This window comes from Acidovorax sp. GW821-FHT10A04 (assembly GCF_059415825.1).
Genome location: NZ_JBWKNZ010000006.1, coordinates 112768 through 167570, shown reverse-complemented (window position 1 = coordinate 167570; position 54803 = coordinate 112768). Strand labels below are relative to the sequence as shown.

The window sequence follows — 54803 nt, the reverse complement described above, 5'->3', positions numbered from 1 at the left end:
GGACGAGGTCAACCTGCTGCCCGATGCGCTGGTGGATTCGCTGCTCGACGTGGCCGCCAGCGGCGTGAACACCGTGGAGCGCGATGGCGTGTCGAACCAGCATGCGGCTCGCTTCGTGCTGGTGGGCACCATGAACCCGGAGGAGGGCGAGCTGCGCCCGCAGTTGCTGGACCGCTTCGGCCTGTCGGTGGCCCTGCACAACCCGGCCGATGCCGCGCAGCGCCAGGCCATCGTGCGTGCCCGCCTGGCCTTCGATGCCGATCCCGCGGCCGTGGTGGCGCGGCATGCAGCCGCGCAGGCCGAACTGGCAGCGGCGGTGGCCCGCGCCCGCGCCGCGCTGGCGGCCCTGGAATGGACCGACGCCGTGGTGCAGCATGCCGCCAACCTGGCCCTGGCCGCAGGGGTGGACGGCATCCGCGCCGACCTGGTGATGCTGCGCGCCGCGCGCGCGCTGGCCGCGCTGCAGCAGGACGACAGCGTGGGCCCGGCGCATGTGGATGCCGTGGCCGATCTGGCGCTGGCGCACCGCCGCACGGAGAGCAACGCCGGCTCGGCGCCACCGCCTGGCGCCACGCAGCCACCGCCTTCGTCATCGACGAAACCATTGCCTGCCGGCGCGCAGGGCCCTGCCTCGTCGCAGAACGTGCCCGAGGGCGACTGGGGCGCCCTGCCGCCCGAGCCCCAGGCCATGGCGCGCGTGCGCAGCACGGGGGCATGGCCACCAAAAAAAGCCTGAGCCACCCCGGCCCGCGCTCGCTGAAGACCAACAAGGCAAGCGCAGGCTGGAGGTGGCAAGCCCCCCGCAATGCCTGGCTGCGCACGCCGCAGGCCGTGGCCCGGCCCGCCGACCCCGAGGGTGCGGGCATCGCCTGGCTGCCCACGCTGGTGGCCAAGGGCCCGGCGCGCCTGCAGGCCGCGCATCTGCGCCGCCAGCCTGCCAGTGCCGTGCAGCCCTGCCTGCACCTGATCGCGCTCGATACCTCGGGCTCCATGCGCCAGGGCGGGCGCCTGGCCTGGGCCAAGGGCTATGCGGCGCGCCTGATCGAGCAGGCCGCGCGCGCGGGCGAAGAGGTGGCGCTTTTGTGCTTTGGCGGCCAGGGGGTGGAGCTGCTGCTGCCCCCGGGCCCCGCGCGCACGGCCGGCACGGCCCGCGTGCGCCCGCTGGGCGCAGGAGGCGGCACGCCCCTGGCGGCCGGCCTGGCCGAGGCCGAGCGCCTGCTGCGCACCACGCGGCGCCAGCGCGGCGCGGGAGCACCGTCGTGCCTGTGGCTGCTGACCGATGGCCGCACGCTGGAGCAGCCTGCTGCACCCGCTGCGGCCACGCATGTCGTGGTCGTGGATTTCGACGACCCGCTGCGGCCGGTGGGCCGCTGCGCCGCCTGGGCCGCGCGCTGGCAGGCCGAGCACCGCATGCCCGAACCCCTTTCTTCCTAGAACGAGCTTTTCCCCGATGTCCGACGCAGCATCCCCGATGCCCTTCCCGACCACCACCGACGTGATCGTCTGCACCACCTGCCGCCCGGCCGGTGCGTCCCGTGACCTGCCTGCCAGCGGCGAACTGCTGTTCGAGGCCGTGCAGATGGCCCAGCTCGAAGACGACGCGGGCGCCTGGGCCCAGGTGCGCGTGCGCGGCGTGGCCTGCCTGAGCAGTTGCGGGCGGGCCTGCTCCGTTGCCTTCCAGGCGCCCGGCAAGCACACTTTTGTCTTCGGCGACCTTAAGCCCGATGACGAGACCGCGCGCCATGTGCTGGAGTGCGGCGCCATGCATGCCCGTGCCAGCGACGGCATGCTCAACCGCAACGAGCGTCCTGCGCGCCTCAAGAGCGGCATCGTGGCTCGGTTACCGCCCTTTGTGCCGACCCCCACCGGTTGATTCAGCAACGCTGCCATGCCCCTGGTTCCGTTACTTCCCTGAATTTGCCTGTTTTTGGAGTCCCTTTCCCATGCACCGACACCTCACCCCCCTGTCCCTGGCCGTGCTGGCCTGCATCGCTCAGACGGCTGCCCATGCCCAGTCCGCCGCCGCCACCCAGTTGCCCGCTGTGCAGGTCACGGACACGCAGTCCGCACCCGGCAGCACGCTGTCGCTCGATGCCCCCAGCGCCACGGGCTCGCGCCTAGGCCTGACGGCGCGCGAAACGCCGGCCAGCGTGAGCAGCCTGGGCGCGGCCGATATCGCCGAGCGCAGCCTGACCCGCGCGCAGGATGTGGCCGTGCGCATGCCCGGCATCACCGAGGCACCAGCCCCCGGCAACGGCGGCACCAGCCTGGTGGCGCGCGGCTTCGCCGGCCACAACTCGGTGGCGCAGATGGTGGACGGCACGCGCCTCATCGTCGCTTCGGGCACCATCACCTACCCGTTCTCGACCTGGCCCATGGAGTCGGTCGAGGTGCTGCGCGGCCCGGCCTCGGTGCTCTACGGTGACGGCGCCATCGGCGCGGCCGTGAACTATGTGACCAAGCGCCCGAGCTTCGAGACCACGCAGCGCGAGGCATTCTTCTCCGTGAGTTCGTTCGGTACGGTACAGGGCGGCGTGGGCCTGCGCGGCCCGATCAACGACGTGCTGGCCTACTCGGTCTACCTGGATGCGGAAAAGAGCGACGGCTACCGCCAGTTCATGGACACGCAGCGCCACAACTACGCCCTGGCCCTGGCCGTGCGGCCGGGCCGCGACCTGAATATCACCCTGTCGCTCGACGGCGGCGTGAACGACGATGCGCGCTACTTCGGTACGCCGCTGCGCAATGGCGTGCTCGACGAGCGCCTGCGCCGCACCAACTTCAACGTGGCCGACTCGGTGGTCAAGTACGACGACCGTGTCTGGCGCGCCAAGGTCGACTGGCAGGCCGCCGCCGGCGTGCGCCTGCGCAACGAAACCTACCACCTGAGCACCGACCGCCATTGGCGCAATGCCGAGGCCTATGCCTTCAACGCCGCCGGCACGGCCGTGAACCGCAGCGACTACCTGGAGATCCTGCACGACCAGGAGCAGACCGGCAACCGCTTCGACGCCGCCTTCGACGGAAACCTGGGCAGCATGAAGAACCGCTTCATCGTGGGCCTGGATTGGTACCGTACCAAGCTGCTGCACACCAACAACTCGCCCTACGGCGGCGCAAGCACGGTGGACCCGTTCAACTTCGCGCCTGGTGGCTTCATCAGCCCGGTGCCCACCATCCCCGGCCGCGCCTCCGAACTCAAGACCACGGCCCTGTTCGCCGAGAACGCGCTCGACCTCACGAAGGAGTGGAAGCTGGTGGCCGGCCTGCGCAGCGACCACATGGAACTCGATACCACCGACCTGCGCGGCGGCGTGAACCTGGTCAAGAAGTACTCGCCTGTCACTGGCCGCCTGGGCGCCGTGTGGGCGCCCAGCGAGGCGCTGTCGCTCTACGGCCAGTTCGGCACGGGGACCGACCCTCTCTCGGGCGCGCTGTCGCTGCCCGGTGGCGGCAATACGTTCGACCTCACCAAGGGCCGCCAGGTCGAAGTCGGCGCCAAGGGCGCCGTGCCCGCCGTGCGCGGAGAATGGACGGTGGCGCTGTACAAGATCGAGAAGCGCAACCTGCTCTCACGCGATGCCAGCAACCCCAACATCACCCAGCAGATCGGCCAGCAGTCCTCCACCGGCATCGAGCTGGCCTTTGCGGCCGAGCCCGTGCGCGGCTGGACCATCGACGCCAATGCCGCCTTCCTGCGTGCGCGCTACGACGATTTCAAGGAGCTGGTCTCGGGCGCCGTGGTCTCGCGTGATGGCATGACGCCCACCGGCGTGCCCGAGCGCACCGCCAGCATCTGGACCGCGTACCGCTTCCTGCCCCAGTGGCAGGCCGGCTTCGGCGCGCGATACGTGGGCGAGCGCCAGGGCAATACCGCCAACACCACCAGGCTGCCGTCGTATGCGGTGCTCGACGCCTCGCTGGCCTATGACTACTCGCGCAACCTGAAGCTCGGCCTGGCGGTGAAGAACCTGGCGAACCGCGACTATGCGCTGGCGGGCACGGCCAACGCGCGCTGGCTGCTGGGCGCGCCGCGCACCGTGCAGCTCACGGCCCGCGCCACGTTCTGACGCCGGTGGGCAGGGCAAGGAGCCGCGCATGGTGAAGAAGCTCGTCATCTTCGTGCACAAGTGGCTGGGCGTGGTGCTGACGCTGTTCTTCCTCATGTGGTTCGTGAGCGGGGTGGTGCTGTACTACGTACCGTTTCCCAGCCTCACGCAGGCCGAGCGGCTGGCAGCGCTGCCACCGCTGCAACTGCCCGCTGGCTGTTGCCTGGCCGCGCACGATGCGGCCAAGCGCGCGGGCCTGCGTCCCTCAGGCGGGGTCGAAGCGCGCCTGGGCATGTTCGGCGATGCGCCCGTGTGGCGCCTGCAGGCCACCGTGGCCGGCGGCGATGCCGATGCGGCGCCGCGCCTGCGCTGGCACACGCTGGATGCGCGCACGGGTGCGCTGGTGGCACCGCTCGACGACGCCCAGGCCGCCCGCGTGGCCGAAGCCTTCAGCGGCCGGCACGCCACGGGCACAGAGCGCCTGGAGCGCGACCAGTGGACGGTGCCCCAGGGCCTGGATGTGCACCGGCCCCTGGTCAAGGTGCTGCTCGATGGCGACGACGGGCTGGAGCTCTACGTATCGCCCGGCGCCACCGAGGTGGTGCGCGACACGCGCCGCGCCGAGCGCTTCTGGAACTGGCTGGGCGCCGTGCCGCACTGGATCTACCCGACGGTGCTGCGCCAGTTCCCCAAGGCCTGGCACCATGTGGTGGTATGGCTCTCCATCCCCGGCGTGCTGCTGGCTGCCACGGGCATTGCGCTGGGCATCTGGCAGCTGTTTCTCAATCGCCACCGGTGGATTCCTTACCGGAAGTTCTGGATGCGCTGGCACCACATCCTGGGCCTGGTGGCTGCCGTGTTCACGCTCACCTGGATGTTCTCGGGCCTGATGTCGATGAACCCGTTCGGCATGTTCACGGGCCGCGCCGCCGACCCGCAGGCGCGCACGCAGTGGGCCGGCGAGGCGCCGCGCATGGCGCGCGGACCGGCCGAGGCCGTGGCACTGGCAGCGGCCCAGGGCGTGGTGCCGCTGGAGCTCGATACGCTGCGCATCGCTGGCCAGGCCTGGTACCGGGTGCGCGGCCAGGGCGAGGGGGCGGTGCAGCGCCTGGTGCGGGCCGATGGTCCCGAGGCCAGCGTGGCGCTGGCCGTGCCCGATGCGACCGTGCTCGCTGCGCTGCAGGGCCTGCGCCCCGGCAGCCCGCCGCCGGCCATCGAGCAGCTCACCCGGTACGACGCGCTGTACTATGCGCGCCACCATGACGCATCGACATCCTTCAACCGACCCTTGCCCGTCTGGCGTGCCCACTGGGCGGAGGACGACGTGACCGTGTACGCCGATGCCGCCTCGGCCCGCATCGTGATGCGCGCCGACGCCACCACGCCCTGGCAGCGGGTGCTCTACAACGGCCTGCACAGCCTGGACTTCGCACCGCTGCTGGCGCGTCCGCTGCTGCGCACCGCGCTGGTGGTGGGGCTGTCCCTGTTGGGCATTGCGCTGTGCATCACCTCCTGCGTGATCGCCTGGCGCGTGTTCGTGCCCGCACGGCGGCGGCAGGCCCGCAGCGCTGCACAAGCCACCGTGGGCGATTCGTCGCAAGGCTCATGGTCGGTTTGATCGATCTGCTGCTGCCCGGCACGCAGTGGGACGCCCTGCGCGTGCTGATCTGGGTGCCTTTCGTGGCCCTGGCCATCGACTGGTGGCGAGGGGAACCACCGGTGGCCATCCACCCCGTGGTGTGGATGGGCAAGGCCCTGCAATGGTGTGGCGAGCGCTGGGCGCCGTTGTCGCCCGTGCCGCGCGATTTCAGGGCCTTCTGGTGCATGGCACTGGCCTGGTGCGTGCTGGCGGTGGCGGTCATGTCCGCGGCCTGGGGCCTGCAGTGGCTGGCACTGCGTTTCCACGACGTGATTGCGGCGGCCCTGCTGGGCCTGTTGCTCAAGCCCCTGCTGTCCTGGCGCATGCTGCACGACGAGGTGCTGGCGGTGGAGGCGGCGCTGGCCCGCTCCCTGCCCGAGGGCCGCGAGCAGCTGGCGCGCCTGGTGAGCCGCGACGTGAGCGGGCTCACGGCCGAGCAGGTGCGCGAGTCGGCCATCGAGTCGCTGGCCGAGAACCTCAACGATTCGGTGGTGGCGCCGCTGTTCTGGTTCGTGCTGCTGGGCCTGCCCGGCGCCGCGCTGTACCGCCTGGCCAACACGGCCGATGCCATGTGGGGCTACCCCGGCATGCGCGGCGGGCGCTACTGGCAGTGGGCCGGCAAATGGGCGGCGCGTGCGGACGACGTGCTCTCGTGGCTGCCTGCGCGCATCACCGCGCTGCTGCTGGCGTTGATGGTGGGCGGGCTCTCCCCCGCCACCGTGGCCCGCCTGGCGCGCCGCACACCCTCGCCCAACAGCGGCTGGCCCATGGCGGCCATGGCACTGGCACTGGGCGTGCGCCTGGCCAAGCCTGGCGTGTATGTGCTCAATGCCGATGCGCGCGACCCCGGCCCGCTCGACACCCGGCGCGCAGCCAAGCTCGGGTCGCTGGTGGCGCTGTCGCTGGTGCCCGTGGGCGTGGGCGCGCACCTGCTGATCACCATCGTGTCGGCGTGGATGGGCACATGACTGTGCCTGCCACCGCGCTGCACCACCATGGCGGCCCCGATGCGCTGGGCGCGCCCGTGCACGATTTTTCGACCAACAGCAACGCCTGCGGCCCCTGCCCCGAGGCGCTGCACGCCGTGCAGCAGGCCGATGCCACGCGCTACCCCGATCCGCACTACACGGCGCTGCGCGAAGCGCTGGCCGCCTTCCATGGCGTGGCGCCCTGGCGCATCGTGCTGGCGGCCAGTTCCAGTGAGTTCATCCACCGCATCACGGCGCTGGCCGTGCAGCAGGGGGCCTTGCAGGCCAGCTTGCCGCTGCACAGCTATGGCGACTATGCCCAGGCCGCGCTGGCACGTGGCCTGGACCTGGTGCACCGCAAGGACGGGGAGGCCGCCGTGCCGGGCCTGCAATGGGCCTGCGAGCCGTCGAGCCCGCTGGGCCGCACCGATCCGGCGCGGGACGCCTGGGCGGCCCTGGCCCAGGGCGGTGATGCTTCGCTGCGCGTGCTGGACTGTGCCTACGCTCCGTTGCGCCTGGGCGAGGACGGCGGCGCGGCGCCCTGGGCGGGCACGCCTGTGCTGCCTGCCCAACTGCCTTGCTGGCAGCTGTGGACCCCCAACAAGGCCCTGGGCCTGACGGGCGTGCGTGCCGCCTATGCCGTGGCGCCCGGGGGCGCCGAAGCGCAGGTGCAGGCGCTGCTGGCGCTGGCCCCGTCCTGGGCCGTGGGCGCGCACGGCGTGGCCCTGCTGCAGGCATGGGTGCAGCCCGGCGTGCAGCGCTGGCTGGTGCACAGCCTCGATACCCTGCGCGGCTGGAAACAGCGCCAGCTCACCCTGTGCCTGGACCTGGGCTGGGCCGTGCATGCGGGCAGCCTGGCCAACTACTTCTGTGCACAGCCCGTGTGCGCCGATCTGCCGGTCGCGCTGGTGGCCCTGCGCGCGGCCGGCATCAAGCTGCGCGACGCCACCTCGTTCGGCCTGCCCGGCGCCGTGCGCCTGGGCGTGCTCGCCCCCTCCGCGCAGGACGCACTACGCACCGCCTGGCAGGCCGCTCTAAGATCCGGGGCACAACCCGAGGAAAGCGACAACCCCTGATGCGAACCATCACCGTTACCCGCTATGTCACGCCGCTGCGTGAAGGCGGCTCCATGCCCGCCGTGGTCGAAGGCGACGACCTGGGCCTGTACGTGCTCAAGTTCCGCGGCGCGGGGCAGGGCGTGCGCGCGCTGCTGGCCGAAATGATCTCGGGCGGCATCGCCCGCGCGCTCGGCCTGCCCGTGCCCGAGATCGTGCTCGCTGAGCTCGATCCGGGCCTGGCCCAGACCGAGCCCGACCCCGAGATCCAGGACCTGGTGCGCGCCAGCGGCGGCCTCAACGTGGGGCTCGACTACCTTTCGGGCGCGCTCAACTTCGACCCTGCGGTGGACGAGGTCAGCGACGACTTCGCCTCGCGCCTGGTCTGGTTCGACGCCCTGGTGGCGAATGTGGACCGCACGGCGCGCAACACCAACCTGCTCATGTGGCACAGGAAGCCCTGGCTCATCGACCACGGTGCCTCGCTGACCTTCCACCACGCCTGGAACGGCGCGGTGGCGCAGCCTGCCAAGCCCTTCGCGCCGATTGCCGACCATGTGCTGCTGCACCGGGCCACGGCGATCGCCGCGGTGGATGCGGAGCTGGCCGCATTGCTCACGCGCGAGGTGCTCACGGGCATCCTGGCCGAGGTGCCCGACGAGTTCCTGGCCATCGCCGGCGCCGAGCACACCGAGGGCCCGCTGTCGCAGCCGGCCAGCCACCGCCAGGCCTATGTGGAGCATTTCTGCGCTCGCCTGGCCGGCCGCGAAGCGTGGGTGAAGGGGGCCATCGATGCGCGCGGCTGAGATGGCGGTGTACGACTACGCCATCGTGCGCGTGGTGCCGCGGGTGGAGCGCGAGGAATTCATCAACGCCGGCGTGATCCTCTCGTGCCAGAAGAGCGGCTTCCTGCAGGCCGCCATTGCGCTCGACGAGGAGCGCCTGCTGGCCATGGACCCGCATGTGGATATCGACACCGTGCGTCGCCACCTGGCGGCCATCGTCGCCATCTGCGCGGGGGACGCGGGCTGTGGGCCGATTGCGCAGTTGCCGTTTCGCCAGCGCTTCCACTGGCTCACGGCCAGGCGCAGCGCCATCATCCAGACCTCGCCGGCGCACACCGGGCGCTGCACCGATGCGGCGGCGGCGCTCGAACACATCATGGACCGCATGGTGCGGCCGCTGCCTTGAGCGCTTCCGGTTCCCCCCGCCTGGCTCGTTGCGTGATGGTGCTGGGCACCACCAGCGGCGCCGGCAAGAGCTGGCTGGCCACGGCCCTGTGCCGCTGGTACAGCAACCAGGGCTACAAGGTGGCGCCGTTCAAGGCGCAGAACATGAGCAACAACGCGCGCGTGGTGGCCAGCGACCATGGCCATGGCGAGATCGGCAGCGCACAGTACTTCCAGGCGATTGCCGCACGCACCGTGCCCGACGTGCGCATGAACCCGCTGCTGCTCAAGCCCGAGGCCGACACCAAGAGCCAGGTGGTGCTGCTCGGCCAGGTGAGTGCCGAACTCACCGCGTTGCCCTGGCGCGGCCGCAGCGAACGCGTGTGGCCGCAGATCGCGGCCGCGCTCGACGCCCTGCGTGCCGAAAACGATGTGGTGGTGATCGAGGGCGCGGGCTCGCCCGCCGAGATCAACCTGCACGCCAGCGACGTGGTGAACATGCGCGTGGCGCGCCACAGTGGCGCGCGCTGCCTGCTGGTGACCGACATCGACCGCGGCGGTGCCTTTGCCCACCTGTACGGCACCTGGGCCCTGCTGCCCGAGGACGAGCGCGCGCTGATCCACGGCTTTGTGCTCAACCGCTTCCGCGGCGATGCCGCGCTGCTCGCGCCTGCCCCGCAGATGCTGCAGCAGCTGACCGGCGTGCCCACGGTGGCCACCATCCCCATGCAGTGGCACCACGGCCTGCCCGAGGAAGACGGCGTGTTCGACGACCGCAGCACCGCTGCCGGGGCCGTGCACACCACGGTGGCCGTCGTCGCCTACCCGCGCATCAGCAACCTCGACGAATTCCAGCCGCTCAAGAACGTGCCCGGCGTGCGCCTGGTCTGGGCGCGCAGCCCGGCCGAACTGGCGGGCCTGAAGTCCACGGACTGGGTCATCCTGCCCGGCTCCAAGGCCACCGCAGCCGACCTGGCCTGGCTGCGCACGCAGGGGCTCGATGAGGCCATCAGCGCGCATGCGGGGCAGGGCGGCCGCGTGCTCGGCGTCTGCGGCGGCCTGCAGATGCTGGGCGAGGCCCTGATCGACACCGCCGGCATCGATGGCAATGCGCCGGGCCTGGGCCTGTTACCCCTTGTGACCACCTTCGAGCCGGCCAAGACCGTGCGCCGCAGCACCGCGCGCTTCGGCGCGCTGCAGGGCGCCTGGGCGGCGCTCTCGGGCGTGCAGGCCAGCGGCTATGAGATCCACCATGGCCAGACTGCCCAGCACCCGGCCATGGCGGCCGGCGGCGATGTGGCACGCGAAGTGGTGCCGGGCCTGGCCTGGCAGAACGGCGCGGGCAATGTGCTCGGGCTGTACCTGCACGGCCTGCTCGAAGACCCTGCCGCACTGCAGGCCCTGTTCGGCCGCGAAGGGGCTGCCCCCGTGCCCACGCTCGATGCCGTGATGGAGGGCCTGGCCCGCACGGTGGACGCACATTTCGAACCCGGCGTATTGAACGCCCTGGTGGCCTGATCCCATTCCTTACCTGACGAACCCATGTCCTTCGCTATCCCCACCATCGCCGACATCACCGACGCCACGCTCACGGCGCGCCTGCAGCACATCCTCGACTTCAAGACCAAGCCCCTGGGCTCGCTGGGCCGGCTCGAAGCGCTTGCCCTGCGCCTGGGCCAGGTGCTGGGCACCGAGGCGCCGCAGCTGGTGCAGCCGCAGATGCTGGTCTGCGCGGGCGACCATGGCATCGCGGCGCGCGGCGTGTCGGCCTTTCCGAGCGACGTGACCTGGCAGATGGTGGAGAACTTCCTGGCCGGCGGTGCGGCCGTGAGCGTGCTCGCACGCCAGCACGGCCTGGCCCTCACGGTGGTGGACTGCGGCGTCGCCAAGCCCATTGCGCCGCGCGCAGCCGCCCCGGGCGCGCCCCGGCTGCTGCTGCGCAAGGTGGCGCCCGGCACGGCCGATGCGTCGGCGGGCCCGGCCATGACGGCCGAACAGTGCGGCCAGGCCATTGCCAACGGCATGGAGGTGGTGCGCGGCCTGCCGGGCAATGCGCTGCTGCTGGGCGAGATGGGCATTGCCAACACCTCGGTGGCCTCGCTGCTGCTGGCGCGCCTGGCCGGCCTGCCGCTGGCCGAGGTGACGGGCGCAGGCACGGGCCTGGACGCGGCCGGCATCGAGCGCAAGCGCGCCGTGCTGCAGCAGGCGCTGGATGTGAACGCCGGGGCCACCAGCCCATTCGACGCGCTGGCCGCGCTGGGTGGCTACGAGGTGGCCACCCTGGTGGGGGCCGTGCTGCAGGCCGCGGCCGAGCGCCGGGTCATCGTCGTCGACGGTTTCATCACCAGCGCCGCCGTGCTCGTGGCCAGCCGCCTGCAGCCGGCCGTGCTGCAGCGCTGCGTGTTCGCCCACCGCTCGGGCGAGCGCGGCCACAGCCTCATGCTGGCGCAGATGCAGGCCGAGCCCCTGCTGGACCTGGGCCTGCGCCTGGGCGAAGGCTCGGGCGCGGCGCTGGCCTGGCCGCTGCTGCAGTCGGCCTGCGCGGTGCTGGCCGAGATGGCCAGTTTCGAATCCGCAGGCGTCGACAACAGGAGCTGATTCCCCTCAGCGCCTGCGGCGTGCGGCTTGTTCGGCCGGCGCCTGGTGGTGTGCGCACAGCAGGTCGATCAGCGACTGCGCATACGCCGGCATGCGCGCCTCCTCGCGCACCAGGATGTAGCGCTCGCGCACGCTCCAGGCGTCTTCCAGGTCGATCAGCACCAGGCCCATGGGCGCCAGGTAGCGGCGCGCCGCGCTCTCGGGCACGATGCCGATGCCCACGCCGGCACCGATCATGCGGCACATGGCGTCGAAGCTCGACAGCTGCACGCGCAGTTTCTGCGGCTGGCCGAGCTGCTCGGTCACCTGCGCCAGAAAGGTCTGCAGCGTGCTGGCCGGGTGCATGCCCACCATGGGCTCGTCCAGCGTTTCGGAAAAGGCCATGCGCCGGCGCCGCGCAAAACGGTGGCCGCGCGGCACCACCAGGGCCAGGCGGTCGGTGCTGAAGTGGATGGCCGTGAGGCCCAGCGTGTCGACCTGGCCCGCGACGATGCCGATGTCGGCGCGCCCGTCGAGCACGCCGCGCGGTATCTCTGCGTTCGGTTTTTCCTGAAGCTCCACGTTCACGCGCGGATTGGCCGCGAGGAAGGCTGGCAGGATCTCGGGCATGAAGTCCGTCACCGCCGTGGTGTTGGCGAACACGCGCACATGGCCGCGCAGGCCGCCGCTGTACTCCTGCAGGTCGGCGCGCAACTGCTCGGTCTGGCGCAGCACGCCACGCGCATGGTGCAGGAAGGCCTCGCCCGCAGGCGTGGTGCGCATGCCGCGCGCCTCGCGGTACAGGAGCGGCATGCCCGCCTGCTGCTCCAGCGCCTTGATGCGCGCACTGGCCGCCGCCAGCGACAGGTGGCGCGCGGCAGCGGCGCGGGAGAGGGCGCCCTGTTCGGCCGTGAGCACGAACAGACGCAGGTCGGTCAGGTCGAATTGCATGGGCGCCATGGTACTGCGTGGCCCGCCGAGCTTTCGGTTCTGGCGAAGGCTCGGTTCTGAAATGCGTGATTGTGCAGGGGCGGCAGTGCGGCGAACATCCGTCCTCATCCGAGAACACGCCAAGGAGACAAACCGCATGAAATTCGCCTCGCCCCGCGCCATCGCGCGCCGCACCGCCCTCGCTGCCCTGCTGGCAACACCCCTGTGGGCAGCGGCGCAGGCCAGCTACCCCAGCCGCCCCATCGTGATGGTCGTGCCCCAGGCCGCCGGCGGCACCAACGACATCGTGGGCCGCCTGGTGGGCCAGAAGCTCGGCGAGGTGCTGGGCGGCGCCACCGTGGTGGAGAACCGGCCCGGCGCGGGCGGCAACATCGGCACGCAGTTCGTGGCCAAGGCACCCAAGGACGGCTACACCCTGCTCATGACCATCAGCAGCAGCCAGGCCATCAATCCCGCTCTCTTCAAGAACCCGGGCTTCGACCCGGTCAAGGACTTCAAGCCCGTGGGCCTGATCGGTGCCGTGCCCAACGTCCTGTTGGTCAACCCCTCATTCCCGGCGCGCAACATGGCGGAACTGCTGGCCCTGGCCAAGGCCAAGCCGGGCCACTACCAGTACGCATCGGCCGGCAACGGCACGCTCAACCACCTGCTCGGTGAAATGCTCAACAGCATGGCCGGCATCCAGCTGCAGCACGTGCCCTACAAGGGCGTGGCCCCGGCCATCAACGACGTGCTGGGCGGCCAGTTGCCGATGGTGTTCGCGAGCATGCCCTCGGCCCTGGCGCACATCAAGGCCGGCAAGCTGCGCGCCCTGGCCGTGAGCGGCGCCACACGCTCGCCCGTGCTGCCCGAGGTGCCCACCATCGCCGAGACGGTGGCCGGCTACAACGGCACGCTGTGGATCGGGCTGTTCGCGCCCGCAGGCTTGTCTGCCGACATCCAGGCCAGACTGCAGGATGGCATGGCCGGTGCGCTGGCCGCCAAGGACCTGCGCGACAAGCTGGAGCTGCAGGGCGTGGAGATCGCGCCCAAGACCACGCCCGACCAGTTCGCCGCGCTGCTGCAGGAGGACCTGGCCAAGTGGGCGAAGGTGGTCAAGACCTCCGGCGCGACAGTCGACTGAGCACAGGAGCCAGCCGATGACCCGACCCCTGGACCACATCACCGTGGTGTCGCTCGAGCATGCGATCGCCGCCCCGTTCTGCACCCGCCAGCTGGCCGACCTGGGGGCGCGCGTGATCAAGGTCGAGCGCCCCGGCGGCGGCGACTTTGCGCGCGACTACGACACCAGGGCAGAGGGCCTGGCCTCGCACTTCGTCTGGGTCAACCGCTCCAAGGAAAGCCTCACGCTCGACCTCAAGCAGCCCGAGGCGCTGGCCGTGCTGTGGGAGCTGCTGGAAACGGCCGACGTGCTGGTGCAGAACCTCGCGCCCGGTGCCACCGCGCGCATGGGCCTGTCGTGGGAGGCGCTGAGCAAGCACAACCCGCGCCTCGTCGTCTGCGACATCTCGGGCTACGGCAGCGACGGTCCCTACCGCGACAAGAAGGCCTACGACCTGCTGATCCAGAGCGAGGCGGGCTACCTCTCGGTGACCGGCACGCCCGAGGAGCCCTGCAAGTCGGGCAACTCCATCGCCGACATCGCGGCCGGCATGTATGCCTACACCAGCGTGCTGGCTGCGCTGATGCAGCGCGAGAAGACGGGGCAGGGCTCGCGCATCGACGTCTCCATGCTCGAATCGCTGGCCGAGTGGATGGGCTTTCCGATGTACTACGCCTACGGCGGCGCCACGCCGCCGCCGCGCAACGCGGCCGCGCACGCCACCATCTACCCCTATGGCCCCTTCCTCACTGGCGACGGCGGCACGGTGATGCTGGGCCTGCAGAACGAGCGCGAGTGGAAGCTGTTCTGCGAGCACGTGCTGCTGCAGCCAGAGCTTGCCAGCGACCCGCGCTTTGACAGCAATGCCCGGCGCAACGAACACCGGGCCGAGCTCCGGGCCCTGATCCTCGCCGTGTTCGGCACGCTCACGGCCGCGCAGGTCATCGAGCGGCTGGAGGCGGCACGCATCGCCAACGCACGCATGAACACCATGGCCGAAGTCTGGGCCCATCCGCAGCTGCAGGCACGCGGCCGCGTGCAGCAGGTGGAGTCGCCGCAAGGGCCCCTGGATGCGCTGCTGCCGCCCGGCGCGCACAGCAGCTTTGACTACCGCATGGACCCGATACCCGCCGTGGGTGAGCACACCGAGGCCATCCTGCGCGCGCTGGGGCGCGGCGACGAGCAACTGGCGGTGCTGCGCGCCAGCGAGGCTATCTGATGGCCGTGTCTTCTGCCCACGGTGCCATCGCCCGCGCGACCACTTTCCTTTTCGTTCCCGCCACCCGGCCCGAGCGCATCGCCAATGCCCTGGCCAGCGGCGCGGGCGCGGTGATCGTGGACCTGGAGGACGCGGTGGCGCCCGATGAAAAGGCCACTGCGCGCACGGCCTTGCTGGCTGCCGTGAGGGCGCTGGAGCCAGCGCAGCGCGCGCGCCTGCTGGTGCGCACCAATGCTGCAGGCACGCCCTGGCATGCCGACGACCTCGCTGCCGTGGCGGCCTGCGTGGCCCAGGGCCTGGCCGGCGCCATGCTGGCCAAGGCCGAATCGGCACCGGTACTGGCCGCAGTGGCCCGCGCGCTGGGCCCGCAAGGCCTGCTGGTGCCGCTGGTCGAATCGAATGCCGGGCTCGATGCCCTGGATGCGCTGGCGCAGGCACCGCAGGTGGTGCGCCTGGCCTTCGGGCACCTCGACTTCCAGGTGGACCTGGGCATGGAGTGTGCTGCGGATGAGACCGAGCTGCTGCCGGTGCGCCTGGCGCTGGTGCGTGCCTCTCGCCGCGCGGGGCTGGCCGCGCCGGTGGATGGCGTGACCACGGCCACGGACGACCTGGCACGCCTGGCCGAGGACACGGCACGCAGCCGGCGCATGGGCTTTGGCGGCAAGCTGTGCATCCACCCCGCCCAGGTGGCGCCGGTGCAGGCCGCCTTTGCGCCCCAGCCGGCGGAGCTGGCCTGGGCACGGCGGGTACTGGAGGCAGCGCCCGCGCAGGGCGGCGCGGTGTTCCGGCTCGATGGGCGCATGGTCGACGCGCCCGTGCTGGCGCTGGCCGCGCGGCTGGTGGCCCGGGCCTGAGGCGCTATCCGACCACGGTCTGGTTGCGACCCTGTTCCTTGGCCTGGTACAGGGCCTGGTCGGCGCGCGTGAGCATGGCGTCCAGCGTGTCGCCGGGGCCGCCCCATTGCGTCAGGCCGATGCTCACCCGGCAATCGAGCGGGTGGCCTACGGCCAGCGTGGCGTGGATGCGGCGGGCCACGTTGAGCGCTGCGACGGCATCGGTGCCGGGCAGCACCACCATGAACTCTTCGCCGCCATAGCGGCCCATGCGGTCGGGCGTGCGCAGCACGGCCAGGGTGCGCTCCACGAAGTGCACCAGCACCGCGTCGCCATGCTGGTGGCCGCAGCTGTCGTTCACGGCCTTGAAGTGGTCCAGGTCCAGCATCATCAGCGAGGGGCCGCCGCCATAGCGGCGCGCGCGTTCGAGCTCTTCCTCGCACCGCTGCAGCAAGGCACGCCGGTTCAGCGCCGGGGTCAGCGAGTCGTGCGTGGCCAGGTGCTCGAGCTCGGTGCGCAACCGGTCGGTGGCCATCAGCAGCGCGCCGATGGACAGCATGAGGACCGTGAGGGCATAGGCACCGATGTACAGGTTCTGGTAGACCGACGGCTCCATGAGGCTGGCGCCCGTATGCCCCGCCAGGATGGACCCCAGGCGCATCAGCAGGGTTGCCAGGTGCAGCACCAGCACCACCTCCACCAACCGCACCGGGAAGTTGCTGCCTCCATAGCGCAGCAAAAAGCGCAGCTGCGCGGCATAGATGCTGGCCATCACCAGCGTGAAGAAGGTCAGCCGGGCCTCGTAGTTGGGCCAGCCGTAGGACAGCCAGGTGAAGATGCCCAGGCAGAGCAACAGCACGCCGCCCCAGATGCGCCAGGTGTGGCGGTGCCCCAGGAAGGCGCGTGTGCCCATGTAGTAGGTCATGGTGCCCAGCACCAGCAGCGTATTGGCACCCACCAGTCCCAGCCAGTCGGGCACCAGGTTGCGCGAGCTGAAGAGGGCGGTGGACGCCAGCCACAGCACGGGCGCCGCCGCCCACGCCCCGAGGCCCCGGATGTGGGGTGGGTAGTAGCGCCGCATGCAGGCGAGCACGATGGCCATCAGGGCGGACATGAATCCCGCCAGGGCGATCATGGAGCGAGGGTCGAGATTCGTCATCCTGCAGTGCTGCTGTGGGACGGTGGGCGCCTCGTAAAGAAATGTTTCCGTGACTGGCCAGTATAGCCAGCGACTGGTTGGCATGGCACTTGTCCAGTGGGCACAGTTGGTGCCGAAGGGCGTATGTGGCGGCCGCGCGACGGGTGAAATGGGCGCTTTTGGTGCCGTGCAATCCCGCCGTGGAAGCGGCTGTGCACGCTATCGGTGCATTTTGTATACAAACTGATGCGAGCATTGTGTGCAAAAGCTGGCACGCGGTTTGCGTAGACCTGTGGCATGCACGACACCACGCCTGCCCAGCCCCCGGCCGCCATCGAGATCGTGGCGCTCACCAAGCGCTACGCCAGCGGCAAGCCCGCCGTGGACGCCATCGACCTGCGCATCGCCAGCGGCAGCTACTGCTGCCTGCTGGGGCCTTCGGGCTGCGGCAAGAGCACCACCTTGCGCATGATTGCCGGGCACGAGTCGGTGACCAGCGGCGACATATTGCTGGAGAACCGCAACATCACCGACCTGCCCGCCGCCGCGCGCGGCACGGCCATGATGTTCCAGAGCTTTGCGCTGTTCCCGCACCTTTCGGCGCTGGACAACGTGGCCTTCAGCCTCAAGATGAAGGGCGTGGCCAAGGCCGAGCGCCAGGCCAAGGCGCGCGACCTGCTCGAGCGCGTGGCCATGGGCCACCTGGCCGAGCGCAAGCCGGCCGAGCTGTCGGGCGGGCAGCAGCAGCGCGTGGCGCTGGCGCGCGCCCTGATCACCCAGCCGCGCGTGCTGCTGCTCGACGAACCCCTTTCGGCGCTCGATCCGTTCCTGCGCATCCAGATGCGCGCCGAGCTGCGCCGCTGGCAAAAGGAGCTGGGCCTGACCTTCATCCACGTGACCCACTCGCAGGAGGAGGCCATGGCCCTGGCCGACACCATGGTGGTGATGAACCACGGCGTGATCGAGCAGGTGGGCTCGCCGCACGAGGTCTACAACCGTCCCGCCAGCGAATTCGTGGCGCGCTTCATGGGCGGCCACAACGTGATCGACACGACCGAAGGCAAGGTCGGCGTGCGCACCGACCACCTGCAGGTGCTGCCGCAGGGCGCGCCGCTGCCCTGGGGTGCCCAGCACATGCAGGCCGTGGTGACCGACGTGGAGTACCAGGGCACCTATGTGCTGCTGGGCCTGCAAAAGCAGGGCGTGGCCCTGTCTGCCAATGCCACGGCCGCCTATTCGGTGATGGTCTCCGAAGCCGCCTTTGCCGCCCAGCCCTACCAGGTGGGGCAGGGCGTGCAACTGCACTGGACGCCTGAGCAGGCCCACCCCCTGTACCCGCCTGCGGCGCCCGTGTCTGCGCCCATGGCCACGGCCAGTGCGCAGGCCGTGCCGGCCTGAGCATCGCTTTTTTCGTTGTCCGCTGTCTGTCTGTCTTTTCGTCCGTTTGTTCGTTTCCAACCCCTCCACTTCGCAAACCAAGGAGCTTTCCCATGTCCGACGACTCTCGTGCTGATTCCCCTGCTGCCGTTGCCTCCGAAGCCACCGGCGTGCAGCGCCGCTCGCTGCTCAAGGGCACGGCGGGCATCCTGGCCGCCGGCGTGTTCCCGGCCGTGCACTCGCAGGAAAAGATCGTGCTGCGCTACCTGGGCACGGCCGTGAACCAGGACAAGGCCATTGCCGAGAAGTTCAAGGCCGACACCGGCATCGAGATCCAGTACGTGGCCGTGACCACCGACGACGTGACCAAGCGCGCCGTGACCGCGCCCAACAGTTTCGATCTGATCGACACGGAGTACTTCTCGCTCAAGAAGATCGTGCCCACGGGCAACCTGAAGGGCATCGACACCAAGCGCATCAAGAACGCCGACAAGATCACCACGCTGTTCACCAACGGCATGGTGGCCGGCAAGGCCGTGGGCGACCAGGGCACGGCGCCCAAGAAGGTGATCTACCTGGAGGGCGAGAAGTCCAAGAAGTTCGCAACCGCGCCCACGCAGTTCATGTCGCTGATCCCCACCGTGTACAACGCCGACACGCTGGGCATCCGCCCCGACCTGATCAAGCGCCCCATCAACTCCTGGGCCGAGCTGCTCAACCCCGAGTTCAAGGGCAAGACCGCGATCCTGAACATCCCCTCCATCGGCATCATGGACGCCGCCATGGTGGTCGAGGCCATGGGCATCTACAAGTACCCCGACAAGGGCAACATGACCAAGAAGGAGATCGATCTCACGATCAAGACCCTGATCGAGGCCAAGAAGCAGGGCCAGTTCCGCGCGCTGTGGAAGGACTTCAACGAGTCGGTGAACCTGATGGCATCGGGCGAAGTGGTGATCCAGTCGATGTGGAGCCCGGCCGTGACCGCCGTGCGCACCAAGGGCATCGCCTGCAACTTCCAGCCCCTCAAGGAAGGCTACCGCGCCTGGGCCGCCGGCTTCGGCCTGCCGGCCACCCTGTCGGGCAAGAAACTCGACGGCGCCTACGAGTTCATCAACTGGTTCCTGGACGGCTGGGCCGGCGCCTACCTGAACCGCCAGGGCTACTACAGCGCCGTGCTGGAGACTGCCAAGTCCAAGATGGAAGCCTACGAGTGGGCCTACTGGATGGAAGGCAAGCCCGCCACGCAGGACATCAAGAGCCCCAATGGCGACGTGCTGGCCAAGTCCGGCGCGGTGCGCGACGGCGGCAGCTACGAGTCGCGCATGGGCGGCATCGCCTGCTGGAACGCACTGATGGACGAGAACAACTACATGGTCCAGAAGTGGAACGAGTTCGTCGCGGCGTAAGGAGTGCACCCCCTGAGGCGCTTTGCGCCTTCACCCCTCTCTCGACCCGCTGCGCGGGTCGGGAGGGGGACGCCCCCGGTGCAGCGGGGCGGCCCTTGCACGGGGGCACTGGCTTTTTTGCAGCGCCAGTTTCAAAGGCTGGCGCGTAGCGCAACGTATATCTGAGTATCGAACACCATGAGCACTACGACCACGCCGACCCTGCCGGCCAGCGCCATTCCCGGGCGCGGCATTGCCGCCTGGTGGCAGGCCGCGCCGTTCACGCTGGTGTTCGCGCTGTTCTTCCTGGTGCCGCTGGCGCTGATCGTGATGGTCAGCTTCTGGGATTTCAACGAGTACGAGCTGCTGCCCGGCTTCACGTTCAAGAACTACATCTCCATTTTTGCAGGCTGCGGCGATGCGTCGGAGGGGCTGTGCGTCACGCTCAAGACGTATTACTCGACGCTCAAGTTCAGTTTTCTCGTGTGGCTGATCACGCTGGTGATCGGCTTCACCGTGGCCTATTTCCTGGCCTTCCACGTGCGCTCCTCGGGCATGCAGACGCTGCTGTTCGTGCTGTGCACCATCCCCTTCTGGACCTCGAACGTGATCCGCATGATCTCGTGGGTGCCGCTTTTGGGGCGCAACGGCCTGGTGAACCAGAGCCTGGTGGGCATGGGGATGGCCGATCAGCCGGTGGAGTGGCTGCTGTTCTCGGACTTCTCGGTGGTGCTGGCCTTCGTGCACCTGTACACCATGTTCATGATCGTGCCCATCTTCAACAGCATGATGCGCATCGACCGCAGCCTCATCGAGGCCGCCAGCGACAGCGGCGCCAGCGGCTGGCAGACGCTGTGGAACGTGATTATCCCGCTGTCGCGCACCGGCATCATCATCGGGTCGATCTTCGTGATCACCATCGTCATGGGCGACTTCGTGACCATCGGCGTGATGGGCGGGCAGCAGATCGCCTCCATCGGCAAGATCATCCAGGTGCAGACCTCGTACCTGCAGTTCCCGCTGGCAGCGGCCAATGCCGTGATCCTGCTCGCGGTGGTGCTGATGATCATCTGGGGCCTGACCAGGCTCGTCGACATCCGCAAGGAGCTGTGATGACCCCCCACGCCGCCGACAACCTGCACAGGACACCCGCATGAAAGCCCGCATCCGCGAATCCCGCCCGGCCAGCTTCTGGCTGCTGGCCATCGTGTTCAGCCTGTTCGTGCTGTTCATGTACGGGCCCATGTTCGTCATCTTCATCCTGAGCTTCCAGGGCCCCGAGGGCGGGCTGACCTTCCCCATGCGGGGGGTGTCGCTGCACTGGTTCTACAAGCTGGCCGAAGGGCTGGGCGTGGTGGACATCGGCGCGGCGCTGTGGCGATCGCTCGGCCTGGGCCTGGCGGTGATGCTGTGCACGGTGGTGCTGTCGGTGCTGGCCGGCCTGGCCTTCCGCAAGCGGCTGGCGGGCGGCAACACGCTGTTCTTCATCGTCGTGGCCAGCCTCATCATGCCGTCCATCATCGTCTCGCTGGGCATTGGCCTGGAGTTCCGTCTGGTCGACACGGGCCTCAAGGCGGCCCTCGAATGGCTGGGCATGGAGAGCACGCTGGAGGGCTACGGCACCTCGCTGGGCCTGTTCACCTCGGCCCTGGGCGCGCACCTGACCTGGACCTTGCCGTTCGGCCTGCTCATCATGTTCGCGGTGTTCAACCGCTTCAACCCTTCCTACGAAGAAGCCGCGCGCGACCTGGGCGCCACACCCTGGCAGGGCTTTGCCCATGTGGTGCTGCCGCTGATCGCGCCCTCGGTCGTGGGCATCGGGATGTTCGGCTTCACCCTGAGCTGGGACGAGATCGCCCGCACCTCGCAGGCCATCGGCGACGTGAACACCCTGCCGCTGGAGCTGCAGGGCCTGACCAGCACCGTGACCACGCCGTCGATCTATGCGCTGGGCACGCTGACCACGGTGGTCTCGTTCGGGGTCATGGGCATCACCCTGGCCCTGGTCTGGGCCCTGGGCCAGCGCAAGGGTGGGCGGGCCAGTTGAGCGCCCTGCCATGAGACTGCTGCCTGCATGCGCATCCGTGCCGACGACTCCATGACCGCCGCCCCCACGCCCCGGCGCCGTGCGCGCACGGCAGCTGCCGAACCGCCAGCAGAGGGTGCCGCCGCCGGCCTGCTCAGCGACAACGACATGTACGAGCGCATGGTCTCGGCCATCCTCGACCACCGCCTGCCGCCGGGCACCAAGCTGGTAGAGGACAAGCTGGCGGCGGCCTTCGGCGTATCGCGTACGCGCGTGCGCCCGGTGCTGGTGCGCCTGGCCAACGAGCAGGTGGTCACGCTCACGCCCAACCGCGGTGCTTCCATCGCCCAACCCACACCCGAAGAAGCGCTCGAGGTGTTCGAGGCGCGCCGCCTGATCGAGCCGCGCCTGGTGGAGCTGTTCATCGCCAACGCCACCGACGCGCACATCGCCGCGCTGCGCGCCTGCGTGGACGAGGAGGAGTCTGCCCGTGCCGGCGGCGACATGCGCCGCGCGATCCGCCTGTCGGGCGACTTCCACCTGCACATCGCGCAGGCCGCAGGCCACCAGACCCTGGGGCGCATCCTGCGCGAGCTGGTATCGCGCACCTCGCTGATCCTCATGACCTACAGCCCCAGCCATGCGCGCGAGCGCGAGGAGGCGACGGCCTGTGGCTGTCGCGAACACCGCGCGCTGATCGACGCCATCCGCCTGCGCGACGCGAAGGAGGCCGCGCGCCGCATGCTCGACCACCTGGCACGCATCGAAACACAGCTGGAGTTCACCCCGCCTGCGAGCGAGGTGCCCGACCTGGCCACGCTGCTGGGGGCCTGAAGCCATGCGCCATCTTCTGGTCATCAATCCGAACACTTCTCCCAAGGTCAGCGCACTGCTGCAGCAGCACGTGCAGGCCGCTGCGGGCTCGCACGTGGCCGTCCGCACGGCCACGGCGCGCTTTGGCGCGCCCTACATCGCCTGCGAGGCGAGTTACGCCGTGGCCGCGCATGCCGCGCTCGACGCATGGGCCCTGGATGTGTCCACAGAGCCCTCGGCGCCCAGCGCTGTGCTCATCGGCTGCTTCGGCGACCCAGGCCTGATGGCGCTGCGCGAAAGCAGCCCCGTGCCCGTCACCGGCCTGGCCGAGGCCTCCTTCATCGAGGCCGCGCGCCACGGCCGCTATGCCATCGTCACGGGCGGCGAGCGCTGGGGCCCCATGCTGCAGCGTCTGGCCCAGGCCCTGGGCCACGCCCATGCGCTGGCCGGCATCCACACCGTGGCGCCCACGGGCGCCCAGCTCGCGGCCGACCCCGTGGCCGCCCGCGCCCTGCTGGCCCAGGCCTGCCGCGACGTGGTGCGCCAGATGGGCGTGCAGTCCGTCATCCTGGGCGGCGCCGGCCTGGCCGGCATGGCCGCCGCCGTGCAGTCGCAGGTGGGCGTGCCCGTGATCGACAGCGTGGTGGCCGGCGCCCACTGGGCCCTGCGCGCCAACGCCGTGCCGCCCGAGCGCAGTGCGCCGGCGTTCGATGTGGCGTGGGAGGGCGTGTCGGCGGAGATGGCGGCGCTGGGTTTGCCACGGGGCGTGTAGCCCCGCAGCACACCGTCAGCCCGGCGTGGCCACCCGCTCCATGCGCGTCAGTGGCAGGGCCTCGTCCGCGCTGGCAGCCTTGGGCAGCACGAAGTTGAACACCGAGCGCGTGAACGGTGCCGCGATGCCCAGGGATTCGTAGCCCTTGGGCGCCACATTGCGCTCCAGCGAAACAATCAGCCCGTCGCGCGTGGCAAAGGCAAAGTCGTCGTCGATGTAGCTGTCGCCCGGAATATTGACCTGTGTGGTCAGCGTGCGCATGCCCGGTGCGGCGACCAAAAAGTGGATGTGCGCAGGCCGCTGGCCATGGCGGCCCAGCAAGGTAAACAGCTCGTGCACCGGCCCCACGGGCGGGATCGCGTAGCCCGGCGGCAAGAAGCTGCGAAAGCGGTAGAAGCCCTTGGCATCGGTCTCGATGCGGCGGCGCAGTTCGTAGGGCTGCATGCCGGGCATGAAGTGCGAATAGCCGCCTTTCTCATTGGCGTGCCACACATCGACCATGGCATGCGGCACAGGTTGGCCATCGAGGTCCAGCACCTGGCCTTCCATGATGAAGATTTCGCCCTTGGGTTCGCCCTCGTCCACGCGCACCTCGACCTTGGAGGTCGGCGCACCGGCCACGAACAGCGGGCCTTCGATGGCACGCGGAGTGCCGCCAGCGCGGCCCGCGCGCTCATCGGCCTCATCGGCGCGGATGTCGATCAGCCGGTCGAAGCCCAGGCCGGCCGTGATCAGGCCCGCCTGGCCGGCAGCGCCCAGGCGGTTGAGCCAGCCCGTGGCGGCCCAGAACTCGTCGGGGGTGATGTCCAGGTCATCGATGGTCTTGAACAGGTCGGTGACGATGCGCTCGGTGATGGCGCGCACGCGGGCGTTGCCGGGCGCCACCTGCCGGGTGTTGACCTGTTCGAGCAATTGGGAGGGGGTGAATTCAGCCATGGGGTTGTCTCCTTGTGGGTGGGTGAAGGTAGGTTGGTGCTCACAGGCTCTTGAACAGCGGGCTGCGCCGTGCGGGCGCGCCCGCGTCGGCCGCGGTGAAGAACTTCTCGGTGTAGATGTCGGGCTCGAACAGGCGGCCCTGCATCAGCGTGGCGATACAGCCTTCGATCATGGGTGGCGGCCCGCACAGGTAGGCCTTGCTGCCCCGGAAATCGTTGCCCAGGTGCTGCTGCAGCGCCTGGTGCACATAGCCGGTGGCGCCGGTCCATGCAGCGTCGTCGTTGGCCGACAGCACGGGCACGTAGCGGAAGTTGGCGTGCGCTGTGGCCAGGGCCTCGAACAGCTCGGCAAAGTACAGCTCCTGCCGCGTGCGTGCGCCATGGAACAAGGTGATCGGGTAGTCCACGCCCTCGGCCAGCAGGTCCAGCACCATGGACTTGGGGCTCGACAGCCCCGAGCCGCCCGCCAGGAAGATCGCCTGGCGCGTGGCCGACTTGCGCACGAAGAAGCGGCCGAAGGGGCCGGACAGCTCCAGCCGGTCGCCCACTTTCACCTGCCCGTGCAGCCAGGTGGTGGCGGGGCCGCCCTCCACTTTGCGGACGTGCAGCTCGATCAACGCATCGCCCGGGGCGCTGGCGATGGAGAAGGCGCGTGCGCCCAGCACCCCCGGCACCTGCAGCATCACGTACTGCCCGGCCTGGAATTCGATGGCCCGGTCCGGCTGCAGCCACAGGCCCAGGATGGTGGGGGTCAGCATCTCCGTGCGCACCACCTGGCCCAGAAAGTCCTGCAGCGGCAGGTAGCGCGCGTCGGGGTCCTCGTCCACCTCGGCCTCGATCACCAGGTCGGACTGCGGCGTGGCGCAGCAGGCCAGCACCTTGTTCTCGTCGCGCTCGAAATCCATCAACGCGAAGGGCGAGGCCTCGCCGTGCTCGAACTCGCCGTCCAGCACCTGCACCTTGCAGGTGGCACACAGGCCGTGGCAGCAGGCATGCGGTATCCAGACGCCTGCGCGCAGGCAGGCGTCCAGCACCGTCTGGCCCTCGGCGATCTCCACCGTCTGGCCCAGCGGCTCGATCGTGATCTGGTAGCCCATGGCGCTACCTCACGAGCCCGAGCCCGCAATGCCGGCCAGGCCCGGCGTGCGCAGCTGGATGAAGGACTTGTGCGCCAGGCCGTTGTCGGCCAGTGAGCGCGCCGGGTCGGGCGTGAACGGCTGGCCCGAGTCGCGCCATTCCGCCTGGCTCCAGTCGATGCGCGCAAAGTCCGGGTGGCTGCCGTAGACGCCGGGCAGCACCTCGCTGACCAGGGCGCCGAAGGGCATGGCCGCAGGCAGTGGCAGGCACACGGGCGAACAGAACAGCAGGTGGTCTTCCCAGCCGATGTAGAGCAGGCGATTGCCGTGGAATTTCGCCTCGGCGTCGGCCACTTCGCCTTCGTAGCCGGGTTGCAGTGCAATGACGGGCATGTGTATCTCCTTTCGTTCGCGGGTCAGGCCGCCTTGGCCGGGGTTGCCGCGGCGCCTTCAGCAGGCAGGTGGCTGCGGCCGGTCCAGCGCTCCCAGTTGGCGCGGTCGGGGCTGGTGTTGTATTCGCCGGTGTCGGCGCTGGTATCCAGGTGGTACCAGGCCAGCACCTCGGCCAGCGGGTTGAAGCCCGGCTGCGTGGGATCGGTGCCTTCGCGAAAGCAGTTGCCCTGGTAGATCTGGTGCACGGGCAGCCAGGCCTGGCGGAACTTCTCGGGCTCGCCGTCGAACACGTCCTTGCAGCCGTCGGAGCAGAAGTGGTACTTCATGCCGTGGTGGGTGGACTCGCGCGCCGCGATCTTCGTCGGGTCGCTCATCTCGGTGAACGCCATCGGTATCTGGCAGATCTGGCACAGCATGGGCAGGCTGTTGTTCACCCAGCGCTTGCCGGCCTGCTCCTGCTCGCGCAGGTGCACCAGGCGCGGGCGGTAGTACTGGTTGAAGGTGTTCGGGTACTTGGCGGCCAGCCAGTCCATCTCCTCGTCGTTGGGGATCCAGGTGTGGATGCCCGCGGCCTGCGTGTAGTTGTAGAAGATGCCCCAGGCCTGGTGGGTGATGTGCTCCTTTTCCAGCTTGGCCACATCGGCGTACTTGGGCACCTTCACGCCGTAGCGCGCCAGGTCCTCGAACAACGCGCCGCCGTTCTTCTCGAAGTACATCTCCCAGGCCTCGGCCCAGCTCATCACGCGCTTGGGCAGCATGTAGTCCATCATCATGCCCACCAGGGTCAGCAGGCGGTAGCCGCGCCAGAACCACTTGTCCACCCACTTCTGGATGATGGGCAGGTTGTCCGGGTCCTGCTCCAGCATGAACTTCACCACCTCCAGGCCCAGCGTCATGTGGCGCGACTCGTCCGACTGGGCCGAGAAGCCGAAGGTCACGGTGGCCATGTCGCCGTTGTAGGCCGCGCCGCTCATGAAGGGCATGAACAGCAGGTTGGTCAGCACGTACTCGAACGAGAACGAGATCGCGGTGATGAACTCGAAGGGCCCGGCCGTCATCGCATCGTCGAAGTAGGACTTGGGCACCGACAGGTACCACAGCCGGTCGTGCATGTGGTGGAAGTCGTGCAGCCCGTTGAAGTACTTGTTGTAGTGGCTGATGGTGTGCACCTGCGTCTGCGCATGGCGCAGCTCGTCGATGGACTGCATCTGCGCGGCGATGCGCGCGCCCACGCCGCGCAGCGAACGCCCTGCCATGGCGTAGCCGCGGTGTGCCGCGTACTCCAGCGGCGACACGCCCGTGAGGAACAGCTTCAGGGTGTTGACGTAGCGCGCATCGGTGATGTTGAACTGGCCGTTGTTCTGCGCGAAGGCGTCGATGATGGCGTAGAGCTTTTTCTCCTTTTCGCCCTGGAACTTCCAGTACGCGTCCATGGTCAGGCGAAACGGGTCTTCCCACTTGTCCCAGTCGTGGATCTTGATGCCTTCGAACTGGTCGAAGGGGAACACGTCGTCCATGGACTGGTAGGTGGTGTCCCAGCCCAGGCCGCGCGTCATCAGCGCGTACTTTTCCTTGATGCCAAGGCGGTGGGCGCCGGCGTTGCTGCTGTTGTTCTGGCTCATGGTGTCTCCTGATAGTGAATGGGGGCGTGTCAGGCGGTTTTGCCGCGCGTGAGGCGGAAGGCGTCGTCCGTCTCGTCGATGTTTCCGGACAGCGAGATCAGGTTCAGGTGCAGCTCCTGCACGTCCCAGTCGCGGCCCATGCGGTCCTGCACCGATTCGCGGTGGATGACGATCTGGCCGGGGGCGTCGATCTTCACCATGGCCGGAAACTCCGCGGCCGTGGCCAGCGGGTTGTCGGCCAGGATGGCGTCGATGATGAAGCGCGTCTCGTCGTTGGCTTGCAGCGCGATGAAGACGCTGGGGCGGTCCTGCAGGGCGGTGTTGGTGGTGGTCATGAAGGTCTTTCGTCGGGAGATTTCAGGCGGCGATGCCCAGCTTGGCCATGCGAGCGACCAGGGCGGCATCGGCCTGCGCCAGTGCAGCGGCGCCGGCTTCCGTGCCCAGGGCGGCCGTGGCCAGCGGTGCCAGCGCGCGCAGGATCTCGCCACGCCAGGTGGCGGCCCAGGCGCTCAGCTGCTGCGCGTTGGCGGGTGACTCCTCTGCGGCGGTCTTCACGGTGGCGTCCACCCAGCGGGTGGTCTCGTCGTACCAGTCGTTCATGAAACCGGTGAGCATGGACAGGGCATTGCCCGTGGCCGGGTTGAGATCGGCTTCGAGGTGGCGGTAGACCAGCGGGTACAGCAGGCCGTCGAACACCAGGTTCTGCGCTACGAACACCTCGAACCAGTCCTTGGTAACGAACAGGTTTTCCACCAGGCGGCGCACGCCCTGCCAGGCGGGTGCGTGCAGCCAGTCCTCTTTGGCTTGCGCCAGCGCGGCATCGCCGTTGGCGTCCAGCATCAGCCCGACGCGCGTGAGGTACTGGGCGTTGCCCAGGCGGTCCATGGTGGCGAACATGGTGGCCTGGGTGATGGCTGCGCCCCAGCCGTAGGCGGTGACGGTGCAGTTGTTCATGTTGGCGCCCCACTCGTAATGGCGCAGCGGCACCAGCACCGCCTGGATGCGTTGGCGCGTGGATGCGTCGAGCTGGCCGAGCAGCTGGCGCTTTTCCACGAACTCGTACTGCCGGTCGGTCGCGTCCTGCTGCTTGGCGCGGGCCATCACGTATACACCGTAGTAGAAGTGGCGCGGGTCCTTGAAGGCATACCAGTCCTGCATCACGATGGCCGTGCGGGCCTTGTCGTAGAGCGCGCGCTCGGGCTCCCACAGCGGGCGGTAGTGGAAGTTGGCCTCGGGCTGCATGTCGATGGTCGCCTCCTGGTAGCGCGAGGCCGGCTTGTCCGCGCCCAGGCGGCGCGCAATGAATGAGAAGGTCTGCCGTATCGGCTTGACACTGGTGGTCTGGATGTCGACATGCATCGTGTTGTCTCCTGGTCGTGGTGGGGTTGGGGAATCGGAAAGAAAGAAACTCTCAGTGGTCGATGCCGGGCGCACCGAAGCGCCACTTCAGCCGTTCGTAGTCCAGCCGCGCACCTTCCTCGGCGTCGAGCTGGATGGCCTGGTGCTGGGCGCAGAACGCGTGGAACTGGGGGAACAGCAGCACCAGCTCCACCGCGAGCTCGGGGTCACCGATGGCGAACTCGAATTCGACGAAGCGCTGCTCCAGCGTGCCGGTCACGCGCACATAGCAGGGCATGCCGGTCAGCGCGCTGGCCGATCCAGGCTGGGAGGCACCGTGGGTGGGGTTCATTTGTTCACTACACCAATCGAGTAGGGGCCGAGGGCCCGGACGGTGTAAGAAGGGCAATCGCTGTGCCAGCGCGTGCAAGCCCTTGATTTGCATGGGATGGCCCCATGCCGCCACCCCATTGCCAGGGTTTTCCTGAAGCTTCAAATCATCAAATGCTGCGGTGCAGCTTGATCAAATGGTGAAGTGGCGCACGGGCGTGGCTGTCCCTGCGCGGCAGGCAGCGCAGGCTGCGGGGAACCGGTGGGAAGGGGAGGGCGCCAGGCCTGGGAACGCCAGGGCCCGTGCGCGGATCAGGCTGCCGGCACGCCTTCTTTCTTGAGGCGATAGGCCAGCTGCGGCCGCGTGATGCCCAGCAGGCGTGCGGCCTGCGAGAGGTTGCCGCCTGCGCGTTGCAGTGCCGTCTGCAGCAGCCGCTGCTCCAGCTGGGCCAGGTCGACGTTGCGGTCCAGCACCTCGGTGCAGATGCCGTCGATGGCATCGCTGGGGGCGCCGCGCGTCACCGCGCCACGCCCGTCGAGCTGCCCGCCCTGGGCCGGGGGCGCCACGCCCGACAGGTGCGACGCTTCGATGAAGCCCTTGTTGGGCGCCAGCAGCACGGCGCGCTCCATCACGTTCTCCAGCTCGCGGATGTTGCCGGGCCAGGGGTGGCCCAGCACGGCGCGCATGGCCTTGTCGGTCAGGCCCAGCACCTTCTTGCGGTACAGCTCGCCATAGCGCTCCACGAAGCGGTCCACCAGGGCTGGGATGTCGGCCGTGCGCTCGCGCAGCGGCGGGATGGTGATGGGAAAGGTGTTCAGGCGGTAGAACAGGTCAGCCCGGAAGCGCCCGGCCTGCATGGCCTGCTGCAGGTTGACGTTGGTGGCGGCAACGATGCGCACGTCGAAGGGCGTGCTGCTCTCGGCGCCCAGGCGCTCCACCTCGCCGGTCTGCAGGGCGCGCAGCAATTTGACCTGCGCAGCCAGCGGCAGGTCGCCGATCTCGTCGAGGAACAAGGTGCCGCCGTGCGCCCGCTCGAATCGCCCGGCCCGCGCCAGGTGGGCGCCGGTGTAGGCGCCCTTTTCCACGCCGAAGAGCTCGGCCTCGATCAGCTCGTGCGGTATGGCCGCGCAGTTGACGGCGATGAACGGGCCCTTGGCGCGCGGCCCGTTCTCGTGCAGCCAGCGCGCAAAGACCTCCTTGCCCACACCGGTCTCGCCCAGCAGCAGCACGGTGATGGCATTGTCGGCCGCGCGGCTGAGCAGCTCGAAGGCCTCGCGGAAACCCGGCGACACGCCTACCAGCTTGCTGTCGTAGCGCCGGCGTGCCTGCACGCTGCGCAACTGGTCCAGGCCGATCTGGTAGTCGATGAGCTGCGCGGCAAAGGGTTGGGGCTGGAAGTAGGCCACATAGGCATCTTCGTTCCAGCGCTCGGCCACCTGGCCGACGATGCGGCACAGCGCATCGCCCTGGCTGCGGCATTCCACCTCCTTGTAGACCACGAGCTGGCCCATGAAGGTGCTGGTGTAGCCCGAGGCGTAGCCGATTTGCGTCCAGCAGGCAGGGTCGTCGCCGAAGCCGAAGTCGCTGATGTTGACCTCGTCCTCCCAGGAGTTGGTCCACAGGAACTCGCCGTAGAAATGGCCCTGGGCCAGGTTGATGTCCAACTGCACCATCTCCACCGAGACCACGCCTTCGATGGAGTGCAGTTGCGGACCGAGCAGGAAGGCGTCGTGCGTCTTGAGGCCGGCGCGCCGCTGCTTGACGGCCAGCTCGCCATCGCGCTGGCCCGAGGCAAAACCCATGCGGATCAGCAGGCCGCGCGCGCGTTCCACGCCCAAGGAGTCGAACAGCTCCTTGCGCAGGGCCGCCAGCGCGCGGGCATGCAGCAGCAGCATGCGCTGCTCGTCGAGCCAGATGTGGCCGGTGTCGGCATTGAAGCGCAGCAGCGAGAGGGGGTTGGCCAAAGGGGGGTCTCCAGCATTGCGCCCTGCAGCCGGGCTGCGCCGGGGCGGATGGTGCGAGTATCGTGCGCCATGGTGCCGGCTTGCGCCACGGGGTTTCTCCTGCAGCGCGCGCAGGGCAGGCCATGGCCTGCCGCAACGCGAAAAGGCCGCCCTCTCGCGAGGGCAGCCTGGCGCGGGCGGGGTGGTGGATCAGCCCGGTGTCGCCACCCGCTCCATGCGCGTCAGTGGCAGGGCCTCGTCCGCGCTGGCAGCCTTGGGCAGCACGAAGTTGAACACCGAGCGCGTGAACGGTGCCGTGATGCCCAGGGATTCATAGCCCTTGGGCGCCACATTGCGCTCCAGCTCCACGATCAGCCCGTCGCGTGTGGCAAAGGCGAAGTCATCATCGATGTAGCTGTCGCCCGGAATGTTCACCTGCGTGGTGAGCGTGCGCATTCCGGGGGCCGCCACCAAAAAGTGGATATGCGCAGGCCGCTGGCCATGGCGGCCCAGCAAGGCAAACAGCTCGTGCACCGGCCCCACGGGCGGGATCGCATAGCCCGGTGGCAAGAAGCTGCGAAAGCGGTAGAAGCCCTTGGCATCGGTTTCGATGCGCCGGCGCAGCTCGTAGGGCTGCATGCCCGGGAAGAAATGCGAGTAGCCACCCTTCTCGTTGGCATGCCACACATCGACCATGGCGTGCGGCACGGGTTGGCCGTCGAGGTCCAGCACCTGGCCTTCCATGATGAAGATTTCGCCCTTGGGTTCGCCCTCGTCCACGCGCACCTCGACCTTAGCGGTGGGCGCACCGGCCACGAACAGCGGGCCTTCGATGGCGCGCGGTGTACCGCCTTCGCGGCCCGCCTTCTGGTCGGCCTCATCGGCGCGGATGTCGAGCAGGCGGTCAAAGCCCAGGCCCGCCGTGATCAGCCCGGTCTGGCCGGCGGCGCCCAGGCGCGTGAGCCAGGCGGTGGCGGCCCAGAACTCGTCGGGGGTCACGTCCAGCTCGTCGATGGCCTTGAACAGGTCGGTGACGATGCGCTCGGTGAGCTGGCGCACGCGCGGGTTGCCGGGGGCGATCTTCTTCGTGTTGACCAGTTCGAGCAACTGGGCCTGGGTGAGTTCTGCCATGTTCTTGTCTCCTCTGTGGGGTGGTTCGTGGGAAGAAAAAGGGGAATGCTTGGTCAGTCGAGCTTGATGTGGCGCTCGGCGATCAATTTCGCCCAGCGGTCCGACTCGCGCGCCAGGTGGGTGGCCAGTTCAGCGGGCGTGGAGCCCGCGGGCTCGGCGCCGATGGTCTCGAAGCGGGCCACCACGTCGGGCTGCTTCATCGCATCGCGCAGGGCGGCGTTGAGCTTGCTGACGATGGGCGCGGGCGTGCCGGCCGGCATGAACGCCGCGAACCAGGGCGAGACCTCGTAGCCTGGCAGGCCGGCCTCGGCCAGCGTGGGCACGTTGGGCAGGGTGGCCGAGCGCCTGGCCGTGGTCACGCCCAGCGCGCGCAGCTTGCCCGACTGGAGGTGCGGCCGCGCCGAGGTGATGCTGTCGAACATGTAGTTGATCTGCCCGCCCAGCAGGTCGGCCACGGCCGGGCCGCTGCCCTTGTAGGGGATGTGCAGCATGTCGATCTGCGCGAGCGAGTTGAACACCTCGCCCGCCAGGTGGATCGAGGTGCCGTTGCCGGCCGATCCGTAGGTGAGCTTGCCCGGCGCCTTGCGTGCCGCGGCGATCACGTCGGCGGCGGTCTTCACGTCGGGCTGGGTGGCATTGGTGACCAGCACGTTGGGCACCACGGCCAGCAGGCTCACCGGGGCGAAGTCCTTGATGGGGTCGTAGGCCAGCTTGCCGTACAGCGGCTTGTTGGTGGCGATGCCGATGGAGGTGATCATCAGCGTGTAGCCATCGGCCGGCTGCTTGGCCACGAACTCGGCGCCGATGTTGCCGCCTGCACCGGCCTTGTTCTCGATCACGAAGGGCTGGCCCAGCGCCTGGCCGGCCTTCTCGCCCAGGGTGCGGGCGATCGCGTCCATGGCGCCGCCGGGCGGGAAGGGCACGACCCAGCGGATGGGCTTGTTCGGCCAATTGGCGCCCGGGGCCTGGGCATGCGCTGTGGGCAGCACGGCCAGCGCGGTGGTTGCGGCCAGCAGGGCCAGCAGATGTTGTCGCTTCATTCGTTTCGTCTCCGGTTCTTGTCTTTGGGGGCCTGCTGTCAGATGGCCGAGGGGTGCTTTGCCAGCGGCGTCACCGAGATCTTCATGAACGGGAACAGCGGCAGGCCCTGCAGCAGCTGGTGCAGCTCGTCGTTGGAGGCCACGTCGAAGACGCTGTAGTTGGCGTACTCGCCCACCACACGCCAGATGTGGGGCCAGCGGCCATCGCGCTGCAGCTCCTGGGAGTAGGCCTTTTCGCGGGCCTTGATCTCGTTGGCCTGTTCGGCAGGCAAGTCGTGGGGAATGTGCACATCCATGCGGACGAGGAACAGCATGTGGGGGCTCCTGCTTTCTTGCTTGTTTAAACGGTGGTGGTTGCCTGGCGGCCCAGGTCGATGTGCATGGGGGCCTTGCCTTCGCGTGCTCGGTCGAAGCGGTCGAGCTGCGCAAGCGAGACTTCCACGCCAAAGCCCGGGCCATCGGGCAGCTGCAGTGCGAAGTCGGCAATCGGCATCTGCTTTTCCACGATGTCGTCCACCAGCAGTTGCGGGCCGAACAGCTCGCAGCCATGGTGCTGGTGGCCCAGGGTGGAGAACACGTGGGCCGATGCGGCGCTGCCCAGCGAAGTCTCCAGCATGGTGCCACCGTACCAGCCGATGTCGGCCGCCTCGGCAATCGCCGCCACCTTGCGCGTGCGCAGCAGGCCGCCGTGCTTGGCCACCTTGAGCGAGAACACGTGGCAGGCTTCTCCACGCGCCAGTGCCATCGCGTCCTGCGGGGTGCACACGGTCTCGTCGGCCATGATGAGGGCACGTTCGCCGAGCGCGGCGGTCAGGCCCTTCAGTGCCTCCACGTTCCAGTGCGCCACAGGCTGCTCGATCAGCGTCACGCCGGCCTCCACCAGCTGCGGCAGGTAGCGGCGCGCGGTGTTGCCGTCCCAGGCCTGGTTCACGTCCACGGTCAGCGTGGCGCGGCCTGCCAGGCCCCGGGCGATCTGGGTCACGTGGGCCACGTCGTCGGCCGGGGCGTTGGCGCCGATCTTCATCTTGAAGATGTGGTGGCGCCGCTGCTCCAGGCGCAGCTGGGCCTCCTCGAGGTCGCGCTCCACATTGCCGCTGGCCAGGGTCCAGGCCAGGGGCAGGCTGGCGTGCACCTTGCCGCCCAGCAGCTGCCAGGCCGGCAGGCCCAGCGTGCGGCTCACGGCATCGATCAGGGCCATCTCCACGGCGCTCTTGGCAAAGGCATTGCCCTTGCAGGCCTTGTCCATGCGCGCCAGCGCCGCCTCGAAGCCACCGGCGCCCTGGCCGCGCAGGGCCGGGGCCAGGTACTGGGTGATGGCGTGGTGGATGCTCTCGGGCGATTCCTCGTTCCACGAGGGGCCGCCGATGGTGGCCGCCTCGCCGAAACCGCAGGCGCCATCGGCCAGCCACAGCTGCACGATGACCGGGCTCTGGCGGCTGATGGCGCCGAACGAGAGCTTGTGCGGGCGGATGGTGGGGATGTCCAGGATGCGCGCTTCGATGCGCTCGATGGTGAAACCACCGGGGTGGTTGGTCATGGGGGCAGGCCTTCGGTCGGTGTCAGGGGTGGGGAGTCAAGGCGAAGGTTAGTTTCTGCCCGCCAGCAAATCCAATGATTCATTTGCAATGCATTGTTCGATACCATCGATGGATCGATTGCCGCTCGCCACTCAGAAAGGTCAACCCATGGAAATCCGCCAGCTCCGCTATTTCCTGGACATCGCGCGCACCGAGCACCTGACGCAGTCGGCGCAGAACCTGTTCGTCACGCAGTCCACGCTGTCGCACGGCCTGCGCCAGCTGGAGCAGGAGCTGGGCGTGGCGCTGTTCGACCGGCTGGGCCGGGGGCTCAAGCTGTCGCAGGCGGGGGTGGCTTTTCGCACCTACGCCGCGCGCGCACTGCAGGAGATCGAGGCCGGCCGCATGGCCCTGGCCGACATGGGGGCGCTGCAGTCGGGCTCACTCACCGTGGGCGTGATCCCGACCTTTTTGCACACCCTGGTGCCGGCGGCCGTGGCGGCCTTCAGCAGCGCCTACCCGCGCGTGAATGTGGTGGTGCGCGACCTGCGCGCCGGGCCTATCGAGGAGCAATTGGTGGAAGGGCAGCTCGACGTGGGCATCGCGTTCTACCCCACCGAGCGCGAGGAGATCGAGACCGAGCCGCTGTTCGAGGAGCGGCTGCAGCTGGTGGTGAACCGGGCGCATCCCCTGGCGCGGCGGCGCACGCTGGCCTTGAAGGACCTGGCGGGCGTGCCCCTGGCCATGCTGCCGCGGGCGTTCACCACGCGGCGCCTGATCGATGAGAGCCTGCGGGCCGTCGGGGTGGTGCCTTTGGTGCGGGTGGAGATGGAGTCGGTGGAGGGCTTGCTCGATGTGTGCCGGTGGGGGGATCTGGCGAGCATTGCGCCGGAGCGTGCTGCCTTGCAGGCGGCGGACCTGCATGCCATCAATCTGCATTCGCCGGGGATGGTGCGGCATGCGGGGATTTTGTGGCGCAAGGGGGCTTCTAGGAGTCGGGCGGCGTTGGAGTTTGCTGGTTTGCTTCGGCCTTGAGTCTTTGGCTGTGGTTGCTGTATGCCTTGTTTGAGGGCGGGAGCCGGGATGTGCGCCCGGCGGCGCAGTAACTTTCTCTTGCGTCGCCAAGAGAAAGTCACCAAAGAGAAGGCGACCCCCAGTCTGCGTCCCTCCGCTTCGCTGCGGGCAACCTGCGATGCTCGGAACTGGGGTGGTGCCGCAGAACTCGCTGCGTTCTTCGAACTCCGCTCAGACAGCTGCGGCAAGCTGGAGGACGAAGCGTGTGTGTCCTTCGGCACACACGCCCACCCCAGCTCCTGCGCTTCTCGGCGCAGCCAGCAGGGGTGGGGAGCGGGTACCACTCGGCTGCTGCTTCGCAGCTGCGCCTGGGTCGGTTACGCGCTGCGCGCTGCCGACGGCTGGGCACTATGTCTTAGCCCAGGCCAAGCGCAGCGAGGCAGTTGGGGCCGAGCGAAGCAATGGCCCGAGTGGAGCCCGTTCCCACCCCCTTCTGACCGTGCCGAGAAGCGCAGGGCCTGGGGTGAGCGCGTGCCGAAGGACACGCGCATCGTTGTCTAGCTTGCCGCAGCTGTCTGAGCGGAGTTCGAAGAACGCAGCGAGTTCTGCGGCACACCCCAGGATCGAGCATCGCAGGCTGCCCCCAGCGCCCGACAGGGCGCTGGGGGACACGGGCAGCGGGGTCGCCTTTTCTTGGCCTACGTTCTTTTGGCGAAGCAAAAGAAGGTAGGTGCGCCGCCGGGCGCACACCCCGGCTCCCGCCCTTGGCCAAGGCATGAATCAACCAACGCCAACAGCCATGCCCAAAGCCAAGGGCTCAGGGCTCAGGGCTCAGGGCTCAGGGCTCAGGGCTCAGGGCTCAGGGCGCCAGCGTCTTCGGCTCGTAGTCACAATACTGCGGCACCACACACTCCCAACACCGCGGCTTGCGCGCCTGGCACACATACCGCCCCAGCAAGATCAGCCAGTGGTGCGAATCCACCGCATACGCCTGCGGCACCCGCTTCAGCAACTGCAACTCCACCGCCAGCGGATCCTTGCCCGGCGCCAGCCCCGTGCGGTTGCTGACACGAAAGATGTGCGTATCGACCGCCATCGTGGGCTGGCCGAAGGCCACGTTGAGGACCACGTTGGCCGTCTTGCGGCCCACGCCGGGCAGGGCCTCCAGTTCCTCGCGCGTGCGGGGCACCACGCTGCCGTGCTGTTCCACCAGGATGCGGCAGGTCTCCAGCAGGTTCTTGGCCTTGGTGCGGTACAGGCCGATGGTCTTGATGTAGCCCTCCAGCCCTTCGAGGCCCAGGTCCAGGATGGCCTGTGGCGTGCCCGCCACCGGGAACAGCTTGCGCGTGGCCTTGTTCACACCCACGTCGGTGGCTTGGGCAGAAAGCAGCACGGCGGCCAGCAGTTCGAACGGGGTGGTGTACTCCAGCTCCGTGTTGGGCATGGGGTTAGCCGCCTTGAGGGCGGCGAAGAAGGGCTCGATCTGCTCGGTTTTCATGGTGGGGTGGGGGGATGTCTTCTTGTCGGATGCGGCATTGTCCTGCAGAGGGTTCTTGACGGCGATTTGATGGCTTCACCCCGTCTTTTTACGGCGAATTGATGCGGTGTTGCCTAGACTGCATGGCTTGCCTGCTCGCAGCACGCCTGCGCTATCTGCGGTGAACCCTGAAGAGCACCATTTTTGCAGAGGGTCCCAGGCGCGATGGCGCGCAGGCCGAGGGGCGCAACAGATCAGCAGAAAAATCGCTGCGGTGGAACATGAACGAGCTAGAGACTTCTTTTGCGCCTGAAGGGCGGGTGGTTGCGCAGATTTCCAAGGCGGTCATTGCCCATGACCGTGCATCCGTCGGTGCAGGAGAGCCTCAGCCGCTGGCCTGCCTGGTCCGCGAAAACGGTCACCTGATCGGTGGCGCGGTGGGTCGGATCGAGCTGGACCGGCTGTATGTGGAATACCTCTGGGTGGATGCCGGGCATCGGCGCAAAGGCCTTGGCAGCAGACTGCTGGCCGGCATCGAGGAGGCCGCCAGAGGAGCCGGATGCAGCGAAAGCCTCATCGAATCGCTGTCGCAAAAGACGGCCGCGATGTACGAGCGTGCCGGGTACCGGGGTCATGCCCAGATCGACAACTACATCCCGGGGCTCACCTTGTACGTGCTGATCAAGCCCTTGACCTGATTGATCACCCCGCTTCCCGCGCCACCAGCTGTGCGCTCAGGAACTCCAGGAACATGCGCGCCGCCGCGGGCAGGGTGCGGCCGCTCAGCGTCTGCAGCTCCACGGCGCGGGCGCTCATGCCCCGTTCGCGGATCTGGGCGGCATGCAGCTCGCCGCGGCGCACGCGGTCGCGTACCGTCACCTCGCCCGATATCGACAGCCCGCCGCCGTGCAGCACGAAGTGGGTCAGCGTCTCGAAGTGGTTGCACACCAGCACAGGCTCGAACACCAGGCCGCGCTGGCTGCAGCCGATGTCGAACAGCTGGCGCACGGTGTTGTCGCGCTCGGGCAGGGCAATGGGGTGGGGGTGCATCTGCGCCAGCGTGACCGAGCCAAAGCGCGCCAGCGGGTGGTCGGGCCGCATGATGGCGATGACGGGCGAGGCCTCGCGGTGCTGCACCGTGATGTCGCGCTCGGCCGTGCGGCTGTAGGTCAGGCCGATGTCCGCGTCGCCGTTGAGCACGGCCGTGGTCACCGCCGCCGGGCTGGCCACCCGCACCCGGAACTGGATGCCCGGGTACTGCGTGCGGAACTGGGCCATCACGCGCGGCAAAAACTCGATGGCAAAGCCTGCCGAACTGCACACCTGCACCAGCCCGGTGTGCAGCCCCTGCAGTGCCTCTATGTCGGCCACCACGCGGTCGGCCTCGAGCGCACCGCGCCGCGCATGGGCCGCGAGCAGTTCGCCGGCCGCGCTGGGCACCATGCCGCGCGGGCGCCGGTCGAACAGGGGCACGCCCAGCAGGCCCTCCAGGGCCGCCACCTGTCGGCTCACGGCCGAGGGCGATACGTTCAGGCGCGTGGCCGCTTCGCTCACCGAGCCGCTGCGCACCACCTCCAGGAAATAGCGCAGGGCCGTGTCCTGCAGTCGGCTGGAAAGCATGGTAGGGGCCCTTCTGTCTGGTTTGCGTAAAACGCAACGATAGTGTCTGAAATCGCCGATTGTAGAAAACCGGCGGCGTGCTTATGCTGACTTACCTCCGACACATTGCGCCTGCACCCCCATGCCTGACTTCTCCACACCACCCGCCACGGGCACCGCTCCCAGCGGCATCGTGGCCCACACGGCCACCGGCCTGTCGCGCGCCATCCATGCCCGCGAGGTCTCGTGCGTGGAGGTGCTCGATGCCTACCTGGCCCAGGTGGACCGCCTGAACCCCGTGGTCAACGCCCTGGTGGCCATGGCCGACCGGGATGCGCTGCACCAACAGGCGGCCGAGCGCGATGCACTGCTGGCCCGCGGCCAGAGCCTGGGCCCGCTGCACGGCATGCCCCAGGCGCCCAAGGACATCGCGCCCGCCGCGGGCATGGTCACCACGCGCGGCTCCCCCCTCTTTGCGGGCCAGGTCACGACCACCGATGCGGTGGTGTTCGAGCGCATGCGTGCCAGCGGCGCGCTCTTCATCGGCCGCAGCAATTCGCCCGAGTTCGGCCTGGGTGGGCACACCTACAACCCGGTGTACGGCACCACGCGCAATGCCTTCGACCCGGCGCGCTCGGCCGGCGGCAGCAGCGGCGGGGCGGGCGTGGCCGTGGCCCTGCACATGCTGCCTGTGGCCGATGGCTCGGACATGATGGGATCGCTGCGCACACCGGCCGCGTTCAACAACGTGTATGGCCTGCGCACCTCGCCCGGCCTGGTGCCGCACGGGCCGTCGGAGGAAGTGTTCTTCCAGCAGTTCAGCGTGACCGGCCCCATGGCGCGCAACATCCCCGACCTGGCGCTGCTGCTGTCGGTGCAGGCCGGGTTCGACGCGCGCCTGCCGCTCACGCGCCGCAGCGACGACATGGCCGCCTTCGGCCAGCCGCTGGAGCGCGACTTCAAGGGCGTGCGTATCGGCTGGCTGGGCGACCTGGGCGGCTACCTGCCCACCGACCCGGGCCTGTACACCACCTGCGAGAAGGCGCTTGGCCATTTCCGCGCGGTGGGCTGCACGGTCGAGAAGGCCGTGGTCGATTTCGACCTCGCGCAGCTGTGGAAGGCCTGGTTGGACCTGCGCAGCTTCAGCGTCGCGGGGGCCAATGCGGCCCTGTACCACGATGCGCCCAAGCGCGCCCAGCTCAAGCCCGAGGCGGTGTGGGAGATACAGCGCGGCCTGGCGCTCACCGCCATGCAGGTCTATGACGCGGCGCGCGTGCGCACCGCCTGGTACCAGGTGTTGCGCGGGCTGTTCACGCGCTTCGATTTCCTGGTGCTGCCCGCTGCCCAGGTGTTCCCCTTCGACGCCAGCCTGGACTGGCCGCACGAAGTGGCCGGGCGCCGCATGGACACCTACCACCGCTGGATGGAGACCGTGGTGCCCGCCACCATGGCCGGCCTGCCGGCCCTGGCCACGCCCGCGGGCTTCGGCCCCGAGGGCCTGCCGGCCGGCCTGCAGATCATCGGGCCCGTGCAGTCCGATGCGTCCGTGCTGCAGCTCGGCCATGCGTACGACCTGGCCAGCGGCTACTCCAAGGTCCGCAGCCCCTTGCTGCGCTGAGCCTACCCGCCGATTTCCGCCGTCGCCTGCGTTCATTCGCGGCGCTTGTTCTTGCCCTGGAGGTATTCCCCATGCCCGTGCCGCGTTCCCGTTTCCTGTCGTGTCTGGTGGCCGCTGCGGCCGTTCTGGCGATGCCCGCCGTGGCGTGGGCCCAGCCGCAACAGGGCTACCCCGAGCGGCCCATCAAGCTCATCGTGCCGTTCGCGCCCGGCGGCGCCACCGACATCCTCGGCCGGCTGCTGGCCACCGCCCTGGGCGAGCGCCTGGGCCAGCCCATGGTGGTGGAGAACCGGGCCGGTGCCGGCACCGTGGTGGGGGCGTCCATCGTGGCCAAGGCGCCTGCCGACGGCTACACCCTGCTGCTGGGCGCCAACACCACCTTCACGCTGAACCCGGCCATCCGCAACAACCTGCCGTACGACCCCCTGCGCAGCTTCACGCAGCTGGGCCTGGTGGCCGACATGGGCCTGCTGCTGGTGGCCCACAACGACACGCCGGGCAGCACGCTCAAGGACGTGATTGCCCAGACCAGGGCGGCGCCCGAGAAGTTCTCGTACGGCTCGTACGGCACGGGCTCGTCCGTGCACTTCGGCGGCGAGGTGCTCAAGTCCACCACCGGCGCCAGGATGCTGCATGTGCCCTTCAACGGCAGCGCACCCAACCTCACGGCGCTGATGGGCGGGCAAGTGCAGTTCGCGGTCGACACGGTGGTGGCCTCCACCCCGCTCATCAAGGCCGGCAAGATCAAGCCCATCGTCGCCCTGGGTGCGCAGCGCCTGGCGCTGCTGCCCAACGTGCCGACCGTGGCCGAGAGCGGCTACCCCGGCTTCGACATGGGCTCGTGGTTCGCCTTTGTCGGCCCGGCCGGCCTGCCCGCACCGGTGCAGGGCAGGCTGGAGAAGGCCCTGGCCGACACCATGGCCTCGGCCGAGTTCAAGAAGAAGCTGGTGGACATCGGCATGACTCCCTCCTGGTCCAACGGCGAAGGCCTGCGCACGCGCATCGAGCGCGAACTGCCGGCCATGCGCGCGGTGGCGGCACGGGCGGATATCCGGGGCGATTGAGCGCCGGGGCGGCAGGTGCCGGGTGCCGTCGGCTCCCGGGCCGCCGCATTTGGCGACGCCCTGGGGCATTTCGTCGCAACGGGGTGGGCAGCATGCAAGTGCCTGCCTACAGTGCCGTCAAACCGCTGCCGTGGCGGATATTGAAGGCACACACCATGATGACCCTGCTGTTCCAAACCCTCGCTGCTGCAGCCCTGCTGGGCCTGGCCGGCCAGGCCGGCGCACAACAAGCGGGCTACCGCACGCTCACCGTTCCCGGCGATGCGCCGATCCAGGTCGCGCTGTTCTACCCCACCGCAGCGCCAGCGCGCGCCCTGCCCATGGGCCCCTGGCAACCCGTGGTGGCGCCGGGTGCCCCGGCAGCGCAGGCACCGCTCAAGGGCCTGGTGCTGATCTCGCACGGCACGGGCGGCTCCGAGGTGGGCCACCACAACCTGGCCACGCGCCTGGCGAAGGATGGCTACCTGGTCGCCGCCCTGCGGCACCCCGGCGACAACTGGGAAGACCGCTCCATGATCACCTCGGGCCACTACTTCAGCGAGCGCCCGCGCCAGGTCAGCCGCGTGCTCGACGCGCTGCTGGCCAGTCCCGAATGGGGCAGCCTCATCCCGGCGGAGCGAATCGGTGCCGTGGGGCATTCGGCGGGTGGGTACACCGTGCTCGCGCTGGCGGGTGCACAGGCCGAACCCGAACGCGCGGCCCAGCACTGCCGCAGTGTGCAGGACGATCCCGTCTTCTGCTCACTGGCCAAAGGGCCGGCCAGTGGCCCGGACGCCAAGGGCCGCGTCGCCCCCCCGGCTGACGCCCTGCGCGTCTCGGTACCCGACCGCCGCATCCGCGCCGTGGTCGCCCTGGCCCCCATGGCCGTGGTGCTCACCCCCGAGAGCCTGGCGGCCATCACTGTGCCGGTGCGCGTCATCGTGGCCGAGCGCGACACGGTGCTGGTCGGCAAGTACCACGGCGGCCATGTGGTCACCCACCTGCCCAGGGCCCAGGCCAGCACGGCGTCGGGGGCGGGGCACTTCGCCTTCATGGCGCAACCGTCCATGCCGCTGCCATCCGACGCGGGCGATGCCGCCGCCAACCCGCCGGGGTTCGACCGCGTGGCCTACCAGCCGCAGCTGGAGAAGCTGGTGGCGGACTTCTTTGCGCAGCAGTGGCGGTGAGAGGCATCGCCGCCACAGCAAAACGCACTGCGGTCTGCGCAGGCTCCTGTGGCGAGCGCTGACGCCCGGCGTCCTCATTCCAGGCGCCGAAGCGCATCTCCGATCTTTTCGGCCAGCGTTTTGAGGGGCGCGCTGAGTTCGGCCTCCATCTCCAGCGCGCTTTGCTGGGTGGTGACACTCATGTTGAGCACGTAGATGGCGCCGCCGGGCGTGACGATGGGGATCGCGATGGCGACCACCTCGGGTTGCCAGGAGGCAGTGCAGTAACCCTTCTCGCCAAACAACTGCACCGCAGTGAGTATCTCTTCGCGCAGTGCCTTCCAGCCGGATGCACGCTGCTGCCCCAGCCTGGCCATCAGCCCGCGCCGCTGCGTTTCGGAGATCGCGCACAGATACGCCCGCCCCAGGGAGGTAAGTTCGATGGGCACGCGCTGGCCCGCCACCACGCTTCGCAGCGATACCTTCCTGTTGTAGCGGATGGACTCCAGGTACACCATCTCCTCGCGGTCCGCCACGGCCAGCCCCACATTGACGCGCAGTTTTTCCGCCGCAGTGCGCATCAATGGCGCCGCGACCTGCAGCACCGGTGAGCCCGATCGCATGGCGTGCGCAAAGCTCAGTACCGGTGCCGCAAGCCGATAGGCGCGGCGCGCGCCGTCGTGTTCCAGCAGACCGCACTGCACCAGGGTCTGCGCCAGTCTGCTGACGGTGGCACGCGAGAGCCCCGTGCGCTCCGCCAGCTCGCCGTTTCCCAGCAGATCAGCGCCAGGCCGAAACGCCCGCAGGAGCGCCACCCCGCGCTCCAGCGACCGGTTCAGCGTGGGTTCCTCATGGTTCTTGCGTCTTGCGGCACTGCTGGCTGGTGGGTTCATGGTAGCCATTGTGGATGTATTTCATTTCCAACCAGTGGAATGAAGGGGATGCACTGGAGAAGGCGTTCTCTTACTCTAACCCTGTGGGTGAGGCGGCCGACGATGCTGCTCCTTGAGGTCACTTGCCGTGGGTCAAATCACTGATAAATGGAGACAAAAAATGCACCGCTCCCCGCTATCTGCGCGTTTGCGCATCACATCGGCCATCGCGGCTGCAGCCGTCTTGTGCGGCCTGCACGCCGTTCCTGCCCTTGCTGCGTTCCCCGACAAACCGGTTCGCATCATCGTGCCATTTGCGCCGGGTGGCGGTACGGATCTGGTGGCCCGCTCCATGACCGTGGTCATGGGCCAGGAGCTGGGCCAGCCGGTGATCATCGACAACAAGCCCGGCGCTGGAACCATCATCGGAACCGATACGGCAGCCAAGAGCGCGCCCGATGGCTACACCCTGGTGATGGCGACCGTGGCGCATGTGGTCAACCCCAGCATTCAGCCCAAGCTGCCCTACAGCCATGAAACAGCGTTTGCTCCCGTGATGCTGGTGGGCGTATCTCCCAATGTCCTGGTCGTACGGGCCAGCAGCCCCTACAAATCCGTGAAGGACGTCATCGCTGCCGCCAAGGCGTCCCCAGGCAAGCTCTCCTTTGCGTCGCAGGGGGCGGGCACATCGGCCCATCTGGCCGGTGAATTGTTCAAGAACCTCACCGCAACGAACCTGATCCATGTGCCCTATCGCGGAGCCGGGCCCGCCCTCACCGATCTGCTGGGCGGCCAGGTGGACGTGATGTTTGCCACGGCCGCAGCGGTGGGAACCATGATCGACAAGGGGCAACTGCGGGCCTTGGCCGTGACGACGGCGACACGCTCCAGCTCACATGTCCTGTCCAAGGTACCGACCGTCGCGGAGAGCGGCGTTCCAGGGTACGTGGCCGACAGCTGGTATGGCCTCTTCGCCCCTGCAGGGACACCTGCCGATGTGATCGAAAAGCTCAACGCAGCGGCCAGGAAAGCGGTCTTCACCGACGCTTTCCGCAAAAAGATGGAAGCCGAAGGTCTCATCGTCAAGGGCAGCTCACCCCAGGAATTCGACACCTACGCCAAGGGCGAAGAGGCCCGCTGGCGCAAGGTCGTCAAGGACAACAAGATCACCAACGACTAGCGAAAGCAGAAAATGACCACAGAGCTCATTGAACTCAACGTCACCCATGGAATCGCCACACTCACGCTGAACCGCCCTGACAAGCGCAATGCGATGAGCGACGATATGCGCACCGAGCTCATCGCGGCGCTGGAGCACGTCAGCGCCGAAAAATCGATACGCGCGCTGGTGCTCACGGGCAATGGCAAGGGTTTCTGTGCGGGCGGTGACATCTCCGGCATGGAGCGCCGCATGAACGCACCCACCGGGGAGATCGCGTTCAACGGCTGGCACCGCCAGCAGCGCGTGCACCACACGCAGACCCTGCTGCACACCATGCCCAAGCCCACCATCGCCGCCGTCAACGGCGCGGCGTCTGGGTTGGGCGCCGACACCGCGCTGGCATGCGACTTCATCATCGCCAATGAATGGGCCAATTTCTCCTGGTCCTACATCCACCGCGGCATCATTCCCGATGGCGGCGGCATGTACTTCCTGCCCCGCCGCGTCGGTCTGCCCAAGGCCAAGGAACTGATCTTCACCGGCCGCAGGGTCGATGTGGACGAGGCGCTGGCCATGGGCATCGTCGATCGCAAGACATCGGCGCAAACGCTGGTGGCCGATGCGCAGGCGTGGGCAGCCGATCTCAGCAAAGGCTCGGCCACCGCACTGGCGCTGGGCAAGGCGATCCTGGACCAGACTTTCGAGATGTCGGCGCAGCAGGTGTTCGCACAAGGCAGCCAGGCACAAGGCATCTGCTACACGAGCACCGAGCACCGCGATGCGGTGATGGCCTTTCTGGCGAAGGCTTCGGCAACGGCCAGCAAGGAGTAGTTCCCATGAACGCCATTTCCCGCCTCCTCCAACCCCGCAGCGTGGCCATCATTGGCGCATCCGCCGATGCCGCCAAGACCGCGGGCCGCCCCGTGTCCTATCTGCTCAAGCACGGCTTTGCCGGCGACATCTACCCGGTCAATCCCAAGGTGGACCGGATCGGTGACCTGGTCTGCTACCCGGACATCGCTTCGCTGCCTGCGGTGCCTGACGTCGGCATCGTCTTGCTGGGCGTGGAGCGGGCGCACCTGGCCGTGCGGGACCTCGCAGCCCGGGGCACTGCCGCGGCCATCGTCCTGGCCAGCGGCTACACCGAAACCGGCGAGGAGGGCGCCCGCCGGCAGCAGCAACTGATCGAGGCCGCGGGCGACATGCGCATTCTGGGCCCCAACACCATCGGCCTCGTCAACCTGACCGATTCCATTGTGCTGTCTGCCACCGGTGCGCTGGAGATGGAGCATTTCCCGGTGGGCGGCATTGGCGTCGTGTCGCAAAGCGGTGGCATCCTTGGCGCACTGCTGTCGCGCGCTGCGGCGCGTGGCGTGGGCTTGTCCAAATTGATCTCCACCAGCAACGAGGTGGACCTGGAGCTGGCCGACTTCATCGACCACCTGGCCGATGACGAGGCCACCAAGGTCATAGCCTTGTATGTGGAAACCGTGCGCGACCCCGCCAGGTTCCGCAGTGCCTGCCTCAAAGCCGCACGCGCCGGCAAGCCGGTGGTGGCGTTCAAGATCGGCCGCTCCGAAGCGGGTGCAAAGGCTGCCGTCTCGCACACCGGGGCGCTGGCTGGCGCCGACCGCATGTACGACGCGCTGTTCAAGCAGGTCGGCGTGATCCGCGCGCAAAGCTTCAGCGACCTGCTGGACATTCCGGCTGCCCTTTCCACCGGCCGCAAGCTGCAGGGCAAGCGCGTCGCCATCCTGACCTCCACCGGCGGCGCCGGTACGCTGGTGTCCGACGACCTGGGCATGGCTGGCTTCGACACCCCCGCGCCCGATGCGGCCACCGCCGAGGCCCTGCGCGCGCTGCAGACCGGCGACCATGCCGTGCTGGACCGTAACCCCATCGACGTGACGCTGGCCGGCCTCCAACCCGACCTGCTGCGCGGCGCCATCAAGGTGCTGCTGCAGAGCCCGAGCTACGACGCGCTGACCATCATCGTGGGCTCCTCCAGCCTGGCCATGCCCGAGCTGCTGGCCGGTGCCATAGAGGACTGCCTGCCCCATTCCGACAAGCCGGTGATCGCCTACGTCAGTCCGCATGCGCCTGAGGTGGGTGCACTGCTCACGCAGCGTGGGGTACCCGCTTTCGCTGCCGCAGAGAGCTGTACGGCGGCCCTGCGCGCCATGTTCCAGGTGGCGCAGTTGCAACCGCAGGTCGAGTCCAGCGAGCCGGTGGCGCTGGTGGCGGTGCAAGGCCTGCCGACCGGCTCCCTGGACGAACACCAGGCCAAGCAGCTGTTCACACGCTTTGGCGTGCCGTGCGCGGGCGAACGCATCGTCGCCTCGCCCGCCGAGGCCGAAGCCGCAGCGCGGGAACTGGGGGGCCGCGTGGTGCTGAAGATTCTCTCGGCCGAGATCACGCACAAGAGCGACGTGGGCGGTGTGGTGGTCAACCTGATGGCCGAGACCATCGGTGCGCGCCTTACGGCCATGGCGTCGGAAGTCGAGGCCAAGGCCGGTGTGCTTCCCAAGCGCTTCCTCGTCCAGGAGATGGTCGGTGGCGGCACCGAGCTGATCCTGGGCATGCACCGTGACGCGCTGGGTACGGCCATTTTGCTGGGCATGGGCGGCGTCACGGCCGAGCTGTTCAAGGACACGAGCATGCGCCTGCTGCCGCCTGCCGGCGGGCTGTCGGGTGCCGATGCGCTGGCCATGGCGCGTGAGCTCAAGACCTGGCCACTGCTGGATGGCTTTCGTGGCCGGCCGCTGGCCGACGTCGATGCACTGGTCACCGCCATCGTGGCCTTCTCGCAGATGGCGGCCCAGCTCGGCGAGCGCCTGGTCGAAGCCGAGATCAACCCGGTGTTCGTGCTGCCCCAGGGCCAGGGTGTTCGCGCGGCCGACGGCGTGGTGGTGCTGGCCTGATGGCACCGAAGCGGGCATGAAGTGCTTGAAAATCTGTCCCCCTGTCTGGAAACCTGAAATGCACGCTACAGAAATCTTTGCCCGGTATGCCACCGAGTTCCAGCGGCAACCGCTGCCTGGCGAGGTGATCCACCACGCCAAGCGCGCCGTGATCGATTGGTACGCCTCCCTGTTCCCGGGCCTGAACACGCCGCCCGTCGCGATCCTGGAGCAGACCCTTGTGGACGACCTGGACCGGGGGCGCGCCTTCCTCGGAGGCGGGCGTGCCAGCACCGCGCGCACAGCCGCACTCATCAACGGTGCTGCGGCGCATGCGGCTGAGGTTGACGACAGTTTTCGCGATGCGATGTACCACCCGGGTGCCGCCACCATTGCGGCCGCCTTGGCTGCGGGGCAGGACCTGGGCGTCTCGGGCCTTGATTTTCTGCGCGGCGTGGTGCTCGGCTACGAGGTGTCCACCCGCATCGGCGTGGTGATGGGCCGGCCCCACTACCAGTTCTGGCACAGCACCGGCACCGTGGGCAGCTTCGGTGCGGCGGCGGCAGTGGGCGGGCTCATGCGGCTCGATGGGCCTGCGTTCGCCCACGCGCTGGCAACCGCCGCGACCTTTGCAGCCGGGCTTCAGCAGGCCTTCCGCATGGACTCGATGTCCAAGCCCCTGCACGCAGGGCGCGCGGCCGAAGCGGGCTTGCTGGCCGCGCAACTGGCCTCGCGCGGCCTGACCGGATCGCTCGACGTGCTGGACGGGGAAACCGGTCTGGGGCAGGCCATGAGCAACGGCCCCGACTGGTCCCAGGTCGGCGCCACGCTGGGGCGGGACTTTCACATCACCCGCCTGACCTTCAAGAACCACATCGGGTGCGGCCACACCTTTGCAGCCATCGATGGCGCGCTGGAACTGCGGCAGCGTCACCACCTTCAGGCCGACCAGATCAAGAGCGTGCGGGTGGCGACCTACCGTCCTGCCCTCGACATCGCCTGCTACACCCGCCCCACCACGGCGAACGAAGCGCGCTTCAGCCTGAGCTACGTGGTGGCCACTGCACTGTCGCACGGCAGCGTTCGCCTGGCAGCCTACGAACCAGACCGCCTGGACGACCCCGCTACCCGCGCGCTGATGGAGCGCACAACGGTCGAGGTGGATCCGGTGCTCGATGCCGCCTTTCCTGGCCAGCGGGCTGCGCGCATCGACATCGAGACCGTGGACGGCCGCCGGCTCTCGCACTTTCAGCCCAACCGCAAGGGCGACCCGGAGCAGGCCCTCACGGACGCCGAGCTGGAAGGCAAGTTTCTGGAGCTGGCAGAGCCTGCCATCGGCCCGGCTCCGGCCCAGTCGCTGCTGGCCAGGCTTTGGGCGCTGGACGCAAGCGCAACCCTTGCGCCGTGATGGCTGGCGCGCCCTGGCATTTCGATGGGTCCGCGCAGGCTCATCTGTTCCGAAGCCACAGGCGGTAGGGGTGGATCAGGCTGCGCGCCTCACTGCCACATAGAGCCAGCATGCGAAAACTCCGGTCTCTGGGTCCATCGCAAAGTCCTCGCCATAGACCTCGATGGCCGGCCGGGCATCCAGCACCCATCCCTCGGGGATTTGCCCTGGGGCGCCCATGCCGGCCCAGGCCGCACCGATCTCGGCGCCCGTGCCTTCGAAGCGCTTGCACGCATAGTCGCCGCCCTCAAAATCCTGCACCTGTGCTTCGGTCCCCGTGCGCAGGCCCACGCCGACCTGCACGCAGGCGTCGTAGCGGCATTGCTCGGGTGGCGTGCAGGCCGGGTCGTTCAGGCTGATGCCATAGAACTTGGGGCGCGGATCGCTCAGGCGGTGCTCGGCGCACCACTGGCCAAAGCGCTCCCACAGCTGGCCCAGGGCCGGACCGTAGGGGCCCGTGTGGCGCATGTAGGCAAGGCGCATCTTCGGCAACTGGCGGATTTCCAGGGGCATGGCACATGTCTCCAGGGGAATTCTGTCGAAGGGCAAGTCTACGCTGCAGGAAACCTGCACGCCAATTGGCGACAATGGCGGATTCGCTGTCACCTACTGTCCAACCGGGATTCCACTCCATGCAATTCGCCGACCGCCTGAACAATGTAGAAACCTCCGCCATCCGCGAGCTGTTCAAGCTCCTGGGCAAGCCGGGCATCATCAGCTTTGCCGGTGGTTTCCCCGACAGCGCCATGTTCGACGTGGAAGGCATCCGCGAGGCCAGCAACCAGGCCCTGACGGAGGAGCCCGGCGCCGCGCTGCAGTACGGCGCCACCGAAGGCTACCAGCCCCTGCGCGAGCAACTGGCCGCCTTCATGGCCAGCAAGGGTGCCCAGGACCTGGCGCCCGAGAACCTGATCGTCACCACCGGCAGCCAGCAGGCGCTGGACCTGCTGGGCAAGACCCTGATCAGCCCCGGCGACAAGGTCATCGTCGAAGGCCCGACCTTTCTGGCCACCATCCAGTGCTTTCGCCTGTACGGCGCCGAACTCATCAGCGCCCCCATCGACGCCAACGGCGTGAAGACCGACGAGCTGGAAAAGCTCATCGCCGAACACAAGCCGAAATTCGTCTACCTGATCCCCACCTTCGGCAACCCCAGCGGCGTGATGCTGAGCCTGGAACGCCGCAAGCAGGTGCTGGAGATGGCCGTCAAGCACCAGACCCTGATCGTCGAGGACGACCCCTACGGCGACCTGTACTTCGGCGAAGCCCCGCCACCGAGCTTGCTCAATCTGTCGGCCAGCGTGCCCGGCAGCCGCGAGCTGCTGGCGCACTGCGGCTCCATGAGCAAGGTGCTCTCGCCCGGCCTGCGCGTGGGCTGGATGATCGCCCCTGCCGAGCTGCTGGCCAAGGCCACCATGTGCAAGCAGTTCAGCGATGCGCACACCAGCACCTTCGCCCAGGCCACGGCCGCCCAGTACCTCAAGGCCGGTCGCATGCCCGCCACGCTGGCCAAGGTGCGCAAGGTCTACGCCGAGCGCGCCCAGGCCATGGGCGATGCGCTGCGCAAGGAGCTGGGCGATGCCATCGAGTTCGTGCAGCCCCAGGGCGGCCTGTTCGTGTGGGCACGCCTGACCGGTGCCGGCGGCAAGGTCGCCGACGGCAACGTGCTAGCCAAGCGCGCCATCGAGAAGGGCGTGGCCTTCGTGCCCGGCACGCCGTTCTTCTGCGCCAACCCGGACAACGCAACGCTGCGCCTGTCGTTCGCGACGGCCGACGTGGAGAAGATCCGCGAAGGCGTGGCGCGCCTCGGTCAGGCCCTCTGATGGAGCCGACCTCGGTTCCGGACGCGAACCAGCAGCGCATCGTCGAGCGGCTGGAGAGCCTGGAGATCAAGGCCAGCTTCACCGAGGACCTGCTGGACCAGCTCAACCTGACCATCTACCGCCAGCAGGAGCTGATCGACCGGCTCACGCAGGAGGTCATCCAGCTGCGCCAGCAGGCGCCCGATGGCGGGGCCGGTGGCGCGGTGCGCAACCTGCGCGACGAACTGCCGCCCCACTATTGATGGAATGGGTGAGGCGGTCTGCCTCGCTCCGATGACCATGCCCAGTGCCCCTTTCTTTCCCCTGCTGACGGCAGCGCTTGCCCAGCACGCCGCTACGCTGAAGACCCTCCAGGCCCAGGTGGCCGAGATCGAAGACGAAGACACTGCAGAGGACTTCGAGGCTGCTTTCGAGGTGACCCACTATCCGCGCGAGGCGCCTGAGGCCATTGAGCGGCTGCAGGCCCGCATCGGCATGCCGGTGCCTGAGCCGCTCAAGGCGCTCTATGCGACGATGGGCGGCTTGCGCTTCCTCGACGGGTACCGCATGGCCCATATCGACTTGCTTGCCATCGGCGACCTGCTGTCGTGGGCCGACCGAGGCGACGTCGACCCGGCCTGGCCCAGCCTGATGGGTGCCTTGTGCACCTTCGGCAGCCGCGAGGAGTTCAGCGGATTGAAGCCCGATTCGCAGGAGGTGCTCACCCGGGAGTATGTGGTTTTCGGCTGGGCCCACCACCGCTACGAAGACCGCACGCTGCTGGTCTTCGATGCGCAGGGGGCGTTCCACAACGTGGTCTACGAGCACGAATGCGATGGCGACGAGTGGGTGGCGCGCTACCGGCCGGTCTGCCAGAAAACTCTGGCCGGCATTGGCCTGGACGGCATGCTCGCGGCCCACGTGGAGGCTGCGACGCGCCGCGTGCAGCGGCAGTTCGACGAAGGCGAGTACCTCGGATAGGGTTACCCGCACCTGGCCATGGCGGATATCATCGGCAGACAACGCAGCGCAAGCACCTGCAGGAGCGCGCCATGCCACCCTCCATTGCCCTGAAGCCTATCATCCTCGCCCTGTGCGGCGCAGGCGTGGCTCTGCACCTCTACACCGCCGTTTTCAAGGCCGAGGGCGGCATGGCCGCCATCGCTTTTCTCATCGGCCTGTTTCTCTGGTCGTGCACCCCCTACGCCGTCGCCGCAGTGTTGGCACGGGGGCGCCGTGCGGTGTGGGGGCTGGGGGCAGCTGCGGCTTGCCTTGCGGCAGACCTGTTCATGCACTACAGCGTCTTCATCGCCCCCAAAGGCTCGACGGCGGCACTCGGCCTGCTGTTCATGCCGCTGTGGAACCTGCTGATCGTCGGGCCGGCGGGTGCCTTGCTCTTCTGGCTCGCGTACCGCATATTGGGTCAGCGCAGCGCTGCGGGCTGAACCCGCAAACAGGCACTCAAGCCCGCACTGCCCGCCACGCCGCCGCCGCCAGTTCGCTGCGGTAGACATCCGGCGAGGGCAGGGCGCCCTGGCCGGCGCGCTCGGACAGCCAGGCGCGGCAGTAGCTTTGCACCGGACCCATGACCAGTGAAGGCATGAGCTCGCACGGCAGGTTGCGCAGTGCACCGCCCTGGCGGTGCGGCTCGAACCAGGCCACCAGCGCCTGGTTGCGGCCGCGTGCGGCCTCGGCCAGTTCGGCGCTGCGCGGGCCGGCGGCGACCGAGCCGCGTGCCTGGAACAGAAAGCGCGCCTGCACGGGCTGCGCCACCACCCAATCCAGGTAGCCGCTGACCAGGGCCTGCACGCCGGCCTCCACGCCGACGGACGCATCGAGCTGGTCCTGGATGCTGCGCGACTGTGTGTGGAAGATGTCGAAGAACAGCGCCGCGACGATGCCCTCCCTGCTACCGAAGTGGTGGTAGATGCTGCCCACGCTGGCACCGCAGCGCGCGCGCACACCGTCGATGGAGACCGCCTCCACCCCCGCCTGCGCCGCGCAGGCCAGGGCGGCGTTCAGGATCTCCTGGCGGCGGTCGGTAGCCTCGGCGGGCGGGGGGGAGGTGGTGCTCTTGGTGGAACTGCGACTTGCCATGGAAGTGCATTTTAGAATAAAGTTCTAGAAAAATATTCTAGAAATGCTGTACAGGTGTTTCTGGCTGCATCTTCAACCCTATGGCGCCCCCACGCGCCCTTTCGACCATGAAATCCATCGCCAGCGAGCTGCCGCCCGGCCACGCCCTGTACCCCCACCTGCTCGCTCCGCTGGACCTGGGGTTCACCCAGATCAAGAACCGCGTGCTCATGGGCTCCATGCACACCGGGCTCGAAGATGCGCGCGACCTCTCGCGCATGGCGGCCTATTTTCGCGAGCGGGCCGAGGGCGGGGTGGGGCTGATCGTGACGGGGGGCTTTGCGCCCAACATCGCGGGCTGGACCAAGCCGTTTGCGGGCACGCTATCCACGGCCGGTGCCGCGCGCCGCCACAAGGTGGTGACCGAGGCCGTGCACGGGGCGGGCGGCAAGATCGCGCTGCAGATACTGCACACCGGCCGCTATGCCTACCATCCGCTGGCGGTGGCGCCCTCGCGGCTGCAGTCGCCGATCACGCCGTTCACGCCGTTCGCGCTGTCGGCCGGCGGGGTGGAGCGGCAGATCCGCGCCTTCGTCAACTGCGCCCAGCGTGCGCGCGAGGCCGGGTACGACGGGGTGGAGGTCATGGGCTCCGAGGGCTACCTGATCAACCAGTTCCTCTCGGCCGCCACCAACCGGCGCACCGATGCCTGGGGCGGCGACTACAGCCAGCGCATGCGCCTGCCGGTGGAGATCCTGGCGCGCATGCGCGAGGCTGTGGGGCCTGACTTCATCATCATCTACCGCCTGTCCATGATCGACCTGGTGCCCGGCGGCAGCGCCTGGGACGAGATCGTCACCCTGGGCAAGGCCGTGGCCACGGGCGGCGCCAGCATCGTCAACACCGGCATCGGCTGGCACGAGGCGCGCATACCGACCATTGCCACCAGCGTGCCGCGCGCGGCCTTCGCCTGGGTCACGCAGAAGATGAAGGCCGAGTTCGCGGCGGCCGGCATTGCCACGCCGCTTGTCACCTCCAACCGCATCAACACGCCCGAGGTGGCTGAAGCAGTGCTGGCCGATGGCTGCGCCGACATGGTCTCCATGGCGCGCCCGCTGCTGGCCGACCCGGCTTTCGTGAACAAGGCGGCCGAGGGCAAGGCCGACCGCATCAACACCTGCATCGCCTGCAACCAGGCCTGCCTGGACCATGTGTTCAAGGCCAAGACCAGCAGCTGCCTGGTGAACCCGCGTGCCTGCCACGAGACCCTGCTGGTCTACAAGCCCCTGGCGCCGCAGCAAAAGCCCAAGCGCATCGCCGTGGTGGGCGCAGGCCCGGCGGGCCTCACGGCCGCCACCGTGGCGGCCGAGCGCGGGCATGAGGTGCATCTGTTCGATGCCGCCGAGGCCATCGGCGGCCAGCTCAACATGGCCAAGCAGGTGCCGGGCAAGGAGGAGTTCCACGAGATGCTGCGCTACCTGGCCACGCGCGTGCAGGACACGGGCGTGCACCTGCACCTGGCCACGCCCGTGCAGGCGGCCGACCTTGCGGGCTACGACGAGGTGGTGGTCGCCACGGGCGTGAGCCCGCGCGACCCGAAGATTCCCGGGCAGGAGCACCCCAAGGTGCTCAGCTACATCGACGTGCTGCGCCATCGCAAGCCCGTGGGCGAGCGCGTGGCTGTGATCGGTGCCGGCGGCATCGGTTTCGACGTGGCGGAGTTCCTGGTCCATGAAGGCCACTCCACCACGCTCCATCTCTCCGCCTGGCAGGCCGAGTGGGGCATCACCGACCCGGCCGAGGCACGCGGCGGCCTGGCCCCCAAGGGCCCGCAGGTGACGCCGCCGGCGCGCCAGGTCACGCTGCTGCAGCGCAAGAAGGGCAAGCTCGGCGAAGGCCTGGGCAAGACCACGGGCTGGATCCACCGCACCACGCTGAAGATGAAGCAGGTGCAGATGGTGGGCGGCGTGAACTACGAGCGCATTGCCGACGAGGGCCTGCTCGTCTCCTACGGCGAGCAGCGCGAGGACCCGACCTGGATCCCCTGCGACACCGTGGTGCTGTGCGCCGGCCAGCTGCCGCTGCGCACCCTGGCCGACGAGCTGCTGGCGCTGGGCAGAAAGCCCCATGTGGTGGGCGGTGCGCTGGAGGCGGGCGAGCTCGACGCCAAGCGCGCCATCGACCAGGCAGCGCGCCTCGCAGCGGCACTCTGAGCTTTTACGCGC

54 protein-coding genes (2 of these 54 only partly in view) are annotated in these 54803 nt (G+C 68.7%); 34 read left to right on the top strand and 20 right to left on the bottom strand.

Going from position 1 to position 54803, the window contains the following annotated elements:
* From AC07PF_RS14870 to cobT, 11 genes are all read left to right on the top strand, one after another.
* Window positions 1–736, top strand: partial view of a magnesium chelatase ATPase subunit I gene (locus AC07PF_RS14870; protein WP_494612396.1) — the 3' portion only. Its footprint begins 323 nt before the window's first position; 736 of the gene's 1059 nt are visible here — the last part of the coding sequence; its start codon lies off the left edge, out of view; its stop codon occupies window positions 734–736.
* Complete coding sequence (locus AC07PF_RS14865) at window positions 715–1434, top strand: vWA domain-containing protein (protein ID WP_494612395.1); 720 nt, start codon at window positions 715–717, stop codon at window positions 1432–1434. The genes AC07PF_RS14870 and AC07PF_RS14865 overlap by 22 nt, the downstream gene beginning before the upstream one ends.
* Window positions 1435–1450: 16 nt before the next feature.
* Window positions 1451–1873 carry a DUF1636 family protein gene (locus tag AC07PF_RS14860; protein WP_494612394.1) on the top strand — a complete coding sequence of 141 codons (423 nt, stop codon included), beginning with the start codon at window positions 1451–1453 and terminating at the stop codon, window positions 1871–1873.
* 70 nt (window positions 1874–1943) lie between these two features.
* On the top strand, window positions 1944–4070 hold the full coding sequence (locus AC07PF_RS14855) for a TonB-dependent receptor (RefSeq protein WP_494612393.1): 2127 nt from the start codon (window positions 1944–1946) through the stop codon (window positions 4068–4070).
* Window positions 4071–4098: 28 nt separating this feature from the next.
* Entirely contained in the window at window positions 4099–5667 is a 1569-nt protein-coding gene (locus AC07PF_RS14850) for a PepSY domain-containing protein (RefSeq protein WP_494612392.1), read from the top strand.
* A complete protein-coding gene (gene cbiB, locus AC07PF_RS14845; RefSeq protein WP_007851411.1) occupies window positions 5655–6656 on the top strand; it encodes an adenosylcobinamide-phosphate synthase CbiB in 1002 nt (333 codons plus the stop codon). Before AC07PF_RS14850 ends, cbiB begins: the two co-directional genes overlap by 13 nt.
* Entirely contained in the window at window positions 6653–7732 is a 1080-nt protein-coding gene (locus tag AC07PF_RS14840; RefSeq protein WP_494612391.1) for an aminotransferase class I/II-fold pyridoxal phosphate-dependent enzyme, read from the top strand. The genes cbiB and AC07PF_RS14840 overlap by 4 nt, the downstream gene beginning before the upstream one ends.
* Window positions 7732–8517, top strand: a complete 786-nt coding sequence (locus AC07PF_RS14835; RefSeq protein WP_494612390.1) for a HipA family kinase — start codon at window positions 7732–7734, stop codon at window positions 8515–8517. The genes AC07PF_RS14840 and AC07PF_RS14835 overlap by 1 nt, the downstream gene beginning before the upstream one ends.
* The gene (locus AC07PF_RS14830) at window positions 8504–8902 is read left to right on the top strand and encodes a DUF3037 domain-containing protein (RefSeq protein WP_494612389.1); all 399 of its coding nucleotides are present in this window, start codon (window positions 8504–8506) and stop codon (window positions 8900–8902) included. The genes AC07PF_RS14835 and AC07PF_RS14830 overlap by 14 nt, the downstream gene beginning before the upstream one ends.
* Window positions 8903–8937: 35 nt before the next feature.
* Window positions 8938–10398 (top strand): cobyric acid synthase, encoded by a 1461-nt coding sequence (locus AC07PF_RS14825; RefSeq protein WP_494612388.1) that lies wholly within the window; start codon window positions 8938–8940, stop codon window positions 10396–10398.
* Between the two features lie 24 nt (window positions 10399–10422).
* The gene (cobT, locus tag AC07PF_RS14820; RefSeq protein WP_494612387.1) at window positions 10423–11478 is read left to right on the top strand and encodes a nicotinate-nucleotide--dimethylbenzimidazole phosphoribosyltransferase; all 1056 of its coding nucleotides are present in this window, start codon (window positions 10423–10425) and stop codon (window positions 11476–11478) included.
* Between the two features lie 6 nt (window positions 11479–11484).
* Here cobT and AC07PF_RS14815 read toward each other — a convergent pair whose 3' ends face one another.
* Window positions 11485–12408, bottom strand: a complete 924-nt coding sequence (locus AC07PF_RS14815) for a LysR family transcriptional regulator (RefSeq protein ID WP_035202624.1) — start codon at window positions 12406–12408, stop codon at window positions 11485–11487.
* 136 nt (window positions 12409–12544) lie between these two features.
* Between AC07PF_RS14815 and AC07PF_RS14810 the strand changes: the two genes are divergently transcribed.
* From AC07PF_RS14810 to AC07PF_RS14800, 3 genes are read left to right on the top strand one after another with little or no spacing between them, the layout of a single operon-like run.
* Window positions 12545–13531 carry a tripartite tricarboxylate transporter substrate binding protein gene (locus tag AC07PF_RS14810; RefSeq protein ID WP_494612386.1) on the top strand — a complete coding sequence of 329 codons (987 nt, stop codon included), beginning with the start codon at window positions 12545–12547 and terminating at the stop codon, window positions 13529–13531.
* Window positions 13532–13547: 16 nt separating this feature from the next.
* On the top strand, window positions 13548–14729 hold the full coding sequence (locus AC07PF_RS14805; RefSeq protein WP_007851423.1) for a CaiB/BaiF CoA transferase family protein: 1182 nt from the start codon (window positions 13548–13550) through the stop codon (window positions 14727–14729).
* Complete coding sequence (locus AC07PF_RS14800; protein WP_007851424.1) at window positions 14729–15583, top strand: HpcH/HpaI aldolase/citrate lyase family protein; 855 nt, start codon at window positions 14729–14731, stop codon at window positions 15581–15583. Before AC07PF_RS14805 ends, AC07PF_RS14800 begins: the two co-directional genes overlap by 1 nt.
* A 4-nt stretch (window positions 15584–15587) precedes the next feature.
* Here the strand turns inward: AC07PF_RS14800 and AC07PF_RS14795 are convergent, their stop codons facing one another.
* On the bottom strand, window positions 15588–16721 hold the full coding sequence (locus AC07PF_RS14795) for a GGDEF domain-containing protein (protein ID WP_238541807.1): 1134 nt from the start codon (window positions 16719–16721) through the stop codon (window positions 15588–15590).
* A 276-nt stretch (window positions 16722–16997) separates the two neighbouring features.
* On the opposite strand from AC07PF_RS14795, the gene AC07PF_RS14790 reads away from it, so the two are divergent.
* The 6 genes from AC07PF_RS14790 to AC07PF_RS14765 all read left to right on the top strand — a co-directional run bounded on the left by AC07PF_RS14790 (window position 16998) and on the right by AC07PF_RS14765 (window position 23076).
* On the top strand, window positions 16998–18098 hold the full coding sequence (locus AC07PF_RS14790; RefSeq protein WP_494612385.1) for an ABC transporter ATP-binding protein: 1101 nt from the start codon (window positions 16998–17000) through the stop codon (window positions 18096–18098).
* A 92-nt stretch (window positions 18099–18190) separates the two neighbouring features.
* Window positions 18191–19486, top strand: coding sequence for an ABC transporter substrate-binding protein (locus tag AC07PF_RS14785; protein ID WP_007851427.1), 1296 nt, complete (start codon window positions 18191–18193; stop codon window positions 19484–19486).
* A gap of 177 nt (window positions 19487–19663) precedes the next feature.
* The gene (locus AC07PF_RS14780) at window positions 19664–20578 is read left to right on the top strand and encodes an ABC transporter permease (protein WP_494612384.1); all 915 of its coding nucleotides are present in this window, start codon (window positions 19664–19666) and stop codon (window positions 20576–20578) included.
* 40 nt (window positions 20579–20618) lie between these two features.
* A complete protein-coding gene (locus AC07PF_RS14775) occupies window positions 20619–21512 on the top strand; it encodes an ABC transporter permease (RefSeq protein ID WP_494612383.1) in 894 nt (297 codons plus the stop codon).
* 27 nt (window positions 21513–21539) lie between these two features.
* A complete protein-coding gene (locus AC07PF_RS14770; protein ID WP_494612382.1) occupies window positions 21540–22325 on the top strand; it encodes a GntR family transcriptional regulator in 786 nt (261 codons plus the stop codon).
* Between the two features lie 4 nt (window positions 22326–22329).
* Window positions 22330–23076 (top strand): aspartate/glutamate racemase family protein, encoded by a 747-nt coding sequence (locus tag AC07PF_RS14765; protein WP_494612381.1) that lies wholly within the window; start codon window positions 22330–22332, stop codon window positions 23074–23076.
* Between the two features lie 15 nt (window positions 23077–23091).
* On the opposite strand, the gene AC07PF_RS14760 is transcribed toward AC07PF_RS14765, so the two are convergent.
* From AC07PF_RS14760 to AC07PF_RS14705, 12 genes are all read right to left on the bottom strand, one after another.
* The gene (locus AC07PF_RS14760; RefSeq protein WP_494612380.1) at window positions 23092–24012 is read right to left on the bottom strand and encodes a dioxygenase family protein; all 921 of its coding nucleotides are present in this window, start codon (window positions 24010–24012) and stop codon (window positions 23092–23094) included.
* Between the two features lie 40 nt (window positions 24013–24052).
* Window positions 24053–25108: an NADH:ubiquinone reductase (Na(+)-transporting) subunit F gene (locus tag AC07PF_RS14755; RefSeq protein ID WP_494612379.1), complete on the bottom strand. Its 1056-nt coding sequence runs from the start codon at window positions 25106–25108 to the stop codon at window positions 24053–24055.
* Between the two features lie 9 nt (window positions 25109–25117).
* Window positions 25118–25480 carry a phenol hydroxylase subunit P4 gene (locus AC07PF_RS14750; RefSeq protein ID WP_494612378.1) on the bottom strand — a complete coding sequence of 121 codons (363 nt, stop codon included), beginning with the start codon at window positions 25478–25480 and terminating at the stop codon, window positions 25118–25120.
* A 23-nt stretch (window positions 25481–25503) separates the two neighbouring features.
* Window positions 25504–27102 carry an aromatic/alkene/methane monooxygenase hydroxylase/oxygenase subunit alpha gene (locus AC07PF_RS14745; RefSeq protein ID WP_494612377.1) on the bottom strand — a complete coding sequence of 533 codons (1599 nt, stop codon included), beginning with the start codon at window positions 27100–27102 and terminating at the stop codon, window positions 25504–25506.
* 29 nt (window positions 27103–27131) lie between these two features.
* Window positions 27132–27437: an MmoB/DmpM family protein gene (locus tag AC07PF_RS14740; protein WP_494612376.1), complete on the bottom strand. Its 306-nt coding sequence runs from the start codon at window positions 27435–27437 to the stop codon at window positions 27132–27134.
* A gap of 22 nt (window positions 27438–27459) precedes the next feature.
* A complete protein-coding gene (locus AC07PF_RS14735) occupies window positions 27460–28461 on the bottom strand; it encodes an aromatic/alkene monooxygenase hydroxylase subunit beta (protein ID WP_494612375.1) in 1002 nt (333 codons plus the stop codon).
* A gap of 52 nt (window positions 28462–28513) precedes the next feature.
* Window positions 28514–28792 (bottom strand): phenol hydroxylase subunit, encoded by a 279-nt coding sequence (locus AC07PF_RS14730; protein WP_007856811.1) that lies wholly within the window; start codon window positions 28790–28792, stop codon window positions 28514–28516.
* 290 nt (window positions 28793–29082) lie between these two features.
* On the bottom strand, window positions 29083–30735 hold the full coding sequence (locus tag AC07PF_RS14725) for a sigma 54-interacting transcriptional regulator (RefSeq protein WP_494612374.1): 1653 nt from the start codon (window positions 30733–30735) through the stop codon (window positions 29083–29085).
* Window positions 30736–30924: 189 nt separating this feature from the next.
* Window positions 30925–31845 carry a dioxygenase family protein gene (locus AC07PF_RS14720; protein ID WP_494612373.1) on the bottom strand — a complete coding sequence of 307 codons (921 nt, stop codon included), beginning with the start codon at window positions 31843–31845 and terminating at the stop codon, window positions 30925–30927.
* 53 nt (window positions 31846–31898) lie between these two features.
* The gene (locus AC07PF_RS14715; protein WP_494612372.1) at window positions 31899–32885 is read right to left on the bottom strand and encodes a tripartite tricarboxylate transporter substrate binding protein; all 987 of its coding nucleotides are present in this window, start codon (window positions 32883–32885) and stop codon (window positions 31899–31901) included.
* A gap of 38 nt (window positions 32886–32923) precedes the next feature.
* Window positions 32924–33199, bottom strand: coding sequence for a muconolactone Delta-isomerase (gene catC, locus AC07PF_RS14710; RefSeq protein ID WP_007861970.1), 276 nt, complete (start codon window positions 33197–33199; stop codon window positions 32924–32926).
* A 26-nt stretch (window positions 33200–33225) separates the two neighbouring features.
* A complete protein-coding gene (locus AC07PF_RS14705) occupies window positions 33226–34422 on the bottom strand; it encodes a muconate cycloisomerase family protein (protein WP_494612371.1) in 1197 nt (398 codons plus the stop codon).
* Window positions 34423–34570: 148 nt separating this feature from the next.
* On the opposite strand from AC07PF_RS14705, the gene cynR reads away from it, so the two are divergent.
* A complete protein-coding gene (gene cynR, locus AC07PF_RS14700) occupies window positions 34571–35437 on the top strand; it encodes a transcriptional regulator CynR (protein ID WP_007861972.1) in 867 nt (288 codons plus the stop codon).
* Between the two features lie 838 nt (window positions 35438–36275).
* Here the strand turns inward: cynR and nth are convergent.
* The gene (gene nth, locus AC07PF_RS14695; protein ID WP_007861640.1) at window positions 36276–36914 is read right to left on the bottom strand and encodes an endonuclease III; all 639 of its coding nucleotides are present in this window, start codon (window positions 36912–36914) and stop codon (window positions 36276–36278) included.
* A gap of 260 nt (window positions 36915–37174) precedes the next feature.
* On the opposite strand from nth, the gene AC07PF_RS14690 reads away from it, so the two are divergent.
* Window positions 37175–37591 carry a GNAT family N-acetyltransferase gene (locus AC07PF_RS14690; RefSeq protein ID WP_494609946.1) on the top strand — a complete coding sequence of 139 codons (417 nt, stop codon included), beginning with the start codon at window positions 37175–37177 and terminating at the stop codon, window positions 37589–37591.
* Window positions 37592–37595: 4 nt separating this feature from the next.
* On the opposite strand, the gene AC07PF_RS14685 is transcribed toward AC07PF_RS14690, so the two are convergent.
* Complete coding sequence (locus AC07PF_RS14685) at window positions 37596–38513, bottom strand: LysR family transcriptional regulator (protein WP_007861636.1); 918 nt, start codon at window positions 38511–38513, stop codon at window positions 37596–37598.
* A gap of 121 nt (window positions 38514–38634) precedes the next feature.
* Between AC07PF_RS14685 and AC07PF_RS14680 the strand changes: the two genes are divergently transcribed.
* The 3 genes from AC07PF_RS14680 (at window position 38635) to AC07PF_RS14670 (ending at window position 42340) form a co-directional block, all read left to right on the top strand.
* Window positions 38635–40110, top strand: a complete 1476-nt coding sequence (locus tag AC07PF_RS14680) for an amidase (protein ID WP_494612370.1) — start codon at window positions 38635–38637, stop codon at window positions 40108–40110.
* A gap of 71 nt (window positions 40111–40181) precedes the next feature.
* Window positions 40182–41174, top strand: a complete 993-nt coding sequence (locus AC07PF_RS14675; protein WP_007861633.1) for a Bug family tripartite tricarboxylate transporter substrate binding protein — start codon at window positions 40182–40184, stop codon at window positions 41172–41174.
* A 155-nt stretch (window positions 41175–41329) separates the two neighbouring features.
* On the top strand, window positions 41330–42340 hold the full coding sequence (locus tag AC07PF_RS14670; protein WP_494612369.1) for an alpha/beta hydrolase family protein: 1011 nt from the start codon (window positions 41330–41332) through the stop codon (window positions 42338–42340).
* 74 nt (window positions 42341–42414) lie between these two features.
* On the opposite strand, the gene AC07PF_RS14665 is transcribed toward AC07PF_RS14670, so the two are convergent.
* Window positions 42415–43212: an IclR family transcriptional regulator gene (locus AC07PF_RS14665; RefSeq protein WP_494609948.1), complete on the bottom strand. Its 798-nt coding sequence runs from the start codon at window positions 43210–43212 to the stop codon at window positions 42415–42417.
* 160 nt (window positions 43213–43372) lie between these two features.
* On the opposite strand from AC07PF_RS14665, the gene AC07PF_RS14660 reads away from it, so the two are divergent.
* The 4 genes from AC07PF_RS14660 to AC07PF_RS14645 are packed head-to-tail and all read left to right on the top strand — an operon-like array spanning window position 43373 to window position 48661.
* Window positions 43373–44371 carry a tripartite tricarboxylate transporter substrate binding protein gene (locus tag AC07PF_RS14660; protein ID WP_494609949.1) on the top strand — a complete coding sequence of 333 codons (999 nt, stop codon included), beginning with the start codon at window positions 43373–43375 and terminating at the stop codon, window positions 44369–44371.
* Window positions 44372–44383: 12 nt separating this feature from the next.
* Entirely contained in the window at window positions 44384–45184 is an 801-nt protein-coding gene (locus AC07PF_RS14655) for an enoyl-CoA hydratase/isomerase family protein (protein ID WP_494612368.1), read from the top strand.
* Between the two features lie 5 nt (window positions 45185–45189).
* A complete protein-coding gene (locus AC07PF_RS14650) occupies window positions 45190–47274 on the top strand; it encodes an acetate--CoA ligase family protein (protein ID WP_494612367.1) in 2085 nt (694 codons plus the stop codon).
* Window positions 47275–47332: 58 nt separating this feature from the next.
* A complete protein-coding gene (locus AC07PF_RS14645) occupies window positions 47333–48661 on the top strand; it encodes an MmgE/PrpD family protein (RefSeq protein ID WP_494612366.1) in 1329 nt (442 codons plus the stop codon).
* A gap of 75 nt (window positions 48662–48736) precedes the next feature.
* Here AC07PF_RS14645 and AC07PF_RS14640 read toward each other — a convergent pair whose 3' ends face one another.
* Window positions 48737–49213 (bottom strand): AraC family transcriptional regulator, encoded by a 477-nt coding sequence (locus AC07PF_RS14640; protein WP_494612365.1) that lies wholly within the window; start codon window positions 49211–49213, stop codon window positions 48737–48739.
* Between the two features lie 119 nt (window positions 49214–49332).
* On the opposite strand from AC07PF_RS14640, the gene AC07PF_RS14635 reads away from it, so the two are divergent.
* From AC07PF_RS14635 to AC07PF_RS14620, 4 genes are all read left to right on the top strand, one after another.
* Window positions 49333–50523 carry an aminotransferase-like domain-containing protein gene (locus AC07PF_RS14635; RefSeq protein ID WP_494609954.1) on the top strand — a complete coding sequence of 397 codons (1191 nt, stop codon included), beginning with the start codon at window positions 49333–49335 and terminating at the stop codon, window positions 50521–50523.
* Window positions 50523–50765 (top strand): SlyX family protein, encoded by a 243-nt coding sequence (locus tag AC07PF_RS14630; protein WP_494609955.1) that lies wholly within the window; start codon window positions 50523–50525, stop codon window positions 50763–50765. Before AC07PF_RS14635 ends, AC07PF_RS14630 begins: the two co-directional genes overlap by 1 nt.
* Before the next feature lie 37 nt (window positions 50766–50802).
* A complete protein-coding gene (locus AC07PF_RS14625) occupies window positions 50803–51483 on the top strand; it encodes a hypothetical protein (RefSeq protein ID WP_494612364.1) in 681 nt (226 codons plus the stop codon).
* Between the two features lie 71 nt (window positions 51484–51554).
* Entirely contained in the window at window positions 51555–51947 is a 393-nt protein-coding gene (locus tag AC07PF_RS14620; RefSeq protein ID WP_494609957.1) for a hypothetical protein, read from the top strand.
* 16 nt (window positions 51948–51963) lie between these two features.
* Here the strand turns inward: AC07PF_RS14620 and AC07PF_RS14615 are convergent, their stop codons facing one another.
* Window positions 51964–52599, bottom strand: coding sequence for a TetR/AcrR family transcriptional regulator (locus AC07PF_RS14615; protein WP_494609958.1), 636 nt, complete (start codon window positions 52597–52599; stop codon window positions 51964–51966).
* 107 nt (window positions 52600–52706) lie between these two features.
* Between AC07PF_RS14615 and AC07PF_RS14610 the strand changes: the two genes are divergently transcribed.
* Entirely contained in the window at window positions 52707–54791 is a 2085-nt protein-coding gene (locus AC07PF_RS14610; protein WP_494612363.1) for an oxidoreductase, read from the top strand.
* Between the two features lie 4 nt (window positions 54792–54795).
* Here the strand turns inward: AC07PF_RS14610 and AC07PF_RS14605 are convergent, their stop codons facing one another.
* A protein-coding gene (locus AC07PF_RS14605; RefSeq protein WP_494612362.1) for a DUF7832 domain-containing protein crosses the window boundary here: on the bottom strand, window positions 54796–54803 show its 3' end. 1171 nt of this gene lie beyond the right edge of the window; only the last 8 of its 1179 coding nucleotides appear in the window; its start codon lies off the right edge, out of view; it ends in the stop codon at window positions 54796–54798.

What these genes read in the sequence shown, in the direction of transcription:
- AC07PF_RS14625 (WP_494612364.1), top strand. Translation starts at nt 50,803, where the DNA reads ATGCCCAGTGCCCCTTTCTTTCCCCTGCTGACGGCAGCGCTTGCCCAG.
- AC07PF_RS14735 (WP_494612375.1), bottom strand. Translation starts at nt 28,461, where the DNA reads ATGCATGTCGACATCCAGACCACCAGTGTCAAGCCGATACGGCAGACC.
- AC07PF_RS14770 (WP_494612382.1), top strand. Translation starts at nt 21,540, where the DNA reads ATGCGCATCCGTGCCGACGACTCCATGACCGCCGCCCCCACGCCCCGG.
- AC07PF_RS14825 (WP_494612388.1), top strand. Translation starts at nt 8,938, where the DNA reads ATGGTGCTGGGCACCACCAGCGGCGCCGGCAAGAGCTGGCTGGCCACG.
- AC07PF_RS14765 (WP_494612381.1), top strand. Translation starts at nt 22,330, where the DNA reads ATGCGCCATCTTCTGGTCATCAATCCGAACACTTCTCCCAAGGTCAGC.
- AC07PF_RS14810 (WP_494612386.1), top strand. Translation starts at nt 12,545, where the DNA reads ATGAAATTCGCCTCGCCCCGCGCCATCGCGCGCCGCACCGCCCTCGCT.
- AC07PF_RS14675 (WP_007861633.1), top strand. Translation starts at nt 40,182, where the DNA reads ATGCCCGTGCCGCGTTCCCGTTTCCTGTCGTGTCTGGTGGCCGCTGCG.
- AC07PF_RS14865 (WP_494612395.1), top strand. Translation starts at nt 715, where the DNA reads ATGGCCACCAAAAAAAGCCTGAGCCACCCCGGCCCGCGCTCGCTGAAG.
- AC07PF_RS14750 (WP_494612378.1), bottom strand. Translation starts at nt 25,480, where the DNA reads ATGCCCGTCATTGCACTGCAACCCGGCTACGAAGGCGAAGTGGCCGAC.
- AC07PF_RS14645 (WP_494612366.1), top strand. Translation starts at nt 47,333, where the DNA reads ATGCACGCTACAGAAATCTTTGCCCGGTATGCCACCGAGTTCCAGCGG.
- AC07PF_RS14705 (WP_494612371.1), bottom strand. Translation starts at nt 34,422, where the DNA reads ATGACCAACCACCCCGGTGGTTTCACCATCGAGCGCATCGAAGCGCGC.
- AC07PF_RS14630 (WP_494609955.1), top strand. Translation starts at nt 50,523, where the DNA reads ATGGAGCCGACCTCGGTTCCGGACGCGAACCAGCAGCGCATCGTCGAG.
- AC07PF_RS14730 (WP_007856811.1), bottom strand. Translation starts at nt 28,792, where the DNA reads ATGAACCCCACCCACGGTGCCTCCCAGCCTGGATCGGCCAGCGCGCTG.
- AC07PF_RS14850 (WP_494612392.1), top strand. Translation starts at nt 4,099, where the DNA reads ATGGTGAAGAAGCTCGTCATCTTCGTGCACAAGTGGCTGGGCGTGGTG.
- AC07PF_RS14715 (WP_494612372.1), bottom strand. Translation starts at nt 32,885, where the DNA reads ATGAAGCGACAACATCTGCTGGCCCTGCTGGCCGCAACCACCGCGCTG.
- cobT (WP_494612387.1), top strand. Translation starts at nt 10,423, where the DNA reads ATGTCCTTCGCTATCCCCACCATCGCCGACATCACCGACGCCACGCTC.
- AC07PF_RS14860 (WP_494612394.1), top strand. Translation starts at nt 1,451, where the DNA reads ATGTCCGACGCAGCATCCCCGATGCCCTTCCCGACCACCACCGACGTG.
- AC07PF_RS14760 (WP_494612380.1), bottom strand. Translation starts at nt 24,012, where the DNA reads ATGGCTGAATTCACCCCCTCCCAATTGCTCGAACAGGTCAACACCCGG.
- AC07PF_RS14775 (WP_494612383.1), top strand. Translation starts at nt 20,619, where the DNA reads ATGAAAGCCCGCATCCGCGAATCCCGCCCGGCCAGCTTCTGGCTGCTG.
- cbiB (WP_007851411.1), top strand. Translation starts at nt 5,655, where the DNA reads ATGGTCGGTTTGATCGATCTGCTGCTGCCCGGCACGCAGTGGGACGCC.
- AC07PF_RS14855 (WP_494612393.1), top strand. Translation starts at nt 1,944, where the DNA reads ATGCACCGACACCTCACCCCCCTGTCCCTGGCCGTGCTGGCCTGCATC.
- AC07PF_RS14835 (WP_494612390.1), top strand. Translation starts at nt 7,732, where the DNA reads ATGCGAACCATCACCGTTACCCGCTATGTCACGCCGCTGCGTGAAGGC.
- AC07PF_RS14745 (WP_494612377.1), bottom strand. Translation starts at nt 27,102, where the DNA reads ATGAGCCAGAACAACAGCAGCAACGCCGGCGCCCACCGCCTTGGCATC.
- AC07PF_RS14780 (WP_494612384.1), top strand. Translation starts at nt 19,664, where the DNA reads ATGAGCACTACGACCACGCCGACCCTGCCGGCCAGCGCCATTCCCGGG.
- AC07PF_RS14615 (WP_494609958.1), bottom strand. Translation starts at nt 52,599, where the DNA reads ATGGCAAGTCGCAGTTCCACCAAGAGCACCACCTCCCCCCCGCCCGCC.
- AC07PF_RS14755 (WP_494612379.1), bottom strand. Translation starts at nt 25,108, where the DNA reads ATGGGCTACCAGATCACGATCGAGCCGCTGGGCCAGACGGTGGAGATC.
- AC07PF_RS14790 (WP_494612385.1), top strand. Translation starts at nt 16,998, where the DNA reads ATGCACGACACCACGCCTGCCCAGCCCCCGGCCGCCATCGAGATCGTG.
- AC07PF_RS14670 (WP_494612369.1), top strand. Translation starts at nt 41,330, where the DNA reads ATGATGACCCTGCTGTTCCAAACCCTCGCTGCTGCAGCCCTGCTGGGC.
- nth (WP_007861640.1), bottom strand. Translation starts at nt 36,914, where the DNA reads ATGAAAACCGAGCAGATCGAGCCCTTCTTCGCCGCCCTCAAGGCGGCT.
- AC07PF_RS14740 (WP_494612376.1), bottom strand. Translation starts at nt 27,437, where the DNA reads ATGACCACCACCAACACCGCCCTGCAGGACCGCCCCAGCGTCTTCATC.
- catC (WP_007861970.1), bottom strand. Translation starts at nt 33,199, where the DNA reads ATGCTGTTCCTCGTCCGCATGGATGTGCACATTCCCCACGACTTGCCT.
- AC07PF_RS14785 (WP_007851427.1), top strand. Translation starts at nt 18,191, where the DNA reads ATGTCCGACGACTCTCGTGCTGATTCCCCTGCTGCCGTTGCCTCCGAA.
- AC07PF_RS14685 (WP_007861636.1), bottom strand. Translation starts at nt 38,513, where the DNA reads ATGCTTTCCAGCCGACTGCAGGACACGGCCCTGCGCTATTTCCTGGAG.
- AC07PF_RS14660 (WP_494609949.1), top strand. Translation starts at nt 43,373, where the DNA reads ATGCACCGCTCCCCGCTATCTGCGCGTTTGCGCATCACATCGGCCATC.
- AC07PF_RS14665 (WP_494609948.1), bottom strand. Translation starts at nt 43,212, where the DNA reads ATGAACCCACCAGCCAGCAGTGCCGCAAGACGCAAGAACCATGAGGAA.
- AC07PF_RS14800 (WP_007851424.1), top strand. Translation starts at nt 14,729, where the DNA reads ATGGCCGTGTCTTCTGCCCACGGTGCCATCGCCCGCGCGACCACTTTC.
- cynR (WP_007861972.1), top strand. Translation starts at nt 34,571, where the DNA reads ATGGAAATCCGCCAGCTCCGCTATTTCCTGGACATCGCGCGCACCGAG.
- AC07PF_RS14610 (WP_494612363.1), top strand. Translation starts at nt 52,707, where the DNA reads ATGAAATCCATCGCCAGCGAGCTGCCGCCCGGCCACGCCCTGTACCCC.
- AC07PF_RS14655 (WP_494612368.1), top strand. Translation starts at nt 44,384, where the DNA reads ATGACCACAGAGCTCATTGAACTCAACGTCACCCATGGAATCGCCACA.
- AC07PF_RS14620 (WP_494609957.1), top strand. Translation starts at nt 51,555, where the DNA reads ATGCCACCCTCCATTGCCCTGAAGCCTATCATCCTCGCCCTGTGCGGC.
- AC07PF_RS14805 (WP_007851423.1), top strand. Translation starts at nt 13,548, where the DNA reads ATGACCCGACCCCTGGACCACATCACCGTGGTGTCGCTCGAGCATGCG.
- AC07PF_RS14795 (WP_238541807.1), bottom strand. Translation starts at nt 16,721, where the DNA reads ATGACGAATCTCGACCCTCGCTCCATGATCGCCCTGGCGGGATTCATG.
- AC07PF_RS14815 (WP_035202624.1), bottom strand. Translation starts at nt 12,408, where the DNA reads ATGCAATTCGACCTGACCGACCTGCGTCTGTTCGTGCTCACGGCCGAA.
- AC07PF_RS14635 (WP_494609954.1), top strand. Translation starts at nt 49,333, where the DNA reads ATGCAATTCGCCGACCGCCTGAACAATGTAGAAACCTCCGCCATCCGC.
- AC07PF_RS14640 (WP_494612365.1), bottom strand. Translation starts at nt 49,213, where the DNA reads ATGCCCCTGGAAATCCGCCAGTTGCCGAAGATGCGCCTTGCCTACATG.
- AC07PF_RS14650 (WP_494612367.1), top strand. Translation starts at nt 45,190, where the DNA reads ATGAACGCCATTTCCCGCCTCCTCCAACCCCGCAGCGTGGCCATCATT.
- AC07PF_RS14830 (WP_494612389.1), top strand. Translation starts at nt 8,504, where the DNA reads ATGCGCGCGGCTGAGATGGCGGTGTACGACTACGCCATCGTGCGCGTG.
- AC07PF_RS14680 (WP_494612370.1), top strand. Translation starts at nt 38,635, where the DNA reads ATGCCTGACTTCTCCACACCACCCGCCACGGGCACCGCTCCCAGCGGC.
- AC07PF_RS14840 (WP_494612391.1), top strand. Translation starts at nt 6,653, where the DNA reads ATGACTGTGCCTGCCACCGCGCTGCACCACCATGGCGGCCCCGATGCG.
- AC07PF_RS14690 (WP_494609946.1), top strand. Translation starts at nt 37,175, where the DNA reads ATGAACGAGCTAGAGACTTCTTTTGCGCCTGAAGGGCGGGTGGTTGCG.
- AC07PF_RS14720 (WP_494612373.1), bottom strand. Translation starts at nt 31,845, where the DNA reads ATGGCAGAACTCACCCAGGCCCAGTTGCTCGAACTGGTCAACACGAAG.